This window comes from Mucilaginibacter lacusdianchii, from assembly GCF_009770985.1.
GTDB lineage: Bacteria > Bacteroidota > Bacteroidia > Sphingobacteriales > Sphingobacteriaceae > Mucilaginibacter > Mucilaginibacter lacusdianchii.
On record NZ_WSRW01000003.1, the window covers coordinates 634,388 to 692,058 of the forward strand.

The 57,671-nt window shown below is 41.5% G+C and carries 57 protein-coding genes (1 of these 57 cut by a window edge); 34 read left to right on the top strand and 23 right to left on the bottom strand.

Annotated elements, in window-relative coordinates:
* Nucleotides 1-100: 100 nt before the first annotated feature.
* Together GPM24_RS16190 and GPM24_RS16195 are read left to right on the top strand one after the other, a co-directional pair.
* Entirely contained in the window at nt 101-352 is a 252-nt protein-coding gene (locus tag GPM24_RS16190; RefSeq protein WP_158828043.1) for a hypothetical protein, read from the top strand.
* A 681-nt stretch (nt 353-1,033) separates the two neighbouring features.
* Entirely contained in the window at nt 1,034-1,189 is a 156-nt protein-coding gene (locus GPM24_RS16195; RefSeq protein WP_158828045.1) for a lmo0937 family membrane protein, read from the top strand.
* A gap of 591 nt (nt 1,190-1,780) precedes the next feature.
* Here the strand turns inward: GPM24_RS16195 and GPM24_RS16200 are convergent.
* Both GPM24_RS16200 and GPM24_RS16205 read right to left on the bottom strand, forming a co-directional pair.
* A complete protein-coding gene (locus GPM24_RS16200; protein ID WP_158828047.1) occupies nt 1,781-1,996 on the bottom strand; it encodes a hypothetical protein in 216 nt (71 codons plus the stop codon).
* Nucleotides 1,997-2,495: 499 nt separating this feature from the next.
* Complete coding sequence (locus GPM24_RS16205; protein ID WP_158828049.1) at nt 2,496-3,458, bottom strand: hypothetical protein; 963 nt, start codon at nt 3,456-3,458, stop codon at nt 2,496-2,498.
* Between the two features lie 366 nt (nt 3,459-3,824).
* Here GPM24_RS16205 and GPM24_RS16210 point away from each other — a divergent pair, with 366 nt between their 5' ends.
* The 5 genes from GPM24_RS16210 to GPM24_RS16230 all read left to right on the top strand — a co-directional run bounded on the left by GPM24_RS16210 (nt 3,825) and on the right by GPM24_RS16230 (nt 7,522).
* Nucleotides 3,825-4,232 (top strand): hypothetical protein, encoded by a 408-nt coding sequence (locus tag GPM24_RS16210; protein ID WP_158828051.1) that lies wholly within the window; start codon nt 3,825-3,827, stop codon nt 4,230-4,232.
* Nucleotides 4,233-4,316: 84 nt separating this feature from the next.
* Nucleotides 4,317-4,565 (top strand): hypothetical protein, encoded by a 249-nt coding sequence (locus GPM24_RS16215; RefSeq protein ID WP_158828053.1) that lies wholly within the window; start codon nt 4,317-4,319, stop codon nt 4,563-4,565.
* A 396-nt stretch (nt 4,566-4,961) separates the two neighbouring features.
* On the top strand, nt 4,962-5,753 hold the full coding sequence (locus GPM24_RS16220; RefSeq protein ID WP_158828054.1) for an alpha/beta fold hydrolase: 792 nt from the start codon (nt 4,962-4,964) through the stop codon (nt 5,751-5,753).
* Between the two features lie 28 nt (nt 5,754-5,781).
* Nucleotides 5,782-6,798: a PAS domain-containing protein gene (locus tag GPM24_RS16225; protein WP_158828056.1), complete on the top strand. Its 1,017-nt coding sequence runs from the start codon at nt 5,782-5,784 to the stop codon at nt 6,796-6,798.
* Between the two features lie 163 nt (nt 6,799-6,961).
* Complete coding sequence (locus GPM24_RS16230) at nt 6,962-7,522, top strand: pyridoxamine 5'-phosphate oxidase family protein (RefSeq protein WP_158828058.1); 561 nt, start codon at nt 6,962-6,964, stop codon at nt 7,520-7,522.
* A 136-nt stretch (nt 7,523-7,658) separates the two neighbouring features.
* Here GPM24_RS16230 and GPM24_RS16235 read toward each other — a convergent pair whose 3' ends face one another.
* Nucleotides 7,659-9,635: a S9 family peptidase gene (locus tag GPM24_RS16235; protein WP_158828060.1), complete on the bottom strand. Its 1,977-nt coding sequence runs from the start codon at nt 9,633-9,635 to the stop codon at nt 7,659-7,661.
* A gap of 229 nt (nt 9,636-9,864) precedes the next feature.
* On the opposite strand from GPM24_RS16235, the gene GPM24_RS16240 reads away from it, so the two are divergent.
* Nucleotides 9,865-10,563 (top strand): cytochrome b/b6 domain-containing protein, encoded by a 699-nt coding sequence (locus GPM24_RS16240; protein WP_158828062.1) that lies wholly within the window; start codon nt 9,865-9,867, stop codon nt 10,561-10,563.
* On the top strand, nt 10,553-11,341 hold the full coding sequence (locus GPM24_RS16245; RefSeq protein WP_158828064.1) for a molybdopterin-dependent oxidoreductase: 789 nt from the start codon (nt 10,553-10,555) through the stop codon (nt 11,339-11,341). Before GPM24_RS16240 ends, GPM24_RS16245 begins: the two co-directional genes overlap by 11 nt.
* 63 nt (nt 11,342-11,404) lie before the next feature.
* On the opposite strand, the gene GPM24_RS16250 is transcribed toward GPM24_RS16245, so the two are convergent.
* Nucleotides 11,405-12,517 (bottom strand): pepsin/retropepsin-like aspartic protease family protein, encoded by a 1,113-nt coding sequence (locus tag GPM24_RS16250; RefSeq protein ID WP_158828065.1) that lies wholly within the window; start codon nt 12,515-12,517, stop codon nt 11,405-11,407.
* Between the two features lie 189 nt (nt 12,518-12,706).
* On the opposite strand from GPM24_RS16250, the gene GPM24_RS16255 reads away from it, so the two are divergent.
* A complete protein-coding gene (locus tag GPM24_RS16255) occupies nt 12,707-13,606 on the top strand; it encodes a cation diffusion facilitator family transporter (RefSeq protein ID WP_158828067.1) in 900 nt (299 codons plus the stop codon).
* Here the strand turns inward: GPM24_RS16255 and GPM24_RS16260 are convergent, their stop codons facing one another.
* The 5 genes from GPM24_RS16260 to trpS all read right to left on the bottom strand — a co-directional run bounded on the left by GPM24_RS16260 (nt 13,607) and on the right by trpS (nt 18,196).
* Nucleotides 13,607-14,947 carry a M23 family metallopeptidase gene (locus GPM24_RS16260; RefSeq protein ID WP_158828069.1) on the bottom strand — a complete coding sequence of 447 codons (1,341 nt, stop codon included), beginning with the start codon at nt 14,945-14,947 and terminating at the stop codon, nt 13,607-13,609.
* Between the two features lie 53 nt (nt 14,948-15,000).
* Entirely contained in the window at nt 15,001-15,441 is a 441-nt protein-coding gene (locus GPM24_RS16265) for a hypothetical protein (protein ID WP_158828071.1), read from the bottom strand.
* 187 nt (nt 15,442-15,628) lie between these two features.
* On the bottom strand, nt 15,629-16,357 hold the full coding sequence (kdsB, locus tag GPM24_RS16270) for a 3-deoxy-manno-octulosonate cytidylyltransferase (protein WP_158828073.1): 729 nt from the start codon (nt 16,355-16,357) through the stop codon (nt 15,629-15,631).
* Between the two features lie 95 nt (nt 16,358-16,452).
* Nucleotides 16,453-17,067, bottom strand: coding sequence for a deoxynucleoside kinase (locus GPM24_RS16275; protein ID WP_158828075.1), 615 nt, complete (start codon nt 17,065-17,067; stop codon nt 16,453-16,455).
* A 133-nt stretch (nt 17,068-17,200) separates the two neighbouring features.
* Nucleotides 17,201-18,196 (bottom strand): tryptophan--tRNA ligase, encoded by a 996-nt coding sequence (trpS, locus tag GPM24_RS16280; RefSeq protein ID WP_158828077.1) that lies wholly within the window; start codon nt 18,194-18,196, stop codon nt 17,201-17,203.
* Nucleotides 18,197-18,237: 41 nt separating this feature from the next.
* Between trpS and GPM24_RS16285 the strand changes: the two genes are divergently transcribed.
* From GPM24_RS16285 to GPM24_RS16295, 3 genes are all read left to right on the top strand, one after another.
* Complete coding sequence (locus GPM24_RS16285) at nt 18,238-18,975, top strand: lysophospholipid acyltransferase family protein (RefSeq protein ID WP_158828079.1); 738 nt, start codon at nt 18,238-18,240, stop codon at nt 18,973-18,975.
* The gene (gene gatC / locus GPM24_RS16290; RefSeq protein WP_158828081.1) at nt 18,965-19,258 is read left to right on the top strand and encodes an Asp-tRNA(Asn)/Glu-tRNA(Gln) amidotransferase subunit GatC; all 294 of its coding nucleotides are present in this window, start codon (nt 18,965-18,967) and stop codon (nt 19,256-19,258) included. The genes GPM24_RS16285 and gatC overlap by 11 nt, the downstream gene beginning before the upstream one ends.
* A gap of 181 nt (nt 19,259-19,439) precedes the next feature.
* Entirely contained in the window at nt 19,440-19,775 is a 336-nt protein-coding gene (locus tag GPM24_RS16295) for a DUF4920 domain-containing protein (RefSeq protein WP_233268881.1), read from the top strand.
* A gap of 183 nt (nt 19,776-19,958) precedes the next feature.
* Here the strand turns inward: GPM24_RS16295 and GPM24_RS16300 are convergent, their stop codons facing one another.
* On the bottom strand, nt 19,959-20,981 hold the full coding sequence (locus GPM24_RS16300; protein ID WP_158828083.1) for a chitinase: 1,023 nt from the start codon (nt 20,979-20,981) through the stop codon (nt 19,959-19,961).
* 105 nt (nt 20,982-21,086) lie between these two features.
* Here GPM24_RS16300 and GPM24_RS16305 point away from each other — a divergent pair, with 105 nt between their 5' ends.
* The 4 genes from GPM24_RS16305 to GPM24_RS16320 all read left to right on the top strand — a co-directional run bounded on the left by GPM24_RS16305 (nt 21,087) and on the right by GPM24_RS16320 (nt 22,422).
* On the top strand, nt 21,087-21,635 hold the full coding sequence (locus GPM24_RS16305) for a cob(I)yrinic acid a,c-diamide adenosyltransferase (RefSeq protein WP_158828085.1): 549 nt from the start codon (nt 21,087-21,089) through the stop codon (nt 21,633-21,635).
* A gap of 89 nt (nt 21,636-21,724) precedes the next feature.
* On the top strand, nt 21,725-21,946 hold the full coding sequence (locus tag GPM24_RS16310) for a DUF2795 domain-containing protein (protein ID WP_002996718.1): 222 nt from the start codon (nt 21,725-21,727) through the stop codon (nt 21,944-21,946).
* 121 nt (nt 21,947-22,067) lie between these two features.
* Nucleotides 22,068-22,214 carry a lmo0937 family membrane protein gene (locus GPM24_RS16315; RefSeq protein WP_158828087.1) on the top strand — a complete coding sequence of 49 codons (147 nt, stop codon included), beginning with the start codon at nt 22,068-22,070 and terminating at the stop codon, nt 22,212-22,214.
* 46 nt (nt 22,215-22,260) lie between these two features.
* The gene (locus GPM24_RS16320; protein WP_158828089.1) at nt 22,261-22,422 is read left to right on the top strand and encodes a lmo0937 family membrane protein; all 162 of its coding nucleotides are present in this window, start codon (nt 22,261-22,263) and stop codon (nt 22,420-22,422) included.
* A 35-nt stretch (nt 22,423-22,457) separates the two neighbouring features.
* On the opposite strand, the gene GPM24_RS16325 is transcribed toward GPM24_RS16320, so the two are convergent.
* On the bottom strand, nt 22,458-23,189 hold the full coding sequence (locus tag GPM24_RS16325; RefSeq protein ID WP_158828091.1) for a 2-C-methyl-D-erythritol 4-phosphate cytidylyltransferase: 732 nt from the start codon (nt 23,187-23,189) through the stop codon (nt 22,458-22,460).
* A gap of 114 nt (nt 23,190-23,303) precedes the next feature.
* On the bottom strand, nt 23,304-24,353 hold the full coding sequence (gene queA, locus GPM24_RS16330; protein WP_158828093.1) for a tRNA preQ1(34) S-adenosylmethionine ribosyltransferase-isomerase QueA: 1,050 nt from the start codon (nt 24,351-24,353) through the stop codon (nt 23,304-23,306).
* A gap of 147 nt (nt 24,354-24,500) precedes the next feature.
* Between queA and GPM24_RS16335 the strand changes: the two genes are divergently transcribed.
* The 4 genes from GPM24_RS16335 (at nt 24,501) to GPM24_RS16350 (ending at nt 28,316) form a co-directional block, all read left to right on the top strand.
* Nucleotides 24,501-25,016, top strand: coding sequence for a DUF3347 domain-containing protein (locus tag GPM24_RS16335; RefSeq protein ID WP_158828095.1), 516 nt, complete (start codon nt 24,501-24,503; stop codon nt 25,014-25,016).
* A gap of 165 nt (nt 25,017-25,181) precedes the next feature.
* Nucleotides 25,182-26,468 carry a citrate synthase gene (locus GPM24_RS16340; RefSeq protein ID WP_158828096.1) on the top strand — a complete coding sequence of 429 codons (1,287 nt, stop codon included), beginning with the start codon at nt 25,182-25,184 and terminating at the stop codon, nt 26,466-26,468.
* A gap of 69 nt (nt 26,469-26,537) precedes the next feature.
* A complete protein-coding gene (locus GPM24_RS16345; RefSeq protein ID WP_158828098.1) occupies nt 26,538-27,479 on the top strand; it encodes a glycoside hydrolase family 43 protein in 942 nt (313 codons plus the stop codon).
* Between the two features lie 54 nt (nt 27,480-27,533).
* Nucleotides 27,534-28,316 (top strand): alpha/beta hydrolase, encoded by a 783-nt coding sequence (locus GPM24_RS16350; protein WP_158828100.1) that lies wholly within the window; start codon nt 27,534-27,536, stop codon nt 28,314-28,316.
* A 78-nt stretch (nt 28,317-28,394) separates the two neighbouring features.
* Here GPM24_RS16350 and GPM24_RS16355 read toward each other — a convergent pair whose 3' ends face one another.
* A complete protein-coding gene (locus GPM24_RS16355) occupies nt 28,395-28,724 on the bottom strand; it encodes a DUF7668 domain-containing protein (RefSeq protein WP_158828102.1) in 330 nt (109 codons plus the stop codon).
* A 190-nt stretch (nt 28,725-28,914) separates the two neighbouring features.
* The gene (locus GPM24_RS16360; protein WP_158828104.1) at nt 28,915-32,142 is read right to left on the bottom strand and encodes an amidohydrolase family protein; all 3,228 of its coding nucleotides are present in this window, start codon (nt 32,140-32,142) and stop codon (nt 28,915-28,917) included.
* A 244-nt stretch (nt 32,143-32,386) separates the two neighbouring features.
* Here GPM24_RS16360 and GPM24_RS16365 point away from each other — a divergent pair, with 244 nt between their 5' ends.
* Nucleotides 32,387-34,942 carry a zinc-dependent metalloprotease gene (locus GPM24_RS16365; protein WP_158828106.1) on the top strand — a complete coding sequence of 852 codons (2,556 nt, stop codon included), beginning with the start codon at nt 32,387-32,389 and terminating at the stop codon, nt 34,940-34,942.
* Nucleotides 34,943-35,041: 99 nt separating this feature from the next.
* Here the strand turns inward: GPM24_RS16365 and GPM24_RS16370 are convergent, their stop codons facing one another.
* The 4 genes from GPM24_RS16370 to GPM24_RS16385 all read right to left on the bottom strand — a co-directional run bounded on the left by GPM24_RS16370 (nt 35,042) and on the right by GPM24_RS16385 (nt 39,148).
* Complete coding sequence (locus tag GPM24_RS16370; protein WP_158828108.1) at nt 35,042-35,956, bottom strand: DUF72 domain-containing protein; 915 nt, start codon at nt 35,954-35,956, stop codon at nt 35,042-35,044.
* 42 nt (nt 35,957-35,998) lie between these two features.
* Entirely contained in the window at nt 35,999-37,066 is a 1,068-nt protein-coding gene (locus tag GPM24_RS16375; RefSeq protein WP_158828110.1) for a M20 family metallo-hydrolase, read from the bottom strand.
* A 105-nt stretch (nt 37,067-37,171) separates the two neighbouring features.
* On the bottom strand, nt 37,172-38,368 hold the full coding sequence (locus GPM24_RS16380; protein WP_158828112.1) for a GAF and PAS domain-containing protein: 1,197 nt from the start codon (nt 38,366-38,368) through the stop codon (nt 37,172-37,174).
* Between the two features lie 90 nt (nt 38,369-38,458).
* The gene (locus tag GPM24_RS16385; protein ID WP_158828114.1) at nt 38,459-39,148 is read right to left on the bottom strand and encodes a DUF2490 domain-containing protein; all 690 of its coding nucleotides are present in this window, start codon (nt 39,146-39,148) and stop codon (nt 38,459-38,461) included.
* A 98-nt stretch (nt 39,149-39,246) separates the two neighbouring features.
* Between GPM24_RS16385 and GPM24_RS16390 the strand changes: the two genes are divergently transcribed.
* Nucleotides 39,247-40,107 carry an NAD(P)-dependent oxidoreductase gene (locus GPM24_RS16390; RefSeq protein ID WP_158828116.1) on the top strand — a complete coding sequence of 287 codons (861 nt, stop codon included), beginning with the start codon at nt 39,247-39,249 and terminating at the stop codon, nt 40,105-40,107.
* A 167-nt stretch (nt 40,108-40,274) separates the two neighbouring features.
* Nucleotides 40,275-42,800, top strand: a complete 2,526-nt coding sequence (locus GPM24_RS16395; RefSeq protein WP_158828119.1) for a S9 family peptidase — start codon at nt 40,275-40,277, stop codon at nt 42,798-42,800.
* Between the two features lie 55 nt (nt 42,801-42,855).
* Here the strand turns inward: GPM24_RS16395 and GPM24_RS16400 are convergent, their stop codons facing one another.
* The 3 genes from GPM24_RS16400 to GPM24_RS16410 form a co-directional block, all read right to left on the bottom strand.
* Nucleotides 42,856-44,046: a hypothetical protein gene (locus GPM24_RS16400; RefSeq protein WP_158828121.1), complete on the bottom strand. Its 1,191-nt coding sequence runs from the start codon at nt 44,044-44,046 to the stop codon at nt 42,856-42,858.
* Entirely contained in the window at nt 44,043-45,029 is a 987-nt protein-coding gene (locus GPM24_RS16405) for a DUF2157 domain-containing protein (protein ID WP_158828123.1), read from the bottom strand. The genes GPM24_RS16400 and GPM24_RS16405 overlap by 4 nt, the downstream gene beginning before the upstream one ends.
* A gap of 70 nt (nt 45,030-45,099) precedes the next feature.
* Nucleotides 45,100-46,479 carry an alkaline phosphatase family protein gene (locus GPM24_RS16410; protein ID WP_233268882.1) on the bottom strand — a complete coding sequence of 460 codons (1,380 nt, stop codon included), beginning with the start codon at nt 46,477-46,479 and terminating at the stop codon, nt 45,100-45,102.
* A gap of 74 nt (nt 46,480-46,553) precedes the next feature.
* Here GPM24_RS16410 and GPM24_RS16415 point away from each other — a divergent pair, with 74 nt between their 5' ends.
* Entirely contained in the window at nt 46,554-47,243 is a 690-nt protein-coding gene (locus GPM24_RS16415; protein ID WP_199269776.1) for an HAD family hydrolase, read from the top strand.
* A gap of 16 nt (nt 47,244-47,259) precedes the next feature.
* Here the strand turns inward: GPM24_RS16415 and GPM24_RS16420 are convergent, their stop codons facing one another.
* Nucleotides 47,260-48,153, bottom strand: a complete 894-nt coding sequence (locus GPM24_RS16420) for a TraB/GumN family protein (protein ID WP_158828127.1) — start codon at nt 48,151-48,153, stop codon at nt 47,260-47,262.
* A 116-nt stretch (nt 48,154-48,269) separates the two neighbouring features.
* Between GPM24_RS16420 and GPM24_RS16425 the strand changes: the two genes are divergently transcribed.
* From GPM24_RS16425 to arsB, 7 genes are all read left to right on the top strand, one after another.
* The gene (locus GPM24_RS16425; RefSeq protein WP_158828129.1) at nt 48,270-48,542 is read left to right on the top strand and encodes a hypothetical protein; all 273 of its coding nucleotides are present in this window, start codon (nt 48,270-48,272) and stop codon (nt 48,540-48,542) included.
* Entirely contained in the window at nt 48,539-49,300 is a 762-nt protein-coding gene (locus GPM24_RS16430) for an MBL fold metallo-hydrolase (protein WP_158828132.1), read from the top strand. The genes GPM24_RS16425 and GPM24_RS16430 overlap by 4 nt, the downstream gene beginning before the upstream one ends.
* 57 nt (nt 49,301-49,357) lie before the next feature.
* Complete coding sequence (locus GPM24_RS16435; RefSeq protein ID WP_158828134.1) at nt 49,358-50,662, top strand: flavin monoamine oxidase family protein; 1,305 nt, start codon at nt 49,358-49,360, stop codon at nt 50,660-50,662.
* Nucleotides 50,663-50,723: 61 nt separating this feature from the next.
* Nucleotides 50,724-51,053 carry an ArsR/SmtB family transcription factor gene (locus GPM24_RS16440; RefSeq protein ID WP_158828136.1) on the top strand — a complete coding sequence of 110 codons (330 nt, stop codon included), beginning with the start codon at nt 50,724-50,726 and terminating at the stop codon, nt 51,051-51,053.
* 62 nt (nt 51,054-51,115) lie between these two features.
* The gene (locus GPM24_RS16445) at nt 51,116-51,658 is read left to right on the top strand and encodes a DUF6428 family protein (protein ID WP_233268883.1); all 543 of its coding nucleotides are present in this window, start codon (nt 51,116-51,118) and stop codon (nt 51,656-51,658) included.
* 16 nt (nt 51,659-51,674) lie between these two features.
* Nucleotides 51,675-52,097, top strand: coding sequence for an arsenate reductase ArsC (locus tag GPM24_RS16450; protein WP_158828641.1), 423 nt, complete (start codon nt 51,675-51,677; stop codon nt 52,095-52,097).
* Complete coding sequence (gene arsB / locus GPM24_RS16455; protein WP_158828140.1) at nt 52,094-53,164, top strand: ACR3 family arsenite efflux transporter; 1,071 nt, start codon at nt 52,094-52,096, stop codon at nt 53,162-53,164. The genes GPM24_RS16450 and arsB overlap by 4 nt, the downstream gene beginning before the upstream one ends.
* 44 nt (nt 53,165-53,208) lie before the next feature.
* Here the strand turns inward: arsB and GPM24_RS16460 are convergent, their stop codons facing one another.
* The gene (locus GPM24_RS16460) at nt 53,209-54,141 is read right to left on the bottom strand and encodes a LysR family transcriptional regulator (RefSeq protein ID WP_158828142.1); all 933 of its coding nucleotides are present in this window, start codon (nt 54,139-54,141) and stop codon (nt 53,209-53,211) included.
* 90 nt (nt 54,142-54,231) lie between these two features.
* Between GPM24_RS16460 and GPM24_RS16465 the strand changes: the two genes are divergently transcribed.
* Complete coding sequence (locus tag GPM24_RS16465; RefSeq protein ID WP_158828144.1) at nt 54,232-55,644, top strand: TolC family protein; 1,413 nt, start codon at nt 54,232-54,234, stop codon at nt 55,642-55,644.
* Nucleotides 55,645-55,673: 29 nt separating this feature from the next.
* A protein-coding gene (locus GPM24_RS16470) for an efflux RND transporter permease subunit (RefSeq protein ID WP_158828146.1) crosses the window boundary here: on the top strand, nt 55,674-57,671 show its 5' portion. The gene runs 1,269 nt beyond the window's last position; 1,998 of the gene's 3,267 nt are visible here — the first part of the coding sequence; its start codon is at nt 55,674-55,676; its stop codon lies beyond the right edge, outside the window.

The following is a 57,671-nucleotide window of genomic DNA, read 5'->3' on the forward strand; positions in this document are numbered from 1 at the left end:
TAAGGTGTTTTATTGCTTTTTAGCGCATTTATTGGCTTCATAACTTTAAATGTAAAACCAAGGCGTATTCCTGTGAGTTGTTTTATGAAAATGAATGATTATGAAGTTAGGAGAAGAAGTGTTAAAAATTTTGAACAAAACATATGATCCCAACAAGGTGATTGAAACCCAGTTTAAGCGTTACGATCTGGCTTTTAAAACGGATGAGGCCGGCAGACCTATTTTGCTTTTTATGGGGCATAGAAATGAAAAAGGCAACATTCAAGGCGAGCGGTTTGCCAGGCGCCTTAAAATAGGACCTAATGGTGAGGTGATAAAAGACCATTGGGAAAACAAAGGAAAAGCTACGTGATAATTTTATAAGTGCAGGCTTTATATTTAATTAAAGCCTACACATTTATACTCTATAAAATACTTCAACTCAATCAATTTGCCACTTGAAATAGCATTACCCATAAATGTTTGCGGCAAGAATGTTAATAACTTGTGGGAAAGTTTCGGTAAGTTACATACTGCAACGGCGCACAGATTGTGAGTGATTGTTATAACTAACAATCTCAATATGAATGCGTTTTACGAAAGACTGTCGCATTTTGGAATGTTAATTAATAACGCCAGCAGTTCCGACAGTCATAACTATGCCGATTACTTCACTGTACAACATCCTTCACACCCTGTGGTAAGCTCAACCAAAAGTGTGGTGCCAAAATTAATTTTCAAAGAGGAGTGCCCTAAAGATCTTAGACGCAAAGTGCGTTGTCTGTTGCGAAAATCATTTGAACGTATTAGTAATAAACAGTAGGAGTGATGCTGCTCAAAATATTTTGTTCTTCTTATACTTATTGGCGCTTGCTTAAGTTAGAAGCATTTATTTACAATACCTGCTTAAATATCTTGTTTGTGACACACTTTTTACAGAAAATGAAGTGTATTTTATACAATAGTATATAAAAGTTTCGTGTAAATTAAGTTGGCATGATTTTGATACATTGAATATCATTATTAATAAAATACAAACTAAATACTATCTATCATGAGATCATTATTGTATATCGTCGCAGTTATCCTGATTATTGGGTGGGCGATTGGCGTATTTGCTTATTCCGCAACTGGTTTAATCCACGCATTATTGGTTATTGCCATTATTGCATTCCTGATTGGTATCATCCGTAACCCATCTACGGTGTAATTTCTAGTCAAGGAAATCATACATAGATAGCGGTCCAATTATGGACCGCTATTTTTATTTGTAATGTTTTTGTCGCTACATAGCCAGGCGCGTGATAAACACTTGTGCTTATTTCGACATCATCATGCTGTCGAAGTAAGGCAATATCAGCAGGATGATCACAAATGCGACGGCCATCCAAAAAATTAGCTTAACCAGGTTTATAAATTTCGATTCAGAAGTTTTAACGCGTGATTGCTCTTTGTAAGTCATTATTGTATTCGTCTTTGAAACATTAAATACTTATTCCCACAAAGATGTACGTATGGGATTGTCGCTATCAATTTTGTAATTATCAATAAGACAGTTAAATATAATTAAATTGTGCTATGGTAGTATGATATTTGATCACTAAATTAAATATTAAATGTAAAAAGAGATAGGCAAGACAAAGGAGAGCAGCTATAAGTCAGCAAGAAATCGTATTTCACACAAAAATATTATTTAAAAATACAAATGCCTGATACATACAGCTTATTAACAGCTGCTATACCAGGCATTCAAAATATATTTTAGTTTAGTGCTTTTTTTGCACCTGTCTATGTATTCTATTTAGTTAACTTCTTCTGCATCGCATTGAACAAAGCTCCAATAACCAGCAGCATCTTTTTTATAAACTACTTTATAATTTTGACGTGAGATAGGGTAAGGGCAAACCGATTCATCAACCGGTGTTTTAGATACCGCATGAGAAGTAATGTCATCGTAGTTAACCATTGCGTCCATCGCTAAAATCGGTGCTTCAGTAGATTTTCTTATTGATTTCATAAACTGCTCAATTAAATGTGTTGTTGTGTCTTCAACGTGTCAAACGCTGTACCACGTTTGTAATATTTATTAACTTATAGTAAAATAAAGCAGTGGAGTTTAAATTTAGCTATGGATATTACTAAACCAAATGAAAATAAAATTGTCTAAGCCAGATAGTGGATACCTATAATAGCAATATGGTAGTCCTTTTTATTAGTCAGTGTACTAATTGTTAAACAATTTAGTTGTATGTTATTTTAAACAATTATGGTTTAAAAGGCATGTCAGAAAGATATCTTATTACAAAGAAAACCAAGATGATGATGTGCCAAACTTTTAATAAATAATGTACAGAAATACAAGTAATTGAGGTGATCGCTAACGTTGCCTCTCCAAAAAGCACGTGTGTCGGTCGGTTAAGTATCGCATTTAATTTAAAGGGAATTTATTTAAACTTATATACAGTCACAAGTAATTCTATATTAAAGTACTGAACAATGTTGTTATAAGATAACAATTAATTAGTAAAACCTGTAACTTTTATCATTATAGGACTGGCGTGAGGCATACCCAAACTGGTTCCGGGTGTGATTTTTAAGTAAGAAGAAAGATAACCATCAACAATCCCTTTCATGGCCCGTAAGTGGTTTTCCTGTTCTCCATCATCAACCATATAATTTAATGATTTGATGAAATGCAGCTTTCCCTTTTCATCAACCACAACCAGCATAAAATGATTAAAGTTGTTGTACGCGTTATGAATTACAATATCAAAAGTTGGAGATAGATATTCGTCCTGCGGATAAATGTTGTTTACTTCGTCTACTTCAACCAATTTTCGCGTGACTTTAGTATTGGCATTAATACTTGTGAGGGTTGCCGGTGTTGTTGCTGCAAAGCTTTTGTTGTAGTTTGCCAAGGCTGTTTTAACTTTGCTTTGTATAAACAACGTATCACGCTTACTAGGTTTAATCATTTGTAGCGGCGTTTTGTGTAGCACATTTTTGATGTAATCATTGCTATACAAAGTCATAAAAATAGGTGGTTTGCCATCTTCTATAATTCTGGTTACATGCAAAACCTTAAAAACTAAACTGTCTTTGCTCATATGCATCACGCGTAACCACGACCAGGCCAGGTTTACCACATTGCCATGATCTATTTGGGCCGGTGCCACTACAAAGCGCTTAAGCTTTGGGCTGTAAATGAGCATTGAATCTTTAAGTAAGAAAGTAATTTGCCAATCGGGTGCCAATTGATAACCTTCTGGACCAAAGGATAATCCGTTATCATAAACCCGTTTCACTTCGGTATAAGCAATTCCTTCTATAAGCTTAAACGAGATTTTTTTAACCGGTTTAGGTTTTTCGGCCTGAGTGACGGGTGCTGTCTTAGGTTTGCAGCTATATAGAAATGTGGCTGTTAAAAATAATCCTGCAAAAAATATAGACAGTTTAAAAGCGTTTTTCTTCAGCTTCATATTTTGTAATGTCGAGCTTATCCAGCCAGCTAATTTAATCAGAATAGGGGAAGTTTAAATTCAATACAGCTATTTATTATCAAACTGCGGCTTAAACGACCACGCAAATAAAAATATGAGTAAATATTAATTAATGATTTAAATATTAATTAATAGTATAAATAATTATTATTGTTCTCGCTTAAATTTATTTATCCTGTAAAATATTGGGTTATAGTATCCCATTGATTATCAATTTGTTTAAATCATAGACATTTAAGAAATGTAAAATTTGTAAATATTTAAAATATAAGTGAAACATTTTTAATATTTAGTTTATTTATAATAGCGTAATTTAAAATTGAAAACATATTTAACCCAGCCATCATGAAATATACATTTTTACTTTATTCATGTATCGCACTTTTAACTGTCAGTTGTAAAAAAGCTCAATTAGAACCGTTGCCTAAGGTTACCGCAAACACCACTACTGAAGCTAACACTGCTGTGAAAAGCAAGGGATACATAACTGTGCAATGTGAAACTTGTAAGGTGGAATACGGAATGCCCGACCAGTACAAAGGCATCAATGTAACCGGCACGTCCGATAAGTTGTACTTCGATTATACCAACGATTATTATCTTAAAACTTATATAACCGCTTTTCAGCGCAGCCAGAAATTAACATTAACCGTCTATAATAAAGATGGTCAAAAAGTTTTTAGCGATTCTAACACACAGTCAACTACTGGCTTTTGGGATACTTATGTATTAGTACGCGATAAAACCAATTAATCATTTATATAGTATGTCTATCTGCAGTAATCTGCAAAATAAATATTCATCCGAGGCTATTCATAATCACAATTTATATAAGGTATGGTAAATCATTTTGACATTGACATTGCTAACGGAAGTAGCACAACCGGCTACCGGGTAGTAATAGAAGACGATTACGGCGACCTGGGTTGCTGTTATCTGTTATATGAAAACGGGCGAGAGATAGGTTCCATCTGTCGCCTGGCTGACGGTAAGTACCGCGCTATTGATTACACACAACTCACTCAAACACAAATAGACAATATTGGCTGGCACATTGGCAACCAATTGGTGAACGGAGCTTTATAGCTTTTCAAATGCAAATTTTTTCAATTAAAAAGGCGACACCCAACTGTCGCTTTTTTAATTAATCGGTGGTAATCATATAAAATTCCTGATTTAGTAATTTCTTTAGGCTTTCATGAACTGACGCAAAGCCTTATTTGAAGCCCACCTCGCCATATTTCTTGCAAATATTTTTTAACAAGATGATAATTGCTTGTAACGGTGTTTTTTCAGGTATCGCGTAAGATTTTAAATGCCAACCCTTACCCTAAAGACATAATTGAACTGCAATCGTACTGTGTCTATTATAACTGCAATCTGTCATTTACACAAGCGTCTTTCAAATAGTTTATTACTTAAAGGTTTAAACAATTAATCAAATTGCTGCATCTTAATCGGGTTGCATTCCGTATTAGGTACATGAACATTTTATCACGCAACAATGTAAAGGTTTTAGGCAATGGTTCTCAAACTATCTTATTTGCGCATGGCTTTGGCGGCGATCAAAACGCCTGGCGTTACCTCATTGATGCGTTTGATGATTACTCTGTAGTACTGTTTGATTTTGTGGGATGCGGTAACTCTGATTTCAGCGCGTACAGTGCCGATAAATACAAAACGCTACGCGGTTATGCGCAAGACGTGCTTGATGTTTGCGAAGCACTCAATTTAAAAGATGCTATTTTTGTAGGCCATTCCATCGCCAGTATGATTGGATTACTGGCTGCCGTTGATCAACCGTCTTACTTCAAAAAATTAGTGTTTTTAGGGCCATCGCCTTGTTACTTAAATGATAGCGATTATGCCGGGGGTATTAACCGCCACGAGTTAGATGCTTTGTTTGAAGTGATGGACAGCAACTACCAGGGTTGGGCCCGCAGTATGGCTCCTGCCGTAATGGGTAATGCAGACCGACCCGAACTAGGCGAGGGTTTTGCCAAAGACTGGACAGACTGTGACCCCGAAATAGCCCGCAACTTTGTACGTGCCACTTTCTTGTCAGACAACAGGCGTTATTTGCCCGAGCTGAAAGTGCCCAGCTTGTCTATTATTTGCGAAGAAGATGTTTTAGCATCGGCAGATGCCATACAGTATATTAAAGACCATACACCTGCTAATTCGGTGGTACGTTTGAATGCCAATGGCCATTGCCCGCATTTAAGTGCACCACAGGAAGTAATAAAGGCTATCAAAAACTTCATTGCTAACTAAGTATTTAACCGCACTTTTACGCGTTCTTATGCCATTTACTGATTTTATGTTTGAAAACATCCCCTGCGGGTGTTTGTCTTATTATGCTGATGGCACCATCATCAGTATAAATCAAGCGCTACTTAACTGGCTCGGCTTAACCAAGGAGGAAGTATTGAATAAGAAGCGGTTTACCGATTTGCTGAGCATAGGTGGCCGCTTATATTATCAAATGGTTTTAATGCCGTTACTTGCCCGCGAAGGCAGCGTAAATGAAATTAATTTTGATATGATATTAAAGGGTGGTACTTACATGCCTGCATTGTTTAATGCTGTTACCGTAACGCACCCCCAGCACCAACAAGAAATTGTTAATGCAGTAGTTATAAAAATTACTGATCGAAAAAAGCACGAGTCAGAATTATTACAGGCTAAACGCCAAGCCGAAGAAGGCACCAAACGGTTTGAAACCCTTTGCAACGTAATTCCCAATATTATTTGGACTGCTTTGCCTAACGGACGGGTAAACTTTGTGAATAATCGTTTTTTTAAAGAGTTTCCGATACGCCGCCAGGGTTACAGCAGTACTAGTTTACTTTCCCTTTTCCATTTGTCTGATCATACCAATTTGTTGCGTAATTGGAAGCGGTGCCTGCTCACAGGTCGTAACTTTGAAATGGAAATGCGAATACAATCATCTTCGGGTGCTTACACCTGGTACTTAGTGCGGGCGGTACCTTATATGGATGATGGTGGGAATATTACATTGTGGTTTGGTTCATGTACTAATATCCATAAACATAAGCAAAACCAGTTAAAGGCAGTTGCGCACCTTAACGCAAGCCTTACCAAAGCCAGTGAAAAGATTAACGACCGAGATCGAACTCTGCAAGAAATCAGCTATAGTCAATCGCATCTTGTACGTAAGCCGCTAGCGAACATATTGGGACTAGTTCAGATGATGAATACTGATGATGCAGAAGAGATGCGTAATTTGCAGATTTTGCTTAAACAAAGCGCCGAGGAGTTGGATGAGGTTGTAAAATCGATGATTATTACGGTTTAAACACTATATTATATTGGCTCGTGTTAATTACAAGACGCAGTTGATAGGGTTGGAGACTTAGTAAGCTATCCTGAAATTTCAGGTTTTAATTTAAATCTGTTGCACACAAAAAGACAATTATGGGGTTTAACTTTTATCATTTACCGATAAAAGAAACTATATTATGGATAGCATTAATCAACAGCAACCCGAAGAAAACTACAAAGATTTGGGTGGTGCTGAAGCTTTAGAAAAAGTAAAAGAATTGGTAAAAAAGGCCGAAACCTGCTTTTTTTGCTCTAATATTAAAACCGGCGTTCCGTTCTCGACCCGCCCTATGTCGGTACAAAAAGTAGACGATGAAGGCAATTTTTGGTTTTTAAGCGCTGATGACAGCCACAAAAATGACGAGTTGAGCCACGATCCGTTTGTGCACCTGTTATTCCAAGGTTCGCCGCATTCTGATTTTTTGAATATTTATGGCATCGCCTCTGTAAGCAAGGACAAAGAGAAAATCAAGGAACTTTGGGAGCCAATATTAAAAACTTGGTTTACAGAAGGTGAAGACGATCCGCGTATCACCGTAATTAAAGTAGAACCTACCGAAGGTTACTATTGGGACACCAAACATGGTAATGCTGTAGCTTTTGTGAAACAAGCTGTTGGTGCCGTGGTAGGCAAAACTCTCGACGATTCTATTGAAGGTAAGCTAGATATCGAAAAAGACGAGAGCAATCCTCTGTAAATCTTTTAATAAAGATTTAATTTAAAAATGTCATTTCGAACGAAAGTGAGAAATCTTTTAATACTTACAAATTAAGCGTTTTAAAAGATTTCTTACATCAATCGAAATGACATTTCTATTTTGTAGTCTTTTCGCACTACTTTTTCAAATACTTATCAAACCACTTAATGTAACGTTCAAAACGGTCTACCTGATAGCTGGGTACCGATATGCCGTGAAATTGATTAGGGTAAACAATAAGCTCGGCCGGTACATTTTGTGATTTTAGCGCCTGATACATTTGCTCGCTACCGGCGACCGGTACATTAAAATCGCGCTGGCCTACCATAAATTGGGTCGGGGTTTTTATTCTGTCTGAATGGAAAAAGGGGTAAGATAGTTTTACGTATTTATCCAGATTTTTCCATGGAACGCCAAGTTCGTTCTCATATTGCAGTACATATTGGTCGGTGCCATACATAGTTAACTGTAAACCGCTGCCTGCACCGCTGCTGGCTGCCTTAAAGCGGGTGGTGGTGGCAATAGTGTAATCAGTTAAAATACCACCATAACTCCATCCGCCGATACCCAAACGGTTTGGATCTGCAATTTTTTGTTTCACCAGCTCGTCAACGGTGCCTAACAGATCGAGAACTTCCTTATTGCCCCAATCGGCCGATATGGTTTTAGAGTATTCCAACCCACGGCCAGTACTGCCCCGGTAATTTACGCCTACCACAGCATATCCGGCGCCAGCCAGCATCTGTCGGCTCAGGTCAAAGCTGTATTCGTCCTGCGCGGTCGGCCCGCCGTGGATGAACAAAATTAATGGCAAATTTTTACGCTTGGTGCTATCCGGCAAATACAAAATACTCGACACCTGAGCACCATCTTTGCTAATGCTTTGGAAACCTTCTACATGCGCCAGTTTAACGGTGCTTAGCCAGTTCTTTTGATGGTACGTAAGCTGACGTAATTTGCCGTTTTCTAAAGCAAACAGCTCGGTTGGTAAATAAGGCGTACTTAAGCGCAGTACATAACTGTCGTCATCATAAGGTACAGCGCCATTAATGCTGTATTTACCTTTACTTAGCGATGTGATTTGTTTGCTGACTAAGTTGTATTGGGCCAAGTACGACATCCTATCATCCTGCACCTGAAATGCAATATTCTGCCCGTCTTTGCTCCACACCGCACGACCAACAGGCCGGTCGAGCTGTTGGGTCAACAGCTGGTTGTTTTTGCCATCGGCATCCATCAAGCAAAGTATATCCTGGTCATACATACTATAACTGGCGTTGCTGGTTGAACGTGAGTAGGCAATGTGTTTGCCATCTGGACTCCAATGGGGCTGGTCGTCGCTGCCGGTCCAAGTGGTTAGCTGTTTCATGGCTGCGTTCGGCTTGGCGTCTATTACAAAAATGTCGTCATTATGATTACGGTCCGGGTCTGTAGTACGGTTGCTCACAAACACAATCTTGCGCCCATCCGGCGACCATTCCGGGCTGCCTTCGTCGCGGTCGCCACGGGTTAGGGTATCCAATTTTAGGGTTGCTATAGTAAATAAATATAGATGCGTATGATTGTGGTCCAAATAACCTAGGATGTCTTGTTTAAAATGAAAACGGTCAATATAAATGGGTTCAGGTGTTTTAGGCGCTTCTTTGCCTTTAAATTCCGGATCTTCAATCGCCAGCACCAGCCGTTTGCTATCGGGGCTCCAGGCATAGCTGTTCAGGTTGCCTTTGGTTATGTTGGTTAACTTTTTACCCTCACCGCCACGACGGTCCATCAACCAGACCTGCGATCCGTTTTTAGATTCACGTGCCGACAGGAAAGCCAGATATTTACCGTCGGGGCTCCAGCGCGGTGCCGAGGCGGCTTCGTCGCCATGAGTAAGTTGTATCGATTGCTGGCCGTCCCAACTTTGCATCCAAAGGTGCGATACCCTGCGGTTACGCGCGGTATCAACGTCAGATAAACTATAAGCTATCCATTTTCCGTCAGGAGCTACCTGCTGATCGGCCAAGGTAGAAATGCGGTAAACATCAGCGGGCTTTAATGGCTTAGGTTGTGAAAAGGCACTGTTTGCCAATATCGTTAGGCTCGAAAGTAAGAGTAAACGTGATATCATTCCGATATGTAAAATGTAAAAGTAAATAATGTTGAATATATCAAAAAAAGCGGTTGCTTTGTTAATTCCTGGTCTGTTTTAACTGTAACCAGATCAGTGATCTTGCTATGAAGTACTAATTATTAAAACTAAACGTATACTTAATTACGATAGATAGCTTATAGCATGTGTTTGCTAGATTTACCTTGTCAAAGTTGAAAGCCAAATTTAAGCGTACGTATTTTTATTCATGAAATATATTATTAACAAGCACCCATTGGCTATCCGATGGTTTCACTGGCTCAATTTTCCGTTGTTGGCGGTAATGATATGGAGTGGGTTGCTAATTTACTGGGCTTATGACCCTTACGCCATTAAAATGTTTGGTGCCACGGTTATTAAGTTTTTTCCGGAATGGTTTTACCAAAAATATCATATCAAACGCCGTTTGGCTGAAGGTATGGCATTTCACTTTGTGTTTATGTGGCTATTTGCCGTAAATGGCTTTTTGTATGTATTATACACCATTATATCGGGCGAGTGGAGGCACCTGTTACCGCAAAAACACTCCTGGCGTGATGCCTGGCTAGTGTTGTTGCACGATTTGCATGTGCGTAAAACTGTACCACCTCATAATAAGTATAATGCTGCTCAGCGCATTGCTTATACTGCCGTTGTTGTTATGGGGTTAGGTTCGTTACTCACCGGCTTAGCTATCTATAAGCCTGTACAATTTAATTGGTTAACATTTATTTGTGGTGGATACCGTACGGCACGGCTTATTCATTTTGTATTAACTATCGGGTATTGTCTGTTTTTTATTATTCATATTGTACAGGTGGCTTTAGCCGGCTGGCAAAATTTTATCAGCATGATTAGAGGTTTCGAAGTGAAAGATAGAGCTGCGGTTGAATCTGTTACTGCGAAAGGAGGAAGCGATGAGCGATAAACCGGAAATGCAATCATCACCCAACACTGAGCTTTATGACGCTAAAAAGGTAAGCCGCCGTACATTTATATCGTCGCTTACCTTTGTAGCAGGAGCAACGCTGGCCTATTGGGGCTGGGACGCTTTGTATGATGCTGCTAAAGAACCAACTGGCGCTACCGCTGGTGCACGTAAGCCGTTACGCCGGGTACTTAATGCTAACGGAGAACTGTTTGAAAATAATGTCAGTGCAGAACAACTCTCTCGCACTTATCCAAAAGCGATGGCGGTAAAGCGCCCGCGTGTAAACGGAGATGTTGGAATTACCGATAAAGAGTTGGCAGGCTGGAAGTTAAAAGTTGCCAAAAGCGTATCGGAAACATTTGAGTTCACGTTAGATGAAATTAAGAAACTGCCTAAAACCGAATTTGCTTTTGAGTTTAAATGTGTGGAGGGCTGGAGCCAGGTAAGCCACTGGGGAGGGGTAAAGTTTAGCGATTTTGTACGGCATTACGGCTTGCACGAGCAGGCCAAAATGCAATATGTAGGCTTGCGTACGCCCGATGAAAAATACTATGTAGGTATAGATATGCCCAGCGCTATGCACCCTCAAACCTTGTTGTGCTATGAGGTTAGCGGTCAGCCACTGTCGCCCGATCACGGCGCACCATTGCGATTGATCATTCCTACCAAATATGGGATCAAGAATTTAAAGCGCATTGGTACGCTTTTCTTCAGTAACGAACGGCCACCCGATTACTGGGCCGAAAGAGGATACGATTATTTTTCGGGATTGTAAGTGTTTTAAAAAGCAAATCCCTCATGCTGTTAAGGTATGAGGGATTTGCTTTTTTAAGATCAACTACTTGTTCTTTAACCCAATCTGGTGATTGGTATAGTCTGTTAGGAACAGGTTGTTCACAAAAAAGTCTATACTCATAATGCTTCTAAAATCGCCGGAGATGTTAGGGTTTTGTATTTCCGTTAAGTTACCGTTACTATTGGTTGTGTAGGTGTAAGTAAAGCCGCGTTCAGTTGTAATAGTTACCGTTGAGTTATCTGGCAATTGTCCCAAGGCTTTCGTTTCACGAGTGTTTTCAATAGTTGATACAGATGGTGTACCTGTATCAAATAAAACCTTCGCTGCTACGGAGGTATTATTGTACGTGATAGTTGCCGGAATATTAGGCGAGTAGCCATTAGTAGCCGTATAGGTTAGCGGGTGCATGATAAAGCCCGAACTGGTTAAATCGGTGTTTACTAAGCCAACAGTTAATAAACCCGCCACATAGGTGCCCTTGGCATCAAAGCTGGTGCTATTCAAAGCCGCCAGTTTGAAACCGTTAGTTACATTGGCCGGATAGTTAAACGCCGCCAGCGGACTTGAAACCGGTATGTTGCCATACCCGCTGCCCGGACCTACGCCAAAAACGTCGGCTGCATGTTTAGCTAACTGGTTGCCTTTGCTATCCACAATTTTGTAATACATAAAAAAGGGAATACGCTTGGTGGTTAAACTGCCCTGAGCACTATTGCCGATGGTGACGGTTGCATAAGCCAGGTTACCGTATTCACGTGTAAGACCGGTTAAATCGCCATAACTTAATATGCCGGTGCGTGACGTAACCGTTATTCCATTCACTTCAACTGAATCGCCGGTCACTTGTATACCCGAGCTGGTTATCATACTGGCCGGAATCAAGCCATCGGCATCCATTGTCATACCCGACGAGCCTGTATCAAATATGCTGGCGTAATTAACGGTTTGTGTACCTACCCGTGTTATTTGAACAAAGATGCGTTTGTTTAATCCGTTTCCAAATTGGTATAAACCTAATGTACCCAGTGGGCTTGGTGGAGCAACAACATTATCACGGTTATTATTGTCTTTTTTGCAGGCGTTGAAAGACATTAATATGCAGAAAGAAGTAATCCAAACGGGTACTTTATGTAAGTATGTAATTAATTTATTCATGTCAGTTTTAAAACCAAATCTTTTTTTTAGGTATAAACGGAAAAAGTAGTTACGTTGTGTGATAAGGATTGTAATTATCTGTCTTATACTTTTGTTAGGTCACTAAACCATGTCTTTAATTGTGAGGCAAATCAATATCTAATCAAACTTAACATGTGGCAATCCTGTTATTCCTGCAACGTTAACATCATGCCTGCATCTAAAACGCCTATTTATACCGCTTTTGCCGCTAATTTGCTAATTGCCACAACCAAACTGGTAGCCGCTTTTTTTACCGGCAGCTCGGCCATGGTATCAGAGGGGATACACTCGCTGGTTGATACTAGCAATGAAGTGTTGTTGCTGTTGGGTATTAAGCAAAGCCAAAAGCCGGCTGATGCAACACGGCCGTTTGGATATGGCAAAGAATTATATTTCTGGTCATTTGTGGTATCGCTGTTGTTTTTTGCGTTGGGCGGTGGATTTTCAATTTATGAGGGAATTGAACATTTAATGCACCCCGAAGAAGTTAAAAATCCGATTTGGAATTATGCGGTATTAGGTATTGCCTTTGTTTTTGACGGTATATCTTTTATAACAGCATTAAAAGAATTTAACCGGCAGCGGGGCAGTATGTCTTTCTGGCGTGCCATTCACGTAAGTAAAGATCCATCGACATTTGTGGTGTTGTTTGAGGATGCTGCTGATGTAATAGGTATTTTGATTGCCTTTACAGGAATTTTATTAGGACAACTGCTGCACAATCCTTACATTGACGGTATAGCATCCATAATGATTGGTGTATTGTTAACGGTTGTAGCCATTTTACTTGTGCGCGAGAGCCGTAGTTTACTAATGGGCGAGAGTGCCGACCCTGACGAGTTAAAACAGGTTACCAATATAGCCAGTGAACATAATGATGTGGAACAAGTTGCGCAATGCCTGTCTATGTACCTGGCGCCCGAAGAAATTATTTTAGTACTTAAAATGCATTTTAGAGAGGGCATCAGCAGCGAACAGTTGGCCGGTAGCATTGAAACCGTGCGGCGGAATATTCAAGAGCAATATCCACATTACAAACAGCTATTTATTGAACCGGTAAAGGTGTAATTATTTTCCTGAATCAATCCAGCCGGTATTGTCCTTGTCGTCAGTAATTAAATAATAGCTACGAAATGAACCTTTAATGTTAACCTGTGCACCTACAGGCAACACAGCTTTGCGGGCGGCGTTGGTGCTATCAGGTGCATCCCATAAGGGTTGCTGTTGTTTAATGGTTAGTGTACGTATGTTGCTGCTTGCCATAGCAACGTCCCTGCTGCTGATGTACCCTTGTGTTCCATCGGGCAAAATGGCTTTATACCAGCTATCTGTAGCAGCTTCAATATTAACGGCTGTACTTATAGGAAGTGTTTCTATCGCAGTTGCTCTTTCACTCGGTTCGATATAAAATTTACTACGACTGGTAGTACGTGCCGTGGCGTTAAGCAATTGTAAAGATGCGTTAATTTGCTTAGGTACTTTAATCTCACGATTAACGAAAGGAAACGGGTCTATAGCTCCGCCATTGGTGTAAATGCCAAAATGGAGATGCGAAGGCGTGGTACGGGCGTTGCCGGTGTTGCCAACTAAGCCAATGGTATCGCCAATGCGAACCGCTTGACCGCTTCTGACCAACTGCTGGTCCAGATGTGCATAGTATAAAGTATAATCGGCATCATTTGGATGCACAAATACTACCAAGCCACCCAATTTGTTCTCGGTCACATTAGTCACAATACCATCCGTTGCCGCAATCGCTGGTGTGTGCTTGGTTGCAAAGATATCCACTCCCTCGTGCTTACGGCCGCCATTATCACGGCCATCTCCCCAAAAACTGCCAATGTTTGGTTTGCCGGTTGATGACACCGGGAAGCTAAGTGACGGACCAGCTGTGATGTTAAGGGTATACTCGCCGCCACGTAACAACTCAGGCTGCAGGCGCAGTACATACTTGCCGGTTTCTTTTACTTCATATTGTAGGCCTAATCCTGCTGTATCAGCCGATGCAACCAATTTTTGTTCGTTGGTGTCGGTTTGTTGTAGCAGGTCAATATAAATGGAGTAATTAAATTGTGGTTTACGACTTAATGCGATATGCAGTTTTTGGCCGCGTTGTGCACTGAAGCGGAGTGCGGTAGCTTGAATTTTGTCGGCCGCAAAATAGCCGGATTCTTTATACGGTATGGTGATGGTTAAGGCATTGGTAACACTGGACCCACCTTTTTGCAACCAGCCGATGCCCATTGCGGTGCGGTCTAGCCCTGCATCTTTAAGACGCTGCGCATAGGCATCATGCGGTGATAGCTTTTTAAACAGCGACATAGGGCCGTTTTTGCTGCATGCTACCAACAGCATGCAGCATGCTGTAAAAAAGTATTTATGAAATGTATTCATTTTTAGTTTCATCATTAGTAAGCGTAACACATAAACTGTTGATGAAACGTATGGTTTTGATAGTTACCTTAACTTACTTCCTCCGTCGTTTCTTCAGATTTCTTTGGTGCTTCACCGGTGTTATAAAAGTGGATAGTAGATTTTATTTGATCAAAGCTGAAGCTGTCTGCAGCTTTGTACTGATCCAGTACCGCACTATTATCATTTATCAAAGCAATAAGGTCTTCCTGTCTGTCGCTTCTGCTTCTACGGTTAATTAAAGCATTGCTTTTAATATCCACTAACGGACCTGTTCCTTTTTGTACATACCAGTAAGTGTAGGTGTAGGATGTGGGATAGCCTCCTGATGTTACGATTTTTTCATAAATATTAATCTTACCTTCTTCTACTAAGCTCAAAAATTCTGGGTTCTTTTTATTAGGTAATGTAACAGCACGTTGAGGGTATTTGGCTTTTCGGAAGCAATATTGCTTAATAGAAGTTGCGTCTACCTCCTGATACTCTTTCATCGTATCAGTTTTAAATTTAACGCTCGAGCTAAACAAAATTCTTTTGATTTTACATTTTACAGTATCACCCTGCAGGGTAATAATGTAGTCGGTTTTTTGTGCGTTGGCAGCATACGCTACTGTACAAAGCAATAGCACTGCAAAAAACGTAATTGAAGCATGATTGTGATAAGTATTTAGTGTTGATTTATTGAGGCAATTTACGCAAATCTTCCGGCGTATCCACAGCCTGCGTTTCTAAATCTGTTTCAGCCACTCTGATGCGATAGCCATTCTCAATCCATCGTAACTGTTCTAGGCTTTCGGCTTTTTCTAATGACGATATAGGCAGCCGTGTTACTTGCTGCAATACATTGGCCCGAAAGCCATAAATGCCGATGTGCTTAAAATAATTAAAATGCGGTAGCCATTGCTCTGCTTCCTGCCCTCGAATATGTGGAATAGGAGAACGAGAAAAGTAGATAGCCTCACTTAATTTGTTGATAACAACCTTTGGCGAATTAGCATTATACAAATCATCAACGTTGGTTATTTTTTTAATGAGTGTAGCAATTTGTGTGTCACCGTCGTTAAAGCAAGCGGCTACCTTAGAAATTTGTACCGGGTCGATGTATGGTTCATCGCCCTGTATGTTGATAATCACATCGTACTCGGGATGATTGGCTGCTACCTCAGCGCAACGGTCGGTGCCACTTTGGTGACTGGCCGAGGTCATAACCGCTTTGCCGCCAAAGCTGTGTATATGGTCTAAAATGCGCTCGTCGTCGGTAGCTACAATTACCTCGTCCAGGCTGCTGCATTTAACGCACTGCTCATATACCCGCTGTATCATTACCTTGCCGGTAATATCTACTAAAGGCTTGCCCGGAAAACGGGTAGAAGCGTAACGAGCGGGTATCAGGCCGAGTATTTTCATGTGTGTTGTTGGTTGTGCGTTGTTTGTTGTGAGTTGTCAGTCAAGAAAGTATTATTTGTATACGGACAACCGACGACTTACATCAAACAACCAATTTAAAATAATCCGTGAATTTCCGCTTCTATAAGGTTGATGATGCTGCCTAAATCTTCGCTGTTATTGGCAAAGTCCAGGTTATCCATATCCACAATCAGCAGTTTGCCAAGCTTATAGTTGGCAATCCACTTCTCGTATTTTTCGTTTAGTTTAGATAGGTAGTCTAAACGGATACCGATTTCATACTCTCGGCCGCGGCGGTGGATGTTATTTACCAATTTAGGAATCGATGCTTTCAAATATACCAGCAAATCCGGTGGTTTGATGAATGAAGTGATGTTCTCAAATATCGACTGATAGTTGTCGTAATCACGCGTATCCATCAACTCCATATCGTGCAGGTTCTCGGCAAATATGTAGGCGTCTTCGTAAATGGTACGATCCTGAATGATGTCTTTTGAGCCATTTTGTATTTCCGTAATCTGACGGAAACGGCTGTTCAAAAAGTAAATCTGCAGGTTAAAGCTCCAGCGTTTCATGTCGCCGTAAAAATCTTCGAGGTATGGGTTGTTATCTACCGCTTCGTATTGCGGCTCCCAACCATAGTTTTTGGCTAACAAACCTGTTAAGGTAGTTTTTCCGGCTCCTATATTTCCAACAATGGCAATGTGCATGGGAATGTAATTAGTTGCTTGAGTAGTTCATGATTCATCGTAATCAGTTCATGGTAAAAGATCGACCATGTTATGCTTTAGTATTCTATAACACAATAGGCTGTAAACTACAAACCAACAACTACGATATCAATTAAAAATTTCTGAATCCAATAATCTCGCGTACCTCACGGATAGTTTTTGAGGCACTTTCACGCGCCTTGGCTGCACCGAAGCGCGCCACCTGACGTAGATAAGCCTGATCGTTGGCTATGTCGTTTATACGTTCGCGGATAGGAGCGGTGCCAATAATCATATCCTCGGCTAGTTGCTTTTTCAAATCGCCGTAACGGATCTGGCATTTATTGTATAGTTCGTCAAAATGCTGGTAAGTGTCAGGCGTAGACACCACCTTTATTAAGTCGAACAGGTTTTGTATTTCAGATGGTTTTTCTTGATTTTCTGCTGTTGGGCCGCTATCAGTAACGGCTCTCATCACTTTTTTGCGGATTACTTCTGGTGAGTCGGACAGGTAAACCGCATTGCCTTCACCTTCAGATTTGCCCATTTTGCCCTTGCCATCCAAGCCGGGAATTTTTACCAGATTGTTGCTGTAGTTAAACGCATATGGTTCTGGAAAGTACTCGTGATTATACAAGCGGTTAAAGCGATTTCCGAAAGTGCGGGACATTTCCAAGTGTTGTTCTTGGTCTTTACCCACAGGTACTTTGGTAGCTTTATGAATAAGAATATCGGCCGCCATTAGCACCGGGTAGGTAAGCAGGCCGGCATTTACATTATCAGGATTAGCGCGCACTTTATCTTTAAATGAGGTGGCACGCTCCAACTCGCCCAGGTAAGCGTTCATGTTCAGGTACAAGTAAAGCTCGGCTACTTCGGGTACGTCCGACTGTATGTAAATTGTAGCACGCTCAGGGTCAATACCAGCGGCCAGATATTCAACCAACACCTGTTTTACGTTGCCGTGCAAGTCGGCAGGAGTAGGGTGTGTGGTCAGCGAGTGTAAATCAGCAATAAAAAAATAACAATTGTATTCGTGCTGCATTTTAATGAAGTTTTGGATAGCACCATAGTAGTTACCCAAATGCAGTTTTCCGGTGGAACGAATACCACTAACAACAGTTTCCATAATAGGGGCGAAAGTACGGAATTTTTATATTTTTGAGGCCGATGAAAAAACTATTGAAGAAAGTACACAGCCATTTTTACCGTTACAGCGTGGCTGTTTTCTTCTTTCTGCTATGGCCATTTTTATATTACTTTTCGCGGAAGGCTGAAAGGTATCCGATGATGAATAAGTTTAGAAAAATATGGGGTATATGCAGCTCATCCATATCCGGAATATTTTACCGCTATACAGTAGAACAACCTATAGATTGGAGCCGTACTTACATCATTTGCCCTAACCATACTTCCAACTTGGATATTACGGCCATTAGCTTGTTTATGAAAAATAATTTTTGTTTCATTGGTAAAGAAGAGCTATTGAAAAATCCGGTAACCAAGTTGTTTTTTCAAACCATAGATATACCGGTTAACCGCGATAGTAGAATGTCATCATTCCGGGCTTTTAAAAGCGCGGCCGAGCGTTTGCAGCAGGGCATGAGTATGGTAATATTTCCGGAGGGTAAGATACCGGACGATTATCCGCCAACATTGCATGAGTTTAAAAACGGTCCATTTAGGTTGGCCATTGAACATAAGGTGCCTATTATTCCGGTGAGCTCATTAGATACCTGGAAAGTTTTATGGGATACAGGTCTGGAAAAAGGTAGTCGTCCGGGCATTTGTAATATATTTGTGCATGCGCCTATAGAAACTGCGCACTTAACCGTTGATGATGCTGATGACCTGCGCGATCAAGTATATCAATTGATTAACCAAAAACTACACAATCATGCAAATTGATAAAGATACTGTCAACAAAATAGCTCACCTGGCCCGCTTGGAAGTAACTGAGCAGGAAACCGGTGAATTGATTCAAGACATGAGCCGCATACTTGACTTTATGGCCAAGTTAAACGAAGTTGATACCAGCAATGTAGCACCGCTGGTTTATATGACTAATGAAGTGAACGTTTTGCGCGAAGATGTTGTAAAACATGATATTACGCATGCCGAGGCGTTATTAAATTCGCCCGAACATGATGGTCAGCACTTCTTAGTAGCTAAGGTTATTGAGAAGAAGTAATTAGTTTGTACAATATTTATACTTACCAAAAGTGTTTATATCATGAAAAAAGTATTTTTTTATAGCTGCCCTATTTTGTAGTACGGTTGCAATTGCGCAAAAAAGCACAATTACAACAGCTGCTCCCGGCGTAACTTATGGTAAATTGATCACTAGCAATAAGGCTATCAGTTTACCTAAGTTGAACCAAGCACTAGCTACTGATACTATTTACCATGGAAAAGTATCCGGCGAGGTGGTCGAGGTTTGCAAAAAGAAAGGGTGTTTCATGAAACTTAAACAAGCCGACGGCAATCATGTGATGGTACGCTTTACCGACTATGCTTTTTTTATGCCGCAAAACATTGTAGGTAAAAAGGTAGTGGTAGAAGGTACAGCCAAATCCTCAGAAACCAGTGTTGAGCGCCTTCGGCATTATGCTGCTGACGTCGGTAAAAGTGAAACAGAAATTGCCAAAATAAATCAGCCTAAAAAAGATATTCAGATTATGGCTGATGGCGTGTTGGTGATGGAATAGTGGTTTTTTCCTATCACCTCATGTGGAAGAGAATATTAAAATATTGTCATCTCGAACGACAGAGAGAGATCTTTTGAAATTAGCAGGTTCACTAATCGCTTTCAAAGGATTTTTCGTTATCACTCGAAATGACATTTTTTATTTAAGATATACTTTAAGTACTACCCCCCCAGACGGCCGGCGTTACTCATTTACACCATATAAATAGGGTTGCATTTTGGCGCAGCTGCAAACGCAGTTGTCGTCTTTCACGCCAAGTTTAGCTAGAAGATATTGGTAAAAACCCATGCGGTCTTTCATGTTGTACATATTCTCACCTTTATTGCATTCCACCTCGCCGTTAATAATGTTAATGGTCATGCCAAAACCTGGTGAACGCCCTTTGGCCTTGTCGCTGGCTTTGGGTTGCCATTTACCAATCATCACATCATGCGCTGATGGTTTATGGGTTTGCGGCATCATCCAAAAATAAATGGCTGTTTCAAAGGCAATTACCGGGTCGGTTTCTACTAAGTCGGGGTTTTTCAAAAGTATTTGATCGTCGCCTAAGATACAGTCAGAAGCATAGCCGTAGTTGCCATTGTAGCTCAGCTGCATGGGGCCGCGTCCGTAATATTTTTTGCCGGCAATAGGGGGATATTCGTCACTTTCGCCAATGTAGGCGTTAGTTGTGTTGTTTTCATGAATCAGCATTAAGCCGTCATTGTATTTGCCGTCTTCGCCGTGACGGGTTTCGTGGGCAATGTGGGCAAAAAAAGCGGCTAGCTCTTTTTTGTTGGCCACGGCATCTTTTTCTGTACAAAAGTTTCCAAAGTTTACCTCGTAAGTACTATCGGGTTTTTCCTTAGCCCACTCTTCGTTCCAGTCTACATCCTGGCGAACAATGGTTGACTTGCCGGTTGTTTTATCTGTACGAACAAGCTGGTAAACAGAAACCGCACGCCGGGTAACTTTTATTTTAATGTTACTTAATTGTTTCACCGCCTTCACAAATGACTGATAGCTATAGAAAGCAGCGTGCTGCGGAAACAAATCATTATACTGCTTTTCGGTAATCAAGCCTGCTGCACTAATTTTTACCGGGGCTGTAGCGGCAGCAGGTGTTTGGGAACTATTAGAGGTATTGCCGCAACTGAAACTTACTAAAATGGCCGCAAATACAGCAGATTTGATAATATTAAATGAGTGAGACAACTTTTTATTCATATAAACAGTCATTGCTATATTTATGCCTTAAAATGGAACGGTAAAAGTTTACATTTATTTATACTGTGCCAAAAACAATATTAAATTTATTTACTTGCAGTTGCAATGAAGATATATACCAAAACCGGCGACAAAGGTTTTACCTCATTAATTGGCGGCAGCCGTGTTCCTAAATATCATATCCGGATAGAAAGTTATGGCACAATAGATGAACTGAACACCTATATAGGCTTGATTGCCGATCAGCAACCGGTATCTCGACATAAAGATGTATTAAAACAAATACAAAATCGTCTGTTTACAATAGGTGCCATGCTGGCTGCCGATCCGGAAAAATCAAGTATGGTAATACCGGATATTACTGATGCTGATGTTGTAGTGTTAGAGCAGGAGATAGATGGCATGACGTCATTATTGCCAGAGCTGAAACATTTTATATTGCCGGGTGGTAGTAATACTATCTCATTTTGTCATTTAGGACGATGTGTATGTCGCCGGGCCGAACGCTTAGTTGTTCAGTTGGCTGAGGAAAGCACGGTCGACGAAAACATAATCATTTACCTTAACCGTTTAAGTGATTACCTGTTTGTATTGGCACGCACTGCAGGGCAGGATGAACAAGTCCCTGAAAATAAATGGATGCCTCGATTTTGAAATGTGAAAAAAAATATTTGAAAAATCAATACAAAATATTATACTTTTGCGAAAATTGAATATTAACCCAAACTAATAAATTATAACGTATGTACTGGACTCTTGAACTGGCGTCTCATCTAGAAGATGCACCATGGCCTGCTACCAAAGATGAATTGATTGATTACGCTATCCGTTCGGGCGCTCCTGTTGAGGTTATCGAGAACCTGCAAGCGCTGGAAGATGATGGCGAGCCATATGAAAATATCGAAGAAATTTGGCCGGATTATCCAACCAAAGACGATTTCTTTTTTAACGAAGACGAATATTAAATATCATATTAAACCTGCGAAAGCAGGTTTTTTTTGTTTATGTCCAACTTTTTGGAATGGTTTTGGTTAAGTAGATATCTGAAAAACATTCATTTATTTTCAAACTTAAACATTTACCAAAATGAGAGGCTTACTTTACATTATCGCTGTTATCCTGATTATTGGATGGCTGTTGGGAGTTTTTGTGTACTCCGCCACTGGATTAATCCACGTTTTACTTGTTATAGCTATCATCGCGCTGCTTTTAGGCGTTATCAGAAGGGCTTAACTCACTATCATTTTCACTCACTCACTTATATCTAAATCATTTACCTATGGGAAATTTATTGTATTTAATCGCAGTTATCTTAATCATTTTATGGGTTGTCGGCTTTGTATTCCACGGGCTAGGATCTTTTGGTGATGGCGGTATTATTCACGTGTTATTAGTAATAGCTATTATTGCTATTTTACTAAGAGTAATAAGAAGCGCATAACTTATAAAATACCATTTAGCAAAAAGGGCTACCTGTTACAGGTGGCCCTTTTTGTTTAGTAGTATCTCTGCTAAAGCGATATCTTCAGGGAAGGTAATTTTAAAGTTTTGATAACTGCCCTCCACAATTTGAATCGTATTCCCGGCTTGCTCTGCTACACTGGCATCGTCGGTAAAACTGTCTTGATAAGGTAATTCGTATGCTTTTTTCAACAAATTGGCCTGAAAAGTTTGCGGTGTTTGCACTAAGTAAATTTCTTCACGTATCAGGCTTTTGGTTTTATTACCGGTAACCTGTCTTACCGAATCTCGGCTTTTTACGGCTACCACAACCGAGCCCACCAGAGCCGCTTGCTGATAAGCTTCTTCAATAGTTGCTGTGTCCACCATCGGGCGTACGGCATCGTGCACAGCTACTAAAGCATCATCCGGCACTAGTTGCAGGCCATTTTTAACAGAATGGAACCTTGTTACGCCGCCACTCACTAAATGGTGTGGTAACTTAAACTCATATTGTGTACACAAATATGTCCAATATTCATGATAGTTTACAGGCAACACTACAATCAGTTCTGGTTTTAATTGACTAGAGTAGAACGCTTCCAGCGTGTGCATTAAAACAGGTTTGCCATTAAGTAATAAAAATTGTTTTGGCACAGCACTTTGCATACGGGTTCCAGATCCACCAGCTACAATGATGGCGTAAGCATTAGTGGTGAATGACGGGTTTTGAGTAGTAATATCGTCAGTAGATAAATGGTGGGACATTGTATTACAAATTGGATCAAATATCAGCAATGTGTTGCAATAAAAAACGCCGGAAATTTTATGTTCCGGCGCTTATATAGTAATTTTTATGAGCTTAATTTTACTCACAACTGCTTATATAAGCAGCATCGCATCACCATAGCTATAAAAGCGGTATTTCTCTTTTACGGCTACTTCGTAAGCGTTCATCACATTTTCGTAACCACCAAAGGCACAAATCATCATCAACAGGGTCGATTCTGGCGTATGGAAGTTGGTGATCATGGAGTTAGCAATACTGAAATCATACGGCGGGAAGATAAACTTACTGGTCCAATCGTTAGCTGCTTTCAGTGTTTTGTTGGCTGATACTGCCGATTCAATGGTACGCATGGAAGTAGTACCTACTGCACACACACGACGTTTGTTTTCAATGGCACGGTTTACAACATCAGCTTGCTTTTGCTCGATGATAAATTGCTCTGAATCCATTTTGTGCTTAGTCAAATCTTCCACCTCAACCTGGCGGAATGTGCCCAAACCAACATGAAGTGTTACTTCAGCAAACTCAACACCTTTTAATTCCAGGCGTTTCATTAGCTCGCGGCTAAAGTGTAAGCCAGCTGTAGGAGCGGCAACGGCACCTTCGTTTTTAGCAAAAATGGTTTGGTAACGCTCTTTATCTTCGGCAGTGGCTTTACGTTTAATATACTTAGGCAGTGGTGTTTCACCTAAAATTTCCACGTTACGACGGAATTCTTCGTCGGTACCGTCAAATAAGAAACGGATAGTACGGCCGCGGGATGTGGTGTTGTCAACCACTTCGGCAACCAGTAAATCGTCATCACCAAAATATAACTTGTTACCTACGCGTATTTTGCGTGCAGGGTCAACCAATACGTCCCATAAACGTAGTTCTTTATTTAATTCACGTAATAAAAATACTTCGATGGTAGCACCGGTTTTTTCCTTGTTGCCATACATACGGGCCGGAAACACCTTGGTGTTATTCAGGATCATCACATCCTTGTCATCAAAATAATCCAAAACATCTTTAAATATCTTGTGCTCAATTTTTCCGGAGTCGCGGTGCAGTACCATTAAACGCGATTCATCACGGGTGGGTGAAGGCGTATGTGCAACTAATGATTCGGGTAAATTGAATTTAAATTGAGATAATTTCATGTTTTGTAAAATAAAATTTCAGGGCGCAAATGTAAGTAAAATTTTTAGTTATATTAAACGCGTACCTCTAGCTTTTGTGTTCTTAAACATAATGCAATAAATTTTTATTTATTTTGACCCCTAATAATTCATTATAAACCGCTATTCATGAAAACGATATTATATGCAGGCTTAATTGCCATAGTCATTACCGCATGCCAATCAAAAGAAAACAAAGTGGCAGATAACGCTGTAGATAGCACTCAAACTACCACTGCTAATGTACAGGCACAATCAGATACCGCTAATGCCTATCACGCGTATCTGAAACTAAAAGATAATTTGGTAAAAGCGGATGCTAAAGCTGCCCAGCAGTCGGCCCTGCAATTGGTAACGCCATTATCTAATATTAAAGGTTGCACCGAAGCCTCTGACATGGCAAAAAAGATTGCTGAAACGGCCGATGTTAAAGATCAGCGTACTGTGTTTCTTACTTTAAGTCAAGACATGATTCCGTTGGCTAAAGGTTATAAAACGAAATCAGCTCCCATCTACGTAGCATATTGCCCAATGGCCGGGAACGGTAAAGGCGGTTATTGGCTTGCCGCCGAAAAGGAAATCAAGAACCCATATTACGGTGATGATATGTTGGAATGCGGCGAAGTAAAGGAAGAAATTAAGTAACGACAAAGTAACTTTTGTTATCTTATAGTTAAAGCTGCGTATTTTGCAAACAAACGGGCGCAGTTCAAATTAATCTAGTATAAATTTCATGTTATAAAAACTACCGTGGCAAATGATTAATGACAGATTTAATTACATTTGCTGCGGATACAACTATTTTATTCTATGTCGGAAACAGCACAAATAAAAATCGGGGATAAAACCTTTGATTTACCTGTTATAGAGGGTACAGAAAACGAAAAAGCAATTGATATTTCAAAACTGCGCGACCTAACCGGATATGTTACACTTGACATTGGTTATAAAAATACCGGCGCTACTAAAAGCGCTATCACATTTTTAGATGGTGAGCAGGGCATTTTAAAATATCGCGGTTACCCAATTGAGCAGCTGGCCGAAAAATCAACTTTTATTGAAGTAGCGTATTTGCTGATTTATGGCGAATTGCCAACTGCCGATCAGCTGAAAGATTTTGAATATCAAATTAGCCGTCATACGCTCGTACACGAGGACATGAAGAAATTTTTTGATGGCTTTCCGTCAAAATCACACCCAATGGGGCAGCTTTCTTCATTGATTGGTGCATTGGCTGCATTTAATCCTGAATCGCTGGAGCCGGGCCTGAGCAAAGAGATCATCAATCTGGAGATTGTGAAACTGATTGCAAAAATGAGCACTATCGTTTCATGGATTTATAAAAAATCGCTGGGCCATCGCGTAAATTATCCGCAAAACAAATTCGATTACGTAACCAACTTTATGTACATGACATTTAGCCAGGTTACCGAAGAGTACGAAATTGATCCGGTAGTTATCAGCGCCATGAACAAATTGCTGATTTTACATGCTGATCACGAGCAGAATTGTTCAACTTCAACTGTACGCATTGTAGGCTCATCTGATGCTAATATTTATGCTTCTATTTCGGCCGGTATATCTGCCCTTTGGGGCCCGCTACATGGTGGCGCCAACCAGGCTGTAATTGAAATGCTTGAAAAAATTAAGGCTGATGGCGGCGATACTGATAAATGGATTGCTAAAGCAAAAGACAAAAATGATCCATTCCGTTTGATGGGCTTTGGTCACCGTGTGTACAAAAACTTTGACCCGCGCGCCAAAATTATCAAAAAAGCATGTGATGATATTCTGGAAAAATTAGGTGTGAACGACGAGGTGTTGGAAATTGCCAAACGCCTGGAAGAGGTAGCCCTAAAAGATCCATACTTTGTAGAACGCAAACTGTATCCAAACGTCGATTTCTACTCTGGTATCATCTACCGTGCTTTAGGTTTTCCTACCGAAATGTTCACTGTACTATTTGCCTTAGGCCGTTTGCCAGGATGGATTGCACAGTGGAAAGAAATGAAGGAAAACAAAGAGCCAATTGGTCGCCCACGTCAAATTTACACTGGCGCTACCGATCGCGATTATACTGCAATTACTGAAAGATAATTATTGATAATAAGATAAGGAGGGTTGACGAATGCAAAGTCAGCCCTTTTTTATGCCTTTACTAACAACATGAAATATTATTTATTATTTGCTTTAGCTTTTATTTGCACTAGCACATTTGCCCAGCAAAACCCGGTACTGAGCGGTTGGTATGCCGACCCAGAAGGTATCAAGTATGGCGATACATATTGGATTTATCCAACCTATTCTGCTAAGTACAAAGACCAGGTATTTATGGATGCTTTTTCATCCAAAGATTTAATCACTTGGACAAAGCACCCGCGTATTATTGATACCAGCGCTGTAAAATGGGCTAAAATGGCTATGTGGGCTCCGGCTGTATTACAAAAAGGTAAAAGGTTTTACCTGTTTTTTGGTGCCAACGATATTCACCCTGGCGAAGTAGGTGGCATTGGCGTGGCTGTTGCTAAAAAGCCGGAAGGACCATACAAAGATTTGTTGGGTCACCCGCTAATTGACACTATTGTAAATGGTGCGCAGCCCATTGATCAGTATGTATTTAAAGATACCGATGGTTCTTATTACATGTATTATGGTGGTTGGGGCCATTGTAACGTGGTTAAATTGAAATCTGACTTTTCAGGTATCCAACCATTGGCGGATGGCACACTGTATAAAGAAATTACACCAGATAAATATGTAGAGGGGCCTTACATGTTTAAGCGTAATAACAAGTACTACTTCATGTGGTCTGAAGGCGGCTGGACTGGCCCTGATTACAAGGTTGCCTATGCCATGTCAGATTCACCGATGGGGCCATTTAAACGTTTGTCTACCGTGCTGGAGCAAGATCCTAAAGTGGCTAAAGGAGCAGGGCACCATTCCGTTATTCACTCCGAAAAGGACGACAAGTATTACATAGTATACCATCGTCGCCCGTTAGACCAAACCGGCGCTAATCAACGCGTAGTATGTTTGGATGAAATGTTTTTTGACAAAGAAGGACATATTTTGCCAGTGAAAATGACTTTTAGCTGGAAAGCTAAATAATGCCGTTCCACATTTTTGGCAAGGCAATTGCACAGATGGCCAAAAGTAAGCGAGATGGACGGAGAATTTACCCAGCAAAACGAAGAACACCACACGGTTAGTCCGCAGGTACATATATTAGATGAACACTTTTACATACCCGAGCTGCAAACGCAGCGTCGGGTATGGCTTTATTTGCCTGCCGATTACGAAACGTCGGATAAACACTATCCCGTTATTTATATGCAGGACGGTCAAAATCTGTTTGACCAATATACCGCCAGCTACCAGGAGTGGGGCGTAGACGAAATGATGGACGGTTTGTTTCAAGATCATTCCTGCATCATAGTAGCTGTAGACCACGGTGAAGAAAACCGTATCAGCGAGTATAACCCTTATACCACCGAACATGGCGAAGGCAGGGGCGATGCTTATGTTACATTCCTAGTAAATACACTTAAGCCCTTTATAGATGGTGAGTACCGCACGCAAACTGATGCCAAGTGTACCGCTATTGCAGGCAGTTCACTGGGCGGATTGATTGCCATGTATGCCGCTTTAAGACATCCTGAAGTGTTTGGCAACGCCGGAATATTTTCGCCGGCGTTTTGGATAGCTAAAGAGATTTACGCCTTTGCACTTGAACAAAGTAACCTAACCAACTCCCGCTTTTATTTTGTATGCGGTGATTCTGAAAGCGACGACATGGTAGGCGACATGCAAGGCATGGCCGAAATTGTACAAGAAAAGGTTGCTGCGCCCGAACAGGTAAATCTGCAAATCATACCCGGCGCTGGTCATAACGAACAACAATGGCACGATGATTTTCCGGCTTTTTATGAATGGTTAGGATTTTGAGAGGACGAGCGAGGGTAGATGGTATAGTTTAATGGTATGCAGCGCGCTCTTTTTTACGAGCGCAAATTTTAGAATAAATTATTGTACAAGTATGTCTTCAATGGAATAGCGATACTGATCATCAACGAATCTAATATTGCTAACCATAGACAAGTCACTTCTTTCATTGTCATACCATAATGGAAAATCGATATCACAATAAGTTTCCGATAACCGATAAACGCGCATAAGATCCAGTGCCGAATCAGGAAAATGACTTATACGTCCGGGATAGTCTTCAATGCCTTCCTTAATTTGCTCTACATTCAATCTTTTCTCAAAATCATTCTCGTACACTTCTTGGTAATTACCGTCGATAAGTTTGGAAACAACATTCTTGAGAACACTACGAATCACCAAGTCGTTCATGCGTTTGTATACAGATTTTTTTAAAAAAAACGGTTATATAACTTTTACAAGTTTAGAAGAGCAACGGACTCTTAACCTCAAACTTACCAATTGAAATTGTCGTTGTATTGAAAGTCCGAGTTAACTTTATGTATAAAGTTAAGCTCCGCCTCTGACTTGAATCCTAAACCTCTTGGTATTGAGCTATTAATCAATTCCCATCCTCAACCCCAAACAAATACGTTTCCGTATTGCCCACCGGCATGTTAAATAAATCGCCTCGGTTGAGCTGCCACCAAAAACGCGTGCGGGGTTTTTCGGTGTTGCCGGTTTCGTTCATCGAATCGGAATCGTACAAACGACCGTTTACCATCACGTATTTGATGCTTTCGCTGTTGCGGATGTCGTCCAAAGGATTCTGGTTCAATACCACGAGGTCGGCCAATTTGCCTACTTCCAGTGAGCCTATTTCTTTGTCCATACCTAAATAAGCCGCTCCGTTAATGGTAGCGCAACGCAAGGCTTGCAGTGGCGACATGCCGCCTTGAGACAGCATCCACAACTCCCAATGGGCACCCAAGCCCTGTATCTGGCCGTGGGCACCTAGGTTTACTTTAGTGCCGCCGTCGGCAATTTGCTTCACATATTTGGATATTTCAATATGGCCGTAATCGCCGTATTCAGATGTTGTACGGCGGCGTGATCGTGCATCAATAACAGAAGGAGGCGTGAAGCTGAGCATGTGTTCGTTTTTCCAAACCTCGGTACGGTCGTACCAATAGTTTTCACCAAACTGGGTACCGTAGGCGACAATCAAAGTTGGTGTATAAGCTGTTTTGCTGGCATTCCATAAGGTTTTTACGTCTTTGTAAACCGGCCAAACGGGTATGTTGTGCTCAATACCGGTATGGCCGTCTAAAATCTCGTTCATGTTAGTAAAAAAGGTTGAGCCGCCTTCTGGTACAACTTCCATCTGCAAATCGCGGGCAGCTTCTATAATTTGCTGACGCTGCTCGCGGCGTGGCTGGTTATAGCTTTTCACTGAAAAGGCACCTACCGCCTTTAACCGGCACAGGTGTGATTTAGCGTCTTCAAAGCTGTTGATTACCGCTTTAAAGTCACCGTCGGCACCATACAATATAGTTCCTGTAGAGTACACCCGCGGACCAACCATACGGCCGGCCTTTAACATTTCCGATTGACTAAAAACCATCTCGGTATTGCTTGATGGGTCATGCGCAGTAGTTACGCCAAAAGAAAGGTTGGCATAGTAACTCCAGTCCTGTTGTGGGGATATACCGTCCGGGCTGGTGCGCAAATGTGAATGCACATCTACTATACCGGGTATAATAGTTTTACCGGCTATGTTATAAACCTTGGCATCGGCTGGCGGCTGTACATCTTTACCTATGGCTACAATAGCGTTCCGGTCTATCACAATAGTGCCTTTCTCAATTACTTCGTCGCCCTTCATGGTGATGATGCGCGCATTGGTAAAAGCAATTTTACCCGTAGGTACATCCGATTTTAAACGCAAGCCAATATCGATACCAGCAGTATCAGCCGCCGGAACTTTTTCGTCATTACTTTCGATAAAAGAAAACGCATTCCGAATATCACGACTGTAATAGCGTGAACCTAGCGTCCATATCAGCTTTTGGCTGTCTTTACTCCAATGCAGGTAAGTACCGGCATCGCGGGTAAGGCGGCTTAGTGGTAATGATTTGTTAGTGGCCGATAGTTCCTGTGCATTGCCTGTCCATGTCATGGGCGTAATGTAGCAGTTGTACAATTCGGTAAATGCCATCCACTTCCCGTCGGGACTTGGCGCAAATTGCGTAGCATAGGTAGATGTATATAGCGTTTTTCCATTGGCACCACTCAGGTCAATCACTTTAAAAGCTTTTTTGTCGCCTTCGCTGCTTTGATAATATAGCTTAGCGTCGTCGGCCGAAAATTGCGGACGAATGCCATTGTTGATAACCAACTGTGGCGTACCGCCCGTTGCAGCAATAACATAAATACCTGGATTTTTGCCAAAGGCAAAGCCTAGTACTTCATTACCCTCTCCTTTGCGGTACACCACTTTATCGCCTTTGTTCGAAAATTTTGGCGAATAGTAAAAGCCACGGTCAGGCGTTAAGCGCGTGACGTGATGCGATGTCAGATCAATTACATTCACAGCCCCTTTTAGCTCATCGCTCCAACTGGTGTACACTAACGATTGCCCATCCGGGCTAAACGATGGTTCAAATTCAAACTCGGACGTGGTGGTTATACGCTCGGGTTTACCGGCAGGCAAGTCTTTAACATAAATGTAACCGGCTGCGTTGAAAGCTATGCGTTTACCATCAGGCGAGGTGGCTGCCTGGCGAATCATTTTTACCGTAAACTCGTCTTGAAACACTTTCTGCGGAAAGTGTACAGCATCGGCAATAGCTTGCTGTGAAGTTACCTCGAACGGAATATTGATTGCACTTAGCGTATTAACGTCCAAGTTCCAAATTTTTCCTTTAGCATAAAATATCAGGTGCTGATTGTCGGGTGTCCAGTCAAAATTAGGATAGGTGCCAAATATGGCCCAGGTTTCCTGCTGATCATGTGATAGTTCATCATATACCGGCCACTCTTCGCCGGTTTGCAGGTTATGTACATATAAAACTGATTTTAACCGCACACGTTTAACAAACGCCATGTAGGTGCCGTCGGGAGATATTTGTGGCCTGCAAGCGCCGCCGCTGCCGCCAGTTACGGTTTGAATTTCGCCGGTTTGTCGGTTAAGCCTTTCAATGGCATAAATGCCCTGATTGGGATCTTTGTTGTATTGAAAGAAAGGACCCGACGTAATATCTTCACTCCAATAAACGTATTTCCCATCTGGTGATATAACAGGTTCGCCAGCGTCTTGCTGGTCGTTTTTGCGTTTGGTGAGTTGGATGCCATCGCCACCGGTTTTATGGTACATCCACATTTCACCAGCACCCAAAGAGCGGGCGGCGGTATAATGTTTACGCGCTACGATATAATTTCCGTCGGGCGTCCAGGCGGGGTTGTTCAATAATCTGAAGTTCTCCTTAGTTACAGGGCGTCTGCTAGCACCGTCTGCACCCATTATCCATATATTATCGGCACCATCGCGGTCGCTGGTGTAGGCAATCTGTTTGCCGTCGGGACTAAATCTAGGCTGTACATCCCAAGCCCGGCCGCCCGAAATCAGCGTAGCTTTACCGCCGGTGATGGGCATGGTATAAATATCACCCAGTAAATCAAAAGCAATAGTTTTACCATCGGGGCTTACATCCAGGTTCATCCAGGTGCCTTCGTCGGTAGTTATATTTACTTTTTTAGTTGGCGTTTGTGATGTTTCTATATTCCACTTTTGCGCATATGTATAAGCCGAGATGCTACAAAAGAATAAAAGAGAGTAGACTGCTTTCATCAAAAAGGTGGTTTGATGCGAAAATAACAAAAAGCCCATTATCCGGAATTGTATTGTAACAGAATACCCAGTTTAGGTAAGATAATGACAGATGGGTTACTTGTGTAGACAGCACACTGCTATTACAAAAATTTATACATTACTCCAACCTGAATTTGTTTTTAAATAATTGTAACAAATAAGCTATATGCTTTAAATGAGTAAGTGTTAACGTACATTTAGTTCAAAATTTTTAAAGTTGAATATGAATCGATTTTTACTGACAATGACCATGGCTTCAATAGCTGCGGCAACTTTTGGGCAGGCAAAGCCCGATAGCGCTGCACGCCGTACGGCTATGCCAGGTGGTTTTGCAGGTATGGCTACACAGCAGCGTGCACAGCCTAAGCCTTACAAATCTGTTATCACCGAAAAAGCTTTAAGCCGTAGCGGTTTGTTTAAAACGCATAAGGTTGATGACAAATATTACTTTGAAATTGGCGACAGTTTACTGAACCGCGAAATTTTGGTAGTAAGCCGTATTGCCCGCGCTGGTGCTGAAGTAAGAGCGGCCGATGGGTACGCCGGTGACCAGATTGGCAGCACCGTAATCAGCTTTGAAAAAGGCCCTAATAACCGCATCTTTATGCGTAAAAATTCTTATCGCGTATACAGTCCCGACAGTACCAAGTCGATGTATCAGGCGGTGCAACGTTCAAATATACAGGCTATCGCTGCAGCCTTTAACGTAGCTGCCTACTCACCCGATAATAAAGGTAGCGTAATTGATGTAACCGATTATATCAATGGCGATAACGAGGTTTTCTTCTTCACTTCACCCCAGTCTAAACAACGTATTCGTTTAGGTAATTTGCTGGCCGACAGAAGCTACATTGAGAATGTAAGAAGTTTTAAAAATAACGTAGAAATCAGCACTGTTAAAACCTATGGCTTATTGCCTGGTGCGTCGCCATTCGGCGGCAGGGGCGGTGCGCCATCACCTGCAGCAGCAGGAGGTGGTCAGGCCAATGGTTCTGTAACAGTAGAGTTAAATACCTCGTTATTGGTTCTGCCTAAAGTGCCAATGAAGGGCCGCTATTTTGACCCCCGTGTTGGTTTCTTCACCAGTAATTATACCGATTTTGACCTGAACCCACAGGGGGTAAAGGATGTTCAGCTGATTGCCCGCTGGCGCTTGGAGCCTAAAAAGGAGGACATGGCCAAATACAAACGCGGTGAACTGGTTGAACCTGCAAAGCAAATTGTTTACTACATTGACCCTACTACCCCTAAAAAATGGGTGCCTTATTTAATTGCAGGGGTTAATGATTGGCAGAAAGCTTTTGAAAAAGCCGGTTTCAAAAATGCAATTGTAGCTAAGTTAGCACCTACTAATAAGCAAGATTCTACCTGGAGCCTGGATGACGCCAGCCACTCAGTAATTGTTTACAAACCATCTGAAACGGAGAATGCAAGTGGACCGCACATCTCTGATCCACGCAGCGGCGAGATTTTGGAAACGCACATTAACTGGTACCACAACGTAATGAAACTGGTGCATGATTGGTACATGATTCAAACCGCTGCAGTTGATCCGCGCGCCCGAAAAATGACGTTTGACGATAAATTGATGGGCGATTTGATCCGTTTTGTATCGTCACACGAAGTGGGTCACACTTTAGGCTTACGCCACAACTACGGATCAAGCTCTACAGTGCCGGTTGAAAAATTGCGCGATAAAGCTTACGTGGAAGCTAACGGCCACACACCATCTATTATGGACTATGCCCGTTTCAATTACGTTGCACAGCCCGAAGATAACATCACCTCGAAAGGTTTATACCCTCGTATTGGCGACTATGACAAGTGGGCTATTGAATGGGGTTATAAATATCTGGGCAACAAAGGTCCGGATGCTGAGAAAGAAGAGTTGAATAAAATGACTATCGAGTCGGCCAAAAACCGTCGTTTATGGTTTGGTACCGAAACCAACCCGGATGATCCACATTCTCAAAATGAGGACTTGAGCGACAACGCGATGGTAGCCAGCACTTATGGTATCAAAAACCTGCAACGTATATTGGTAAAACTGCCCGAATGGACGAAAGAACAAGGCGAAGGTTATGAAAATCTGGAAAACATGTACAACCAGCTGACTACTCAGTTTGGTCGATACATGGGCCACGTGGCTAAAAATATTGGTGGTGTTTATGAAAATCCTAAATCAGTTGAACAAGCCGGGCCGGTTTACGAATACACACCCGCTGCTACCCAACGCGAGGCAATGACTTTCTTGGACAAACAACTGTTTACAACGCCAACATGGTTATTGAATCAGCAAGTTTTAAGTAATATTGGTACTAGTCCATTGCAAGTGATTTACACTCGTCAGGAAGCTGTTCTAAACCGGATCATCACGCCACGAACTATCAATAAATTGGTTGCTTTTGAAGCAGTAGATGGTGTTAAAGCTTATAAAGTGACAGATTTTATGGGCGATATGCAAAATATCGTATTCCGCGAAGTGAAAAGTAATCAAGCCATTGATGTATACCGTCGTAACCTGCAAAAATTGTATGTTGATAAACTGATAAGTATTGTGAAACCAGAGCCGGCTAACGCCGCTACACAGATGGCTGCATTTGGCCGTGGTGGTATGCAACGCGAATTAGAGCAAACTGATGCGGTATCGGTAGCTAAAGCGCAGCTACGTGCCATCAACACCTTAATCAAATCAGCTAATATTTCCGATTCAATGAGTACTTATCACTTACAAGATTTATCAGAGCGCATCACTGAAGCGCTAAATCCTAAAAGCTAATAGGTAGCCTCACGAATTCTGATAAAGAGAGCCGCTCTATTTTTTGTAGAGCGGCTCTTCTGTTGATAATTTCATGATACTTAGATGCTCAAGTCTAATCTAAAATAACGTTCCATTCACAGGTTGAAATTTAGGCCGGTCCACGTTTAAATTTAATTCGGTATTCAAACGCTCAATGAAATAATCGCACAAAACAGGGGCTGTCACTTCGTCTGGCTGATGCATGCCTACATAAACAGACTGTAAACCCTGCTTATTCCATTGCTTAATGCGTTCAACCCATTCATCAATGCGTATGTAATCGGTAGGATGCAGCGCATTACCCACAAAGCGGATAAACGCATGCGGTGTTGGCAAATACATATGTACCGCATCTCGCCTGCCGGCAGTATCGGTGATAATTGCGCCAATTTGAAGGTTATGCATCATTTCGAAAACAGAGTTGCGGGCTTGAGGTTGCGCAAACCAATCTTTATGCCGTACTTCTGTAAATATGGGCACATCATGTGGTAAACTTTGCAAATAAGCTTTCAGATCTCCAAAGTTATTAGGTGAAAAGTTTTCGTTCAACTGCAAGAACATGGGGCCCAGCTTATCTTCAAAGGCCAGCATACTTTCGTAAAAAGCGGTAGTTATTTCGTCAGCACTTTTTAAGCGGCGAACATGACTAATAATCTGATTAAATTTGGGGCAAAATCTAAAATCGCCGTTTGCAGCTACTTTCTCTTTCCATTTACTGATGGTTTGAGGATCCCACATCCGATAATGTGTGGCGTTTAGCTCAATGCAATTAAAATGGCGGGCATATTCCGTGAGGAAATCGGTATCTTTAATTTTTGCCGGAAATAAATTGCCTTTCCAAACCTTTTGCCCCCAGCTGGAGCAACCTACATATACCTGTAAAGCGCCTATACGATGTGTGCCACTAAGAGTTGCTGTAGTAAGCGCTGGATCGGGCGGTAATGTAAAATCAATGTTTGCCAGTTGGGGCGGGGCTACCTTACCAAATTCCATATTGTGCTAAGCTACTTAATGCGAAAAGCTTATCCATGATCATTAAAGGCAAATGCTCTCCAGCATTTTAATATATAGCTCTATGCCGTCTTTAATTTCGTCTACGTAAATAAACTCGTCGGCAGTATGTGAACGGGCCGAATCGCCAGGGCCAACTTTTAAAGATGGGATATCCAGTAGTGACTGATCAGAAGTAGTGGGGGAACCATAAGTGGTACGGCCCAGTGCAATACCCGCTTGTACAATAGGATGGTTTTTGTCAATAGACGATGGTTTTAACCGGATTGAACGGGGCTTTACCTCACAGCTTACTTGCTCACGTATAAGCTCCAGTACTTCTTCGTTGCGATAGGCGTCGGTAACCCTTACATCTACCGTAAAGGTACAACTTGCTGGTACTACGTTATGTTGTGAACCTGCGTTGATGATGGTAACCGACATTTTGATAGGCCCAAATTGTTCAGACTCCTTAGGAAAGCGGTAGGTTCTGAACCATTCAATATCTTTTAGTGCTTTGTAAATGGCGTTTTCGCCTTCCTCGCGGGCGGCATGACCAGCTTTACCATGGGCGGTACAGTCTAACACCATCAGGCCACGCTCGGCAATAGCTAATTGCATAAGCGTAGGCTCGCCCACAATGCCAAAGTCTAATTTACCCAACTCTGGTATAATCAATTCTAAACCGTTTACGCCCGAAATTTCTTCTTCGGCCGTGGTAGCCAGGCAAAAATTATATTTCAGATTTTGTTGTTCACAAAAATGCAGAAATACGGCAATTAATGAAACCAGGCAGCCGCCGGCATCATTACTGCCTAAACCATATAGCTTACCGTCTTCAATCGCTGCATCATACGGGTTACGGGTATAGCCGGAATTAGGTTTTACGGTATCATGATGTGAATTAAGCAAAATGGTGGGTTTACTTTCATCAAAATACTTATTGCGGGCCCATACATTGTTTAACTTTCGGTTAGTAATAACACCTCGCTCTTGCAAAAAGTGCTCAATAACATCGGCAGTTTTATCTTCTTCTTTGCTAAAAGATGGAATACTAATTAGTTGTTGCAGCAATTGTAGCGCTTGCTGGTATAGGGTAATTGTATCAGCCATAAAATTGTTTGGAAAGGCTAAATGCCCTTCACTAATTGATGTGCTGCAAATTTAAATAAATTTAGTGAGCCATAAATTAATTGGCGAAACCTGACGCCGCTACTACTAGTCTTTTTGAATCTCTGTGTTATAACCAGCCTCGTCTATAACAAGCGCTGCCGGATAATCATTGGCGGTTTTTACAATGTGATGAATAGTGTCATCAAGCTGCATAACAGTTTCTTCCATCAGTTTAAGTAAATCTCCGTTATCTGCATTGCCATTCATTTTTATAAGGTTCATCAATCCCAGAATGTTGGCTACAGGCTTTCTTAATTCATGCGATTGCATGTAAGCTATTTTTCTAAGCGCTTCATTTTGCTGCACTATCTGCTGTTCACTTTGTTTACGTTTAGTAATATCAGTAGCATTAAATGATACACCTATGATGTTTCCCTCGCCATCAAAGGCAGGATTATACGCAATTCTGGTCCAAAACGGAGCAACTCCGTCTGATTCGAGTATGCGTTCATGCTGTATCGACTTACCCGATAACGCAAGTTTGGTATTTTTTAGGAAATCATTTAAGTAGGCAGGCATAATGCATTCGGTTGCATTCATGCCTATTTGAACATCTTTCTGCATTAGCAGGCGAATAGCTTCGTAAAAAGCTTTGTTAAAGGTCAGTATCTCGAGGTTTCGATCTAACAAAACATGTGCTGATTTTGAACTCTCAAAAAAAGAGCGCAGCTTGTTCTCAGAATTTTTCGACTCGATAAATTGTTGCTTTAATGCGCGCAAGCTCAAATCAAATTCTACCATGTTCACCGCTTGTTGCGACAAAATTTTAAGCATGCCTTTTCGTCTTTGCGACAACTCCTTAGGTTCGCGCCCCATTACATAAAGCGTTCCTATGGTTTTATTATCATGAGTTACTAATGGTATACCGGCAAAGAATCGTATGCGCATAGATCCGGTAACCAAAGGAATACTGGCAGTTCGAGGATCTCGTAATGTGTCGGGGATAACAGTTACCTGGTTGGCCTCCAAAGGGAGATAAGAAAAATAATGTTTGTCTGGAACATGATTAGCCAGCGTGCCTGCCTTGTACCGGCTGGCAACCTTACCGCCTTCATAAATGCTGAGCATCGCAATGGGCGTTTGGCAGGTTTCTGCTGCTAATGTTACAATATTTTGTAATTCGTTCTCTCTGCTAATATTCAGATCAAGAAACCTCTCCAACGGCTGCGGCATAATTAAAGCAGAGTAAACATGTAAATAGTTGGGCTGAAGCCAAAATAATTTTGTGTAAAAATATGACATCAGTTTTACAATTTCAATATTTTGCGTTGCAAAAATTGCATTGCATAGCAAATAAACCGATTTACCTATTTTTGTTCGGCCATAGAGCGTTCAGAACTTGGTTGTAAACATAAGCTGTATTACGTTTCGCCGGTATGCATTTTCTTTCTCGGGCTGATACCAGAATAAATACCCCAGTTCAGAATCGATATGCTTACTCCAACGGTAGCCTATAGATACCATGCTACGGTTTTGGTCAAAAAAGTTATTGTTTACCCGCTGCTGGTGTTGTACGTTTACAAATATTTCGTTTTGGATGCCGGTATAAAGTCCACGGTTAAAATCAGCATCAGCTATTAAAGGTATTTGTGCGCTTACGAAGCCACGTGCGCGTTGCGAAAACTGTACGTTTTCTTCTTTCACAAAGCGCTGTTCCAATCTGGCCCGTAGCATAACTTCAATTTGGCTTAGTTTAAACTGATAGATATATTGTTCAAATAACCGGTTCTCGAGCGTGTACTGCGTGTTGTCTGGATTTTGTTCCCAATCGCCTTTATAAGCGTAACCCAACGCCGCCGAGTGCTTCTTATCAAAGTTATAACTTACCCCCGTGCGTAATAATAAGGTAGTTAGGTAATCAAATTGATTAGCCGATCGCAGCTGCACATCAGCTAATAAATCCAATTTTTTAGACAATTTTTGCTGATGTGTGATAAATAGCCAGCCCATATTTTCGGTTAGCTGCGCCAGGCAGGTGTGGCTCATAATAAGCCCGGCAATCAATGCAATTAATTTCTTCAAAAGAGCTGACGAGTTGTTATACATTGAACTTATGAAACCACTTTTTGTTTAACTAACAAGCTGCCTATATTGGCGCACAAATTTAACATACATAATATATGAACAATATAAAACTAGGTTGGGCCGGCTTGGGCAATATGGGTACGCCAATGGTTAAAAACTTATTAAAAGCAGGATTTCCGGTAGCCGTTTACAATCGCACTCGCAGCAAAGAACAGGAAGCAATAGAAGCAGGAGCCTCATCAGCAGAGGGATTGCAACAACTGGGCATTGAAAACGAAGTTATTTTGGTGATGGTATCAGACGATAAGGCTGCTAAAGAAATATTTACCGGACCTGATGGTTTGTTATCAGGCAATGTTTCTGGCAAGCTATTTATCAATGTGAGTACCGTTTCGCCTAAAACATCTAAATTTTTAAATGAAAGCTGCCGTAACAAAGGCGCCGAATTTTTAGAAGCACCTGTATCAGGCAGCGTTAAACCTGCGCAGGATGGCACCCTTATAATTTTAGTTGGCGGTAGCGAACAGAACTATCAAAAAGCAAAACCTTTGTTCGATGTACTGGGAAAGCTTAGCCTGTTGGTTGGCCCGGTAGGAGCAGGCAGCGCAGCTAAATTAGCTATTAATTACTTTTTAGGGTTGAATTTGCAAGGCTTGGCTGAAACGGTATTATTTGCACAAGCCAACGGCGTAAAAACTGAAGACATGCTAACCATCATCAATGAAGGTGCTTGTGGTAACGGCATTACCAAAATAAAATCTCCGGCGATTTTGAAAAACGAGTTTCCGGCAGCATTTGCCTTAAAGCACTTAGCTAAAGATTTGCGCTTGGCTAAGGAACAAGGTTTAGAAACGCCGTTAAGCACTCCTCTTTATAACAGCTTTAAGCAGGCACAGGATGCTGGTTTGGGCGATGAAGATGTAATGGCCATTTATACATATTTGGATAAAGAGTAGCGTTTTATAAATGAAGATGAGTTCGGCACCCGCTAAAGTTGGTGCCGAACTTGCTTTTTTACCTATAGTGTAACTGTATTAAGTAAACAATTCATTACAAAAGCCGGATAGTGGGCAGTGTTTTTTATATTCAGCTGCTTAATTATTCCCTTTCCAAATCATTGTAAATGAAAAAGCTTTACTTGTTATGTGCTATGCCACTGTTATACTTGCAGGCAAACGCACAAACGCCTGTCGCCGCAACTGCTCAACCCGTTGTAAAAGGTAACTATCAGCTGGCATCCCGCTTTTCGCCGGGCAAGATCCGGAAAATGGTGTTTTCTACTTCGGTAGACGCGCACTGGCTCAAATCGTCCGATAGGTTTTGGTATGCTTATGAAACCAACAATGGCAAAAACTGGTACATTGTTGACCCTTCATCGCGCAGTAAAAAACTATTGTTTGATAATGCCAAGCTTGCGGCCGCCATTACCATGATTGTGAAAGATCCGTTCGATGCACAGCATTTACCTATCGAAAACTTAAAATTCACTAAAGATGAAAAGACCATTCAGTTTGAATTGAAAAGTTCGGTTGAACAGGTAAAGAAAGATCGTAAGGACAAAAAGGCAGCCGACTCGTTAGAAAAAAAGACTTTCTATTTTCAGTACAATCTGCAGAACCAGCAATTGGCCGAGCTTGAAAAATATGAAAAATTAAAGCCCAAGCCACAATGGGCTTCCATATCACCCGATAGCTCAGCTGTGCTCTTTTCGCGCGAGTATAATTTGTACTGGATGGATAAAGCTAACTACAAAAAAGCGCTGAAGGATGAAGACGATAAAACCATTGTAGAGCACCAGTTAACCACAGATGGTGTAGAAAACTATGCCTATGGCGGCAGCTTTATGAATGAAACCAACGTAGAGTTGGAAAAGAACCGCAAAAAGCGCAAGCCGGCACCGGTACTGTGGTCGCCCGATTCAAAGCATTTTTCGTTGATGCGTACGGACCAGCGCAAGGTAAAAGACTTTTGGGTGATTAACAGCATTGCCATGCCACGGCCTACATTAGAAACCTACAAGTACCAAATGCCCGGCGAAAAGGAAGCGCCCATCCGTGAACTGTATTTGTTCGACTTTGATGCCAAGACATCCAAAAAGCTAAATGTATCTTTATTTAAAGATCAGGAATTATCGGTATGGCCGGCACCGGTGTTGCAAAAAAACAGAGATGACGAGTTCCGGCCATCTACCTGGCTGGGCACCAATGATAAATTCTTTTTTTACCGTACCGGGCGCGACTTGAAAAAGATTGATGTTTGCCAAGTGGATATCCATACAGGTGCGGTTAAAGTGCTGGTTGAAGAGCGCCTGAACACTTACGTGGAGATCAATCGCCCGGGTATCATTAACGGTGGTAAGGAACTGGTAGAATGGTCGGAACGCGACGGCTGGGCTCACTTTTATTTGTATGATGCTGACGGTAAACTGAAAAATCAAATTACTTCAGGTTCTTTCCACTGCAATGATATCGTAAACATTGACGAGAAGAACCGGGTACTTTATTTTACCGCATCAGGCCGTGAGCAGGGGCAAAACCCGTATTACAGCCACTTATACCGCATCAATTTAGATGGCAGTCACCTGGAATTGCTTGATCCCGGAGATTTTGATAATGCCAATAGCATGAGCGATGACAGCCACTACTTTGTTGGCAATTTTTCGCGGGTAAATAGCGCGCCCAAGTCTGTATTGTATGACAACATGGGCCACAAGCTGATGGATTTGGAAGCAACGGATTTAACAGCTTTAATGGCTGCCGGATATAAATTTCCGGAACCGTTTAAGGTAAAAGCAGACGATGGTATCACTGACCTGTATGGGGTTATGTACAAACCGTTTGATTTTGACGCGACTAAAAAGTACCCGATTATAGAGTACGTGTACCCGGGTCCGCAAACAGAGGCTGTAAATACTGCTTTCAGTACCGCAATGGGCAACGTAGACAGACTGGCACAACTGGGCTTTGTGGTAGTAACAGTGGGTAACCGGGGCGGTAATCCGGGCCGCAGTAAATGGTATCACAACTTTGGCTATGGCAATTTACGTGATTATGGCTTGGCTGATAAAAAGACTGCCGTTGAACAATTGGCTGATCGGTATCCGTTTATTGATATTAGTCGGGTAGGCATTACCGGACACTCGGGTGGTGGTTTTATGTCAACCGCGGCTATGTTGGTTTATCCGGACTTTTTCAAGGTGGCAGTGTCCGAATCGGGCAATCACGACAATAGTATTTACAACCGCTGGTGGAGCGAAAAACACCATGGCGTAAAAGAAACAATAGGCAAGGATACCACCTTCCAGTACAGCATCGATAAAAACCAGGATTTAGCTAAAAATCTGAAAGGACACCTGCTGCTGTCAACCGGTGACATTGATAACAATGTTAACCCTGCTAACACCATCCGTGTTATCAACGCGCTGATCAAAGCCAACAAACGCTTTGATTACGTGTTGCTGCCGGGCCAACGCCATGCTTATGGCGATATGACCGATTACTTCTTTTGGATGAAAGCCGACTACTTTGTTAAACATCTGCTGGGCGATTTTTCACAGCCGGTAGATATCCTGGAGATAGACCGCGATACGGAGCAAAATAATAAACGCTCGGTAAACATAGCAGGTGGGGGCGAGGCAAACGATCAGTAGTCTTTAAAAAAGCAAAGAGGCGTTATATTGAATATATAATGCCTCTTTGCTGTTATTAAAAGCTACTACTCGAACCACCGCCTCCTGCGCTACCACCGCCAAATTTAAAGGCCGGGTCAGCGGGGGCTCCTGGTGTTTCAGAAAATGTGCCGGCTACAATTAACGATTCTACTTTAATATGCTCCATTAAATCTGTCTTGTTTAATGATTCTTGGGTAAAGCCATGTTTTGGAACTTTCAAGTATTGATGTATCCAATATGCTAAACCAGTTACAAGTACGCCGGCCAGGGTAAGCATTGTTTCAATTGGCAACAAATGATAATAATTGCGGAAAGTAAATACAGCTGCTGCAATGAGCAACAAACCAGTACGTAATAGTATAACGTTCTTTTTTCTGATTCCAAAGCCTATGTAAACAAAAGGCACGGCAATTGTCCATATCCAAAATATGAAGCCAAAAGGCACAGTCGTATTTTGCTCATAGCTAAAGTTATGAAGTGCATTACCCACTTTTTGTACTACATAATAATTGCCGGCCACGTACAAAGTAATTAAACCTAATATTTGAACCACATCTAAGCAGGTATGGTAATTTGCGTAGTCTGACCGAAGTTGGGCCTTTGCGCTTAACCAATATAGTACACCCGCGGCGGCCATAGTTATAAATGGCAATGTGGCCTCGCCAATGGAACCCAAGTTACTCCAGCTAAAAAATAAGATAGCGAAAAACGAGGCAAAAGCAGCTATCGTTGTAATGACATCTGCAAACCGCAGAGTTAAAAATATGCAGAACAAAAATATTAATAAACTGCAAAATATGTATCCGCTATGGTATGCGTAAGCGTGTAAGTTATCTATAACTGATATCATGCTACCACTAATCAATGCGCCTGCCATATACAGTAAAGCTTCATCAACACCCGAATGAAAGTACTTCTTGTCTTTTACCATCACTTCTAAGGCAACGTAACACCCTATGCCCAAAAACAGCGACCAACCAAAGCCGTCGATGATATGGGCATCTAATATTAAAAGCGAGAGTAAGCCACATGATAGGATGGCAACAATAACCGTTAAGATAAACAGACCACCACGAACAAAAACAGATGGAAGATAAAACCCAACCGGATGACTTTCTGTGATGTGTGTCAATTCGACTTGGCTTATTAAACCTTCATGATGTGCCTGTTCGGCTTTGTGAATAATGCGTAAGTTGGCCAGCCAGGTTTTGTTATAAATAATCATGATGCTTTAAGTTGTCGGTTAATTTTGATCAGGAAATTAATTATTAAAATGGCCGACACTATTAGTGTAATAAGTAATAGCATAATAGCGCCTAATTCGCCTCCCAGGCCGATGAAAAACCTTACTATTAAGCTACCAACAGCGATGTAACTATATAACACCACCAGTAATATTAAATAAAATGATTTTTGCCTATAGGCATCAATGTATATGTATGTTGCCAACACAGATATACCTAACATCCACAATAAAGAAATGCCCAAATAGCTGTAATAGTAAAAGTAGCCGGCAAGTAAGGATATAAAAGCAACGTTTACACCATAATGCAGGTAGCTGAATGCAAAGTGCCTTTTAAAGTTGAACTTGTTCGATAAAATGGAGCCCGATATGAGCAGAATGCCTAATGATAAGTAAGTGTAAATTGTGGCTCCGCTATTAAAAGTACCAGCACTTAGAAGCTGTTTAGGCGTTACAGATACGCCCATCCACAAGGCCAAATTCACAATAGCCATACCTAAAATACCCAAATGGTCAAAAATATAGGCAAGGTAAAACAAGCCCAGCATTGGTATAAAGGTGGCTAAGCCATAGTTATTACCAAACACATTATAGTGAAACTGCAGATAACCAACAAAAGTAAGCAAACTGATAGTGCCTAGTAGGAGTACATAGTCAAACAGTGTGCTGGGTGACTGTACCCGGGTAGTTGCAAAAGGTTTTTTATGCTTGAAACAATAAGTAAAGCTGCCGGCACTTACAGCCGCAATAAACAGCAATATAAATTGATGACCAATGGTGTCAATGTTTTTATATACGAGTATGCCCAGACCTGTGGTTAACAGAGTTACGCCCAGGTAAAACAGCGTTCTTAACTCCCAGTGTATCGAAATCAGCGGGTTTTGGTGTCTATGTTCAATACGGTTCCAAGACTCATCATCAATAAGTCCTTGTTCACGTAAGTTTTCAAAGGTTTTGAAATTCAAAGTATACTTGATTATGTTAAGGTTAAAACAATCAAGTATACAGAAAATTAAATTACAGAATGATTTTCAGTTACTTCTTTAATACTTTCTTAGCCAAGGTGTCATCGCCATCTACCGGTTCAGTTATTTGTAGCCCAAGCAATTGCGTTACCATTGGGTACAGGTTTATATTTTTGAATGGCTTAATGGTTTTGTGTTCTTCAAAGGCGGGTCCCCAGGCATAAAATATTGCTTTCATGTCCGATACCTTTTTAGGGTCAAAGCCATGCGCGCCGGGGTTAGGCTTCCGGTTAGCAGCTGCAAATACCTGCGGCCAGCGTGGCACCAGCAAAATATCACCAATACGGTTAAATCTATCGTTGGCAGCATCATAATGCCAGTGCTTGGGCGTTTTATTGCGCAAATACACATCATAGCCTTTAGCCTGGCTCTTTAATGTTTGATAAGTGCTTTGAATTGTGGTTGAGTCTTTGGCATATAAGCCCACTAGGATGTCTTCGAAAGCAATGGTAAACTTTGTTGAATCAGCGGCGGCTGCCGGTAAGCGCAGCGGGTGCTGCGTATCAACCGGTGTCATGCCATGATCAGACACCAGTATAAAGTTGACAGGCAGTCCGGTGGTTTTAACGGCTTTGTTTAACTCTTTTATGGCTGAGTCGATAAACAGTACCTGCTTACGGGTTTCAGGTGCATCAGGGCCGTAGCTATGGCCGGCGTGGTCAACTTCCGGAAAGTAAAACGTAATTAAATGCGGGCGTTTCTCGACCGGAAGTTTCAGCCAATTCACAACGGTTTGTATACGTTCGTGAATGCCGATTTTTTCGGAGTAACGGTAAAAGTAAGTAGGGTATGTGCTTTTTATATCCGCTTCAGATCCTACCCAGTAAAAGCTGGCGGTTAGCATCTGTTGTTGCTCGGCCAGTACCCATAGTGGTGTGCCGCCGTACCATTTTCCTTCGGTAGTTGTTTTACCTTTATAGCTATAGGTTTGTTTAAAGTTGCGATCGTAAAAGCGGTTGCTCACCAATCCGCTGTGCGATGGGTACAAACCCGTTACCATGGTGTAATGGTTAGGAAAGGTGATAGAAGGATAGGATGGCACCATTGTTTTTGCCTTAACTCCGCTTTTGCTTAAAGCCAACAGGTTTTGCGCATGATACTTCTCGGCATAATTATACCGAAACCCATCTACCGAAATCATAATTACATATGGCTTTTGTTGTTGTTCGGCGCTGTTTTGACGGCCCTCCACTACCTGCTGCTCATTTTCAACCGTCTGGCCATATGTAAAAAGGCTCAAGCACAAGCCCAATGTAAATAAAAACTGTTTTTTCATTTTAGTAAATAAGCGCTCAAAATTAAGCAAAAGCGCCGTTTTCAAATTGATTGTTTGGTAAAGTAATTTAGGTTTGGTTTCAAGTCCGTTTTGTACGTTTATATAAATCATCATGTTACTTGCTGTCTAGGGTGATAGTTTAATACATCATTTTTCGCTATCATTGTTTGCCTAAACGGACGATCATTATGAATGTAAAAGTTATTGCCTTTGATGCCGACGACACCCTTTGGGTGAATGAACCATATTTTAGAGCAACTGAAGAAAAATTTTGCAGCTTATTTGGCGAATTTTTATCGCAGCACGATATTGAACGCGAACTGTTAAAAACCGAGATATTTAATCTTCCGCTATACGGGTATGGTATCAAAGGGTTTACATTATCGATGATTGAGGCTGCAATGAATATTACGGCCGGTAAGCTAAGTGCAGAGGCAGTAGAGAAGATACTGAACCTTGGCAAAGAAATGCTTAACCAACCAGTTGAGCTATTAGAAGGAGTAGAGCAGGTATTGCAAGCTTTACAACCACACTATCGCTTGGTAGTAGCTACCAAAGGCGATCTGCTGGATCAGGAACGTAAATTAAAAAAATCGGGTTTAGCGCATTATTTCCACCACATTGAAATTATGTCTGAAAAGGATGACGCTAGTTATCTTAAGTTGGTAAAGCATTTAGATATACAACCGCAGGAACTACTGATGGTAGGCAATTCACTTAAATCAGATATTTTGCCTGTTTTGCAAGTAGGCGGACACGCCATACATGTACCCTACCACATCACCTGGGTACACGAAACAGTGGAAAGCCAGGTAGAACATGCCAATTTTAAAAGTGTAGAACACATTCAACAAATTATGCCATACTTGTTGAATTGATATAATAAACCACCTATTACTTTAAGGCCGCTGTTGTGAAAGTAAATGGAACCGGTTGTAGCGTATACCCCTTTTTGCGTAACAAAGCAATTAAACCAGTTTTGCCACCTAAGTGGCCGCCGCCTACTGCAATGAATGTACTGGTTTTGCCAAGCAAGTTTTCTATTCTATTAGCCATTACTATATTGCGTTTAACCAATAACGCTTCATTAAAACTAGGGTCTAACGGCATATTTTCACTTAAATCTTCCATCAGGTGTTCAACGTCTTGTTTTACATATACTTTAGTCAGGTTTTGTATAATAGCCGTTGGTGATTGATAATCCTTCAGCATATCTTTTAACATTTGTACTTGAGTGGATATGGCTATGGCATCAATGGCTTGCAACTGTTCGGCAACAGTTTCTAATCCGCCAACCGAATCTTTTAAGCTAACCGCCCTTTTATACATTTCCATATCTATGGAAGTGGTACGTCCGTCATTCATCAAAAACGATGTGATAAAAATGGGCTTAACACGGTAAACGTTATCGCCCAGCAATTGTAGGGTTGCCGAGGTTTTAATCAGTCGCTGTAATTTGCTTAAAGACGAAGTGTCTAATAATTTATCTATCCTTTGTGTTGAGTCGGTGATGAAAATTTTACTCATCATTTCCATCGGGTTTATTTTACCAAAGTCCAGTTCAAAATAAACCTGACGTGTTTGTGCCAGTTTAGCAAATACGGGTTGCGGTAGTTTGTACAGGGTGGTATCAAACAGATGCACCGTTCCAAACAGGTAAGTCGGCTGTTTAATATTTTTGCCTTTAATTTGCCATAGCAAGCTTTTTTGCTGTGTTTGTGCATGGGTTAAAGTTGCAAATTGCGTTAACCCGATTATTAGCAATGCCAGTAGTTTATAAAATTTCATGCTATGTTTTTTGTTATCATATAAACATGCTAAAATGTTGCTTGTTACGCAAGGCGTGAATGCGTTTTTATATTATTTAGTGTGATTAATGTTGGCTTTTACTATTTTTGGTATCCATGTTACCCATAACCAACCATTCGCTCGAGAAACTGGAAAGTTTGCTGAAAACATCGGGTTATAAAGTGCGTTATGAAAAAGGCAACTTTAAAACCGGTGCTTGCCTGTTGCAAAACAGCCGCATGATTGTGGTCAATAAGTTTTCGAACTTAGAAAGCAAGATTCAGGCTGTAATTGAATTAATCAGGCAATTGGAAATGGATTACAAACAATTAGACGATAAACAGCTGGCCTTTTTGCAGCAAATTAAACAAACCGAACTGCAGCTGTGACCATAACATTTTTAGGAACCGGAACGTCGCAGGGTGTGCCTGTTATAGCCTGCGGCTGCGAAGTATGTACATCAACCGACAGGCACGATAAACGCTTACGTACTTCTGTGCTTATCGAGTCGGACGGAACTACGGTAGTGATTGATAGTGGGCCGGATTTTCGTTACCAGATGCTACGTGAAGGAGTGAAGTATCTGGATGCTGTTGTTTTTACTCATGAGCATAAAGACCATACGGCAGGATTGGACGATATTCGTGCCTTCAACTTCTTTCAGGGAAAGGCTATGGACGTATATGCAGTGCCACGCGTACAAGAATCACTTAAGCGGGAATTTGCCTACATATTTGCTGAGTATAAGTACCCCGGTATACCCGAGCTGAACTTGCATAGCATCGGTTTAAAGCCTTTTGATATCGGGTCTTTACATTTGATTCCATTAGAGGTACTGCATTATAAACTGCCGGTTCTTGGCTTCCGCGTTAATGACTTTACTTATATTACCGACGCTAAAACCATCAGTAATTCCGAAAAGGAAAAAATCAAGGGGAGTAAGGTGTTGGTTATTAATGCGCTTCAAAAGGAGCCACACATCTCTCATTTTACTTTACATGAAGCCATTGCCTTCGCTCAGGAAATTGGTGCTGAGATAACATATTTAACGCACATCAGTCACCGCTTGGGTAAGCATGCTGACGTATCAAAAGAATTACCGCCAAATGTTCAACTGGCGTACGATGGATTGAAAATAGAAGTTTAAGATAAAACTAACTTTTCATACCATCCCGATAATTCCTACCTTGCACTATCTACTCTTATGGAAAAATCAGACGTAATCGTTATTGGTGCCGGTGCATCCGGATTGATGGCGGCTTATTCTTTGGCACAGGCTGGTAAAAAGGTTACTGTATTAGAGGCATGTAACCGTACTGGCGGGCGTATCTACACATTGGGTGATACCTTGTTTTTTAAACACGCTGAATTGGGTGCTGAATTTGTACATGGTAACTTACCGGTAACACTTAATCTGTTACAAAAAGCCGGTATTAGCTACAGCGCTATAAGCGGCGATATGTGGCAATACCGCAACGGAACATTTACAAAAGATGCCGGTATGATTGAAGGCTGGGATCTGCTGATGAAGAAGTTGAATTCTGTAAAAGAAGATACAACGCTAGATGATTTTCTTGATACTCATTTTTACGATATGAAGTATGAAGACCTGAAAGATTCTGTACGTCGTTATGCTGCCGGTTATGATACCAGCGACACATCTCGGGTTAGTGTGTTGGCGTTACGGCGCGAATGGCAGGGAGAAGATGAGGAACATCAATACAGGATAGAAGGCGGTTACTGTGCAATGATACAGTACTTGGTTGCCGAAATTAAAAACTCTGGTGGCGAAATATTTTTAAATCAGCCGGTTAAAGAAATTCAATGGCAGCACAATGATGTAAGCATAATTACTGCTGACCGTAATATTTATAAAGCTGAACAAGTAGTTGTAGCGCTTCCGTTAGGTGTGCTGCAAGCGTCACCGGATGATAGCGGAGCGCTCTCCTTTACGCCACCTGTTAAAGAACAAACGCAGGCATTGCAAAAAATGGGATTTGGCGCTATCATTAAAGTATTGCTTCAATTTGATAACTTGTTTTGGGAGGACGAAGTAACCGAAGAACTGGTTGGCAAAAGTTTGAAGGATATGTTGTTTTTGTTTTCGGACGAACAAATACCCACCTGGTGGACACAGGCACCGGCTCATGTACCATTGCTTACTGGCTGGTTGGGCGGTGCACCTGCTAACAAATGGCGGAACAAACCGGAAACCGAAATATTGGATGAGGCATTACAGTCGCTCAGCAATATTTTTAACCGTAGTGTCGATGCTTTAAAAGAACAGTTGGTAGCGTGGCACGTTGCCAATTGGACTGCCGAGCCCTACACCCGCGGCTCATATGCGTATGATACGGTAGATACAGTAGAGTCGCTCAAAGTACTAACTAAACCCATCGAAAATACCGTATTTTTTGCCGGCGAATACATGTACACCGGCCCGGCTATGGGTACGGTTGAAGCCGCGTTAACCAGTGGGCAGGATGTAGCCGAACAAATGTTGAAGTAGCATTGGTTTAATCAAATAGTCGATTTTATTTTATAAATATTAATCGTAATATTGCGATATAATGGGTGCCACTAAAACAGAAATATTTACAGAAGAGCAAAACCACTTGGCTAGTATGCTTAAAGCAATGGCTCATCCGGCGCGGATAGCCATTTTACAGCATTTGATGGCTGCCAATGCTTGTATTTGTGGCGACCTGGTAGAAGAGCTAGGTTTAGCACAAGCGACTATCTCTCAGCATCTTAAAGAACTTAAAAACGCAGGATTAATTCAGGGCACTATAGAAGGCGTAAGCGTATGTTATTGCATCGAACCCAATACATGGGCTGCATTGCAAAATCAGCTAGGCGCGTTTTTTAGCTCTTATAAAGGCAGCAATACCTGTTGTTAAAAATTTTTGTTACTATCTATCGTAATATTACAATTAAAAGGAAAAATTAAATGGATAATCAAATGAATTGGCAATACTTCAAGCAACAATTGCTGAATGAGCCGGAGCGGCATCTGCAATTTCAATATGCAAAGGATAAACTGGTGAATGCATCATACCACCTCACGGAAATTAAGCAGGCTCCTATTACGTCGGTAGATTGTGGCGGCAAATTAAATACCTGGACGGAGGTTATACTGCAACTTTGGGAACCACCTCAACTAGAAGCTGAACGGTCCATGAACGTGAGTAAGGCGCTATCTATCATCGAAATTGTAGAAAACGTAATGCCTATTGAACCAATGGCCATTGTTAAAATAGAATTTGGTAACGATGAGTTTGCAACACGGCAGATGCTGCCGACCCAGATATTAATTCAGGGAGACAATTTGATTGTCGATCTGCAAGCAGATGTTACACAGTGCAAAGCCATAAGCAGAGGGGAAAGCTGCGGTACTACTACCAACGGTGATGAGTGCTGCACACCTACAAAACCTGTAATTCAACTTGTTAATCTGGTAAAGGCAAATGCGGACTGTTGTACACCTGGATCAGGATGCTGTTAGTTTAAAAGAATAAATGATGAAAAACATATTAGTACTGTGTACCGGCAACAGTTGCCGCAGCCAAATTGCCGAGGGGTATTTAAAACACTATGCCAATGGAAAGGCAAATATCTACAGCGCCGGTGTGGAAACACATGGGGTAAATCCAAAAGCCATTCAAACTATGGCCGAGGACGGTATTGATATTTCGGCTCATACATCTAATAACGTTGATGAATACAGTAACATTCCGTTTGATTACGTTATTACGGTTTGTGATAATGCCAAAGAACGTTGCCCGTTTTTTCCGACACAGGCTCAGCGTTTCCATCACAATTTTCCTGACCCGGCCAAAGCAACCGGCAGCGATGAAGAAGTGATGCAAGAGTTTAGAAAAGTGCGCGAGATGGTTAAGACGTACTGCAGAGAATTTATTGAAAGTAACGTTGTTAAATTATGAGTATCAATGATTGTTCACCGGCAGCCAATCGTAAACGACTAAGCTTTTTAGACCGTTACTTAACCTTGTGGATATTTGCTGCCATGGCATTGGGGGTTGCATTAGGTAATTTTGTACCAGCATTGCCTAATATCATAAATAGTTACTCGAGTGGTACTACCAATGTGCCTTTAGCGATAGGGTTGATATTGATGATGTATCCGCCGCTTGCCAAAGTTAGGTATGAGGCGTTAGGAGAGGTTTTTAAAAATGTAAAAGTGTTAAGTGCTTCACTATTGCTCAACTGGGTTATTGGGCCGTTGCTAATGTTTTTACTTGCGGTAGTGTTTATTCACAACCATCCGTCTTATATGGTGGGTCTTATATTAATTGGTATTGCACGTTGTATAGCAATGGTTATTGTTTGGAACGAGTTGGCCGATGGCAACCGTGAGTATGCTGCTGGGCTGGTAGCTTTGAACAGTGTTTTTCAGGTATTGTTGTATAGCTTTTATGCCTGGTTATTTATTACCGTGTTGCTGCCTTTATTTGGAATGCCTGGTTTGGCGGTAAATATATCCATAGGGCAAATTGCACAATCGGTAGCCATATACTTGGGCATTCCATTCGTTGCTGGTGTGTTATCGCGATTTGTGTTCATCAGAGCAAAAGGGCAGGAGTGGTTTCAGCAAAAGTTCATTCCGCTGGTATCGCCGGTTACTTTAATTGCGCTGCTTTTTACTATTGTAATTATGTTTAGCCTAAAAGGACAGCTTATTGTACACATACCGCTGGATGTAATACGCATAGCAGTTCCATTGGTTATTTATTTTGCCATCATGTTTGCCATCAGTTTTGCCATAGGTAAATATTTAGGTGCCGATTATTCAAAAAATGCTGCCATTGCCTTTACTGCGGCAGGCAATAATTTTGAATTGGCTATTGCTGTGGCAATAGGTGTATTTGGTATCAATTCGGGCGAGGCGTTTGCAGGCGTAATAGGTCCGCTGGTTGAAGTACCAGCACTAATAGGGCTTGTGAACGTGGCTTTTTGGTTGCGCAACAGATATTACAAAACTTCATCGTAATGATTAATGCACAACCCTTTTACTGTTTTATTACACCATCGTTATTAAACAGCATTAGCTGTATTTCGGGCGCTTTCTTCCGTCAGCTTTCCTGCAAAGTGTAGTTTTAAACAATGTAAAAAGTTTTGTATGGCAGGTGTTTGACGGCAAGTGGCTGCATACCAAGTCCGTTGACTAATAGCCTCGGGTAATGATAAGGTGACCAAATCTGTGCCGTTTAAATAAGGTTTTACAATCCAATCAGCCATTACGGTTATGCCTAATCCAGCCTTAACCATTTCCATAATGGCGTCAGTATAATGTATGCGGTGCAGGCTTTTCAAATTTACCTGATGCTGTTGAATTAAACTTTCAAACAATGGCGTATCCTGATAAGAAGGATCATATAAAGGCAAAATCAGCTCTTCATTTTCAAAGTCGGTAATACTAACCTTTTCTTTCTTAGCCAACCGATGGTCGATTGGTGTTACCAATGCTAAGCGGTCATCAAAAATAGGCTCATACTTAATCTTCGTGTTCACCATTTGTGTACGAACAATGGCGATATCCAAATCGCCACGCAACAAATACTCCAGCGGGCGGCGTGTAGCGTCAGATACGATATCGATATTTACATCAGGCCAACTGGTTTTATAATGTTTAATGATGCTAGGCAGCCAATGATAAGCCGTATAACATTGCACACTAATATTAAGCTTACCCGTTTTACCGTTTTTAAAATTTTGTATATCCTCTTCTAACAGCTTGATTTCCGTCAAAATCCTTTCGGCACTCTTCAAAAATCTAAAGCCCTCGTCAGACAAGTGTAAACGTTTGCCTTGCCGGTGAAATATCTCGACGTCCAAAGCGCCCTCTAACTCTTTTAATTGATGGCTTAAAGCCGACTGCGTTAAGTGTAAAGAAGTGGCTGCTTTGGTTAACGTACCTTCTTTAAATATAGTGTCCACTAACTTAAAGTGGTGTAGTGCAACATTCATATTACAAATATTAATAAACAATACAAAATTAATTCATTTTATTCATATAGGGCTTACCTTTACTTTTGTAAGTGTTAAAAAATATGCCGAATGTTTAATAGAATAACAATTTCTGCGATTTTTGCCTTTGGTGCTTCCGTGGTTACTGCATCATCAGCCTTTTCACAAATTCAATCTTTAGGCATGAAAGATGCCATCAGGTTAGGATTAGAAAACTACCCCACCATACAAGCAAGGCAAAATCAGCTTAAAGCATCGCAATCGTACTTAAAAGAAACGAAAACAGAATACCTGCCCGATTGGAATTTTTCGGCCCAGCAGGATTATGGTACCGTTAATGGTCAAAATGGTCCACTGTTCGGCTATCGTGGTTTGTCAGTAGCCTCTTCAGGACCGGCGCAACCCACTCAAAATTGGAATGCCGCTTTTGGTGCCTTGTACCTCACCAACGTTAATTGGGACTTTTTCACCTTTGGTCGTGCACTTGAAAAAATCAAGGTGCAGCAAAATGTTGTAAATCGTGACAAAGCCGATTTAGGTCAACAGCAATTTCAGCATGAAGTACGCGTGGCATCCGCTTACCTAAATTTGCTTGCGGCGCAACGCCTTGTAAAAGTACAGGGAGATAATTTAAACCGTACGCTTGAAATTCGTAGAGTGGTTGTAGCTCGCGTAAGCAATGGGTTAAATCCGGGGGTAGATTCATCATTGGCAAATGCTGAAGTATCAAATGCCCGCATACAACTTACCAATGCCCAGCAAAATGAGCAGGAGCAGGTAAACCAGCTTTCACAGTACTTGGGGTTACCTACTCCGCCACCCGATTTTTTACTGGATAGTGCCTTTATCGTTAAAAATCCGACTAATCCCGATCCTGCTTCCAAAATAAATCTGGATAATCACCCGATATTGCAATTTTACCGAAACCGTGTAAACGTTAGTAACGAGCAGGCTAAATATTTGAAAACGTTCGCTTATCCTACATTCAGCTTATTTGGTGTGTTTCAGGGCAGGGGCTCCGGGTTTCAATCAGCTGTGCAAAATGAGCCATTGGCATATACCAGCAGTTACAGTAGGGGCATTGATCCAACCCGATATAATTACTTGGTGGGTATAGCTACCGTATGGAATTTCACGAGCCTGTTTCGTACCAAGTACCAGGTACAGTCTCAAAAGTTCACGTCGTTGCAGTATCAGGATGAGTACAACCAGGTAAGCCAGCAATTGCAGAACCAGCAGGCTTTGGCTGAAACGCGTATTAATAATGCTATACGGAATTCGGTTGAAGCACCGCAGCAAATTAAAGCCGCTAATGACGCTTATGTTCAAAAAACGACGTTGTACCGCAATGGCTTAGCCAACATTACCGACCTGCAACAGGCTTTGTTTACGCTGTATCGTGCCGAAACGAACAACTATATAGCATACAACAACGTTTGGCAGGCGCTGCTTTTTAAAGCGGCATCAACCGGCGATTTCGATTTGTTTATCAATAACTTTTAACGGTTAAACCCTCATACAATCTATTATAAATGGGATTAATAAAATTCGCGTTACGCAAGCCCATCAGTATTTTAGTGCTGGTAGCTGGTTTGTTTTTCTTTGGTCTTAACGCTATCCGAAGCATCAAGATCGATATCTTTCCCGACCTGAACCTGCCGGTTATTTACATATCGCACCCATATGGCGGTTATACTCCAAGCCAAATGGAGTCTTACTTTGGTAAGCAGTATGTAAACCTACTGCTATATGTGTCGGGTGTAAAAAGCATTGAAACCCGCAATATACAAGGTTTAACCTTAATTAAATTAACGTTTTACGAGGGTACTAATATGGCCCAGGCCGCTGCGGAGGTAACGGGCTATACCAACAGGGCGCAGGCCATCTTTCCGCCTGGTACACAGCCGCCGTTTATTTTGCGGTTTGATGCCTCAACACTACCGATAGGGCAGCTGGTGCTAAGCAGTCCTAAACGGAGCAACAATGAGTTGCTTGATTTAGCCAACGTTTATGTACGTTCGTCATTTACTTCTGTTCCTGGTTTGGTATCTCCTGCGCCGTTTGGTGGTAACACCCGTACGGTGGTTATTAAGGTAGACCCGCAACTACTACGTTCGCACAACTTGACGCCCGATCAAATTGTAACCGCCCTGCGCGAAAATAACCAGAACTCACCGGCAGGTAACGTACGTATTGGCGACTATAATTACCTGACACCAAGTAATACCTCTATTAAAACTATTCCCGATTTTGGCAATATACCATTATACCGCAACGGCGTGCAAACCCTGTTTCTACGTGATGTGGCTACGGTAGAAGATGGCGCGGATATTACCAGCAGTTATGCCTTGGTAAATGGCAAGCGTTCTGTGTATCTGCCTATTACCAAATCAGCAGATGCCTCGACTTGGGAAGTAGTTCAAAACCTAAAGAAGGCCATACCACGATTTCAAAGTTTATTACCCGAAGACGTAAAGCTTTCGTATGAGTTTGACCAATCGGTTTACGTAATTAATGCGGTAAAAAGCTTGGCCGAAGAAGGTGCTATTGGTGCAGTGCTTACCGGTTTAATGGTATTGCTATTCTTGGGCGACCGCCGTGGCGCGCTGATTGTAATTCTTACCATACCGGCCTCCATTGTATCCGGCATCTTATTTCTGTCGCTGTTTCATCAAACCATCAACATCATGACACTAAGCGGTCTGTCGCTGGCTATCGGTATTTTGGTTGATGAATCGACGGTGACCATCGAAAATATTCACCAGCATTTTGATATGGGTAAACCCAAGGCTTTGGCTATCTGGGACGCCTGTAAGGAAATTGCTTTTCCTAAATTGCTGATTTTGTTTTGTATTCTGGCAGTGTTTGCACCAGCCTTTACCATGACCGGTATTCCGGGAGCACTATTTTTGCCGCTGGCACTGGCTATCGGGTTTTCCATGATTACCTCTTATTTTCTGGCACAAACCTTCGTGCCCATTATGGCCAACTGGCTGATGGTAAACAAGCACGAGAAAAAGAATTTTACGCTGGAGGATGAGGGTACTGAAGAAGAAGAAAAAGAGGAATTGATAAAACATGCCACCGAAGGCGGTCATGGTGAAAAGCAGACCAAGTTCGATCGCTTTCGTTTGGGCTTTATGCGTTTGATGGACAAAATGCTGCCACGGCGTAAGTTTATCGTAATTTTGTACGCAGTAGGCTCAATTGCATTGGCCGCTCTTTTGTTTCTTACCATTGGACGTGATGTATTGCCTAAAGTAAATTCGGGAACCTTCCAGGTTAGGCTTCGTGCACCAGATGGTACGCGTTTGGAGCGTACAGAATCTATTACTGTTAAAGCACTAAAGGTGTTAGGCGATATGGTAGGTAAAGATAAAATTGCAGTAACGTCAGCCTTCGTTGGTTCTCATCCGTCGCAATTTTCCACCAGTCCAATTTATTTGTTTATGGCTGGTCCGCAGGAGGCGGTTATGCAGGTAAACCTGACGGAAGATTTTAAAGGTAATCTTGACGATTTGAAAGAAGAT

Excerpts from the sequence above, each read along its gene's own strand:
- GPM24_RS16335 (WP_158828095.1), top strand. The coding sequence starts at position 24,501 with ATGAAAACGATATTATATGCAGGCTTAATTGCCATAGTCATTACCGCA.
- GPM24_RS16195 (WP_158828045.1), top strand. The coding sequence starts at position 1,034 with ATGAGATCATTATTGTATATCGTCGCAGTTATCCTGATTATTGGGTGG.
- GPM24_RS16445 (WP_233268883.1), top strand. The coding sequence starts at position 51,116 with ATGAATTGGCAATACTTCAAGCAACAATTGCTGAATGAGCCGGAGCGG.
- GPM24_RS16375 (WP_158828110.1), bottom strand. The coding sequence starts at position 37,066 with ATGGCTGATACAATTACCCTATACCAGCAAGCGCTACAATTGCTGCAA.
- GPM24_RS16365 (WP_158828106.1), top strand. The coding sequence starts at position 32,387 with ATGAATCGATTTTTACTGACAATGACCATGGCTTCAATAGCTGCGGCA.
- GPM24_RS16310 (WP_002996718.1), top strand. The coding sequence starts at position 21,725 with ATGTACTGGACTCTTGAACTGGCGTCTCATCTAGAAGATGCACCATGG.
- GPM24_RS16370 (WP_158828108.1), bottom strand. The coding sequence starts at position 35,956 with ATGGAATTTGGTAAGGTAGCCCCGCCCCAACTGGCAAACATTGATTTT.
- GPM24_RS16275 (WP_158828075.1), bottom strand. The coding sequence starts at position 17,067 with ATGCACATTGCCATTGTTGGAAATATAGGAGCCGGAAAAACTACCTTA.
- GPM24_RS16260 (WP_158828069.1), bottom strand. The coding sequence starts at position 14,947 with ATGATGAAACTAAAAATGAATACATTTCATAAATACTTTTTTACAGCA.
- GPM24_RS16285 (WP_158828079.1), top strand. The coding sequence starts at position 18,238 with ATGAAAAAACTATTGAAGAAAGTACACAGCCATTTTTACCGTTACAGC.
- arsB (WP_158828140.1), top strand. The coding sequence starts at position 52,094 with ATGAGTATCAATGATTGTTCACCGGCAGCCAATCGTAAACGACTAAGC.
- GPM24_RS16315 (WP_158828087.1), top strand. The coding sequence starts at position 22,068 with ATGAGAGGCTTACTTTACATTATCGCTGTTATCCTGATTATTGGATGG.
- kdsB (WP_158828073.1), bottom strand. The coding sequence starts at position 16,357 with ATGAAAATACTCGGCCTGATACCCGCTCGTTACGCTTCTACCCGTTTT.
- GPM24_RS16225 (WP_158828056.1), top strand. The coding sequence starts at position 5,782 with ATGCCATTTACTGATTTTATGTTTGAAAACATCCCCTGCGGGTGTTTG.
- GPM24_RS16250 (WP_158828065.1), bottom strand. The coding sequence starts at position 12,517 with ATGAATAAATTAATTACATACTTACATAAAGTACCCGTTTGGATTACT.
- GPM24_RS16240 (WP_158828062.1), top strand. The coding sequence starts at position 9,865 with ATGAAATATATTATTAACAAGCACCCATTGGCTATCCGATGGTTTCAC.
- GPM24_RS16235 (WP_158828060.1), bottom strand. The coding sequence starts at position 9,635 with ATGATATCACGTTTACTCTTACTTTCGAGCCTAACGATATTGGCAAAC.
- GPM24_RS16450 (WP_158828641.1), top strand. The coding sequence starts at position 51,675 with ATGAAAAACATATTAGTACTGTGTACCGGCAACAGTTGCCGCAGCCAA.
- queA (WP_158828093.1), bottom strand. The coding sequence starts at position 24,353 with ATGAAATTATCTCAATTTAAATTCAATTTACCCGAATCATTAGTTGCA.
- GPM24_RS16465 (WP_158828144.1), top strand. The coding sequence starts at position 54,232 with ATGTTTAATAGAATAACAATTTCTGCGATTTTTGCCTTTGGTGCTTCC.
- GPM24_RS16355 (WP_158828102.1), bottom strand. The coding sequence starts at position 28,724 with ATGAACGACTTGGTGATTCGTAGTGTTCTCAAGAATGTTGTTTCCAAA.
- GPM24_RS16360 (WP_158828104.1), bottom strand. The coding sequence starts at position 32,142 with ATGAAAGCAGTCTACTCTCTTTTATTCTTTTGTAGCATCTCGGCTTAT.
- GPM24_RS16305 (WP_158828085.1), top strand. The coding sequence starts at position 21,087 with ATGAAGATATATACCAAAACCGGCGACAAAGGTTTTACCTCATTAATT.
- GPM24_RS16300 (WP_158828083.1), bottom strand. The coding sequence starts at position 20,981 with ATGAATAAAAAGTTGTCTCACTCATTTAATATTATCAAATCTGCTGTA.
- GPM24_RS16350 (WP_158828100.1), top strand. The coding sequence starts at position 27,534 with ATGGACGGAGAATTTACCCAGCAAAACGAAGAACACCACACGGTTAGT.
- GPM24_RS16420 (WP_158828127.1), bottom strand. The coding sequence starts at position 48,153 with ATGAAATTTTATAAACTACTGGCATTGCTAATAATCGGGTTAACGCAA.
- GPM24_RS16245 (WP_158828064.1), top strand. The coding sequence starts at position 10,553 with ATGAGCGATAAACCGGAAATGCAATCATCACCCAACACTGAGCTTTAT.
- GPM24_RS16230 (WP_158828058.1), top strand. The coding sequence starts at position 6,962 with ATGGATAGCATTAATCAACAGCAACCCGAAGAAAACTACAAAGATTTG.
- GPM24_RS16200 (WP_158828047.1), bottom strand. The coding sequence starts at position 1,996 with ATGAAATCAATAAGAAAATCTACTGAAGCACCGATTTTAGCGATGGAC.
- GPM24_RS16210 (WP_158828051.1), top strand. The coding sequence starts at position 3,825 with ATGAAATATACATTTTTACTTTATTCATGTATCGCACTTTTAACTGTC.
- GPM24_RS16460 (WP_158828142.1), bottom strand. The coding sequence starts at position 54,141 with ATGAATGTTGCACTACACCACTTTAAGTTAGTGGACACTATATTTAAA.
- GPM24_RS16190 (WP_158828043.1), top strand. The coding sequence starts at position 101 with ATGAAGTTAGGAGAAGAAGTGTTAAAAATTTTGAACAAAACATATGAT.
- GPM24_RS16395 (WP_158828119.1), top strand. The coding sequence starts at position 40,275 with ATGAAAAAGCTTTACTTGTTATGTGCTATGCCACTGTTATACTTGCAG.
- GPM24_RS16215 (WP_158828053.1), top strand. The coding sequence starts at position 4,317 with ATGGTAAATCATTTTGACATTGACATTGCTAACGGAAGTAGCACAACC.
- GPM24_RS16425 (WP_158828129.1), top strand. The coding sequence starts at position 48,270 with ATGTTACCCATAACCAACCATTCGCTCGAGAAACTGGAAAGTTTGCTG.
- GPM24_RS16220 (WP_158828054.1), top strand. The coding sequence starts at position 4,962 with ATGAACATTTTATCACGCAACAATGTAAAGGTTTTAGGCAATGGTTCT.
- GPM24_RS16410 (WP_233268882.1), bottom strand. The coding sequence starts at position 46,479 with ATGATGATTTATATAAACGTACAAAACGGACTTGAAACCAAACCTAAA.
- GPM24_RS16205 (WP_158828049.1), bottom strand. The coding sequence starts at position 3,458 with ATGAAGCTGAAGAAAAACGCTTTTAAACTGTCTATATTTTTTGCAGGA.
- trpS (WP_158828077.1), bottom strand. The coding sequence starts at position 18,196 with ATGGAAACTGTTGTTAGTGGTATTCGTTCCACCGGAAAACTGCATTTG.
- GPM24_RS16255 (WP_158828067.1), top strand. The coding sequence starts at position 12,707 with ATGCCTGCATCTAAAACGCCTATTTATACCGCTTTTGCCGCTAATTTG.
- GPM24_RS16265 (WP_158828071.1), bottom strand. The coding sequence starts at position 15,441 with ATGAAAGAGTATCAGGAGGTAGACGCAACTTCTATTAAGCAATATTGC.
- GPM24_RS16400 (WP_158828121.1), bottom strand. The coding sequence starts at position 44,046 with ATGATTATTTATAACAAAACCTGGCTGGCCAACTTACGCATTATTCAC.
- GPM24_RS16380 (WP_158828112.1), bottom strand. The coding sequence starts at position 38,368 with ATGTCATATTTTTACACAAAATTATTTTGGCTTCAGCCCAACTATTTA.
- GPM24_RS16345 (WP_158828098.1), top strand. The coding sequence starts at position 26,538 with ATGAAATATTATTTATTATTTGCTTTAGCTTTTATTTGCACTAGCACA.
- GPM24_RS16340 (WP_158828096.1), top strand. The coding sequence starts at position 25,182 with ATGTCGGAAACAGCACAAATAAAAATCGGGGATAAAACCTTTGATTTA.
- GPM24_RS16390 (WP_158828116.1), top strand. The coding sequence starts at position 39,247 with ATGAACAATATAAAACTAGGTTGGGCCGGCTTGGGCAATATGGGTACG.
- GPM24_RS16320 (WP_158828089.1), top strand. The coding sequence starts at position 22,261 with ATGGGAAATTTATTGTATTTAATCGCAGTTATCTTAATCATTTTATGG.
- GPM24_RS16325 (WP_158828091.1), bottom strand. The coding sequence starts at position 23,189 with ATGTCCCACCATTTATCTACTGACGATATTACTACTCAAAACCCGTCA.
- GPM24_RS16435 (WP_158828134.1), top strand. The coding sequence starts at position 49,358 with ATGGAAAAATCAGACGTAATCGTTATTGGTGCCGGTGCATCCGGATTG.
- GPM24_RS16440 (WP_158828136.1), top strand. The coding sequence starts at position 50,724 with ATGGGTGCCACTAAAACAGAAATATTTACAGAAGAGCAAAACCACTTG.
- GPM24_RS16415 (WP_199269776.1), top strand. The coding sequence starts at position 46,554 with ATGAATGTAAAAGTTATTGCCTTTGATGCCGACGACACCCTTTGGGTG.
- gatC (WP_158828081.1), top strand. The coding sequence starts at position 18,965 with ATGCAAATTGATAAAGATACTGTCAACAAAATAGCTCACCTGGCCCGC.